Origin of the sequence: Selenomonas sp. KH1T6 (genome assembly GCF_900108415.1) — a bacterium.
GTDB lineage: Bacteria > Bacillota > Negativicutes > Selenomonadales > Selenomonadaceae > Selenomonas_B > Selenomonas_B ruminantium_A.
In genome coordinates, this window is record NZ_FNWN01000018.1 from 1 (window position 1) to 57671 (window position 57671).

54 protein-coding genes, 2 pseudogenes and 1 riboswitch (1 of these 57 running past the window's edge) are annotated in these 57671 nt (G+C 53.4%); of the genes and pseudogenes, 42 read left to right on the plus strand and 14 right to left on the minus strand.

From position 1 onward, the window contains the following. Positions 1–92: 92 nt before the first annotated feature. Positions 93–359, minus strand: coding sequence for a hypothetical protein (locus BLW59_RS17425; protein ID WP_139283647.1), 267 nt, complete (start codon positions 357–359; stop codon positions 93–95). 187 nt (positions 360–546) lie between these two features. On the opposite strand from BLW59_RS17425, the gene BLW59_RS17765 reads away from it, so the two are divergent. After that, positions 547–669 carry an LD-carboxypeptidase gene (locus BLW59_RS17765; RefSeq protein ID WP_175463413.1) on the plus strand — a complete coding sequence of 41 codons (123 nt, stop codon included), beginning with the start codon at positions 547–549 and terminating at the stop codon, positions 667–669. A 109-nt stretch (positions 670–778) separates the two neighbouring features. Next, positions 779–1420, plus strand: a complete 642-nt coding sequence (locus BLW59_RS10930) for an N-acetylmuramoyl-L-alanine amidase (protein WP_074697855.1) — start codon at positions 779–781, stop codon at positions 1418–1420. Between the two features lie 116 nt (positions 1421–1536). Here the strand turns inward: BLW59_RS10930 and BLW59_RS10935 are convergent, their stop codons facing one another. After that, the gene (locus BLW59_RS10935) at positions 1537–2913 is read right to left on the minus strand and encodes a serine hydrolase domain-containing protein (RefSeq protein WP_074697816.1); all 1377 of its coding nucleotides are present in this window, start codon (positions 2911–2913) and stop codon (positions 1537–1539) included. 185 nt (positions 2914–3098) lie between these two features. Between BLW59_RS10935 and BLW59_RS10940 the strand changes: the two genes are divergently transcribed. The 5 genes from BLW59_RS10940 (at position 3099) to BLW59_RS10960 (ending at position 10657) form a co-directional block, all read left to right on the plus strand. Then, positions 3099–4481, plus strand: a complete 1383-nt coding sequence (locus BLW59_RS10940; RefSeq protein ID WP_074697817.1) for a transporter — start codon at positions 3099–3101, stop codon at positions 4479–4481. 9 nt (positions 4482–4490) lie between these two features. After that, positions 4491–6632 (plus strand): hydantoinase/oxoprolinase family protein, encoded by a 2142-nt coding sequence (locus BLW59_RS10945; RefSeq protein ID WP_074697818.1) that lies wholly within the window; start codon positions 4491–4493, stop codon positions 6630–6632. A 370-nt stretch (positions 6633–7002) separates the two neighbouring features. Further along, positions 7003–8946, plus strand: coding sequence for a D-alanyl-D-alanine carboxypeptidase family protein (locus BLW59_RS10955; protein ID WP_074697820.1), 1944 nt, complete (start codon positions 7003–7005; stop codon positions 8944–8946). Positions 8947–8948: 2 nt separating this feature from the next. Continuing rightward, a complete protein-coding gene (locus tag BLW59_RS18150; protein WP_139283648.1) occupies positions 8949–9074 on the plus strand; it encodes a DUF1343 domain-containing protein in 126 nt (41 codons plus the stop codon). Next, a complete protein-coding gene (locus BLW59_RS10960) occupies positions 9071–10657 on the plus strand; it encodes a DUF4127 family protein (RefSeq protein ID WP_318258515.1) in 1587 nt (528 codons plus the stop codon). Before BLW59_RS18150 ends, BLW59_RS10960 begins: the two co-directional genes overlap by 4 nt. Positions 10658–10757: 100 nt before the next feature. Here BLW59_RS10960 and BLW59_RS10965 read toward each other — a convergent pair whose 3' ends face one another. Next, a complete protein-coding gene (locus tag BLW59_RS10965; RefSeq protein WP_074697821.1) occupies positions 10758–11459 on the minus strand; it encodes an MmcQ/YjbR family DNA-binding protein in 702 nt (233 codons plus the stop codon). 37 nt (positions 11460–11496) lie between these two features. Then, the gene (locus BLW59_RS10970; protein WP_074697857.1) at positions 11497–12258 is read right to left on the minus strand and encodes a DeoR/GlpR family DNA-binding transcription regulator; all 762 of its coding nucleotides are present in this window, start codon (positions 12256–12258) and stop codon (positions 11497–11499) included. A 256-nt stretch (positions 12259–12514) separates the two neighbouring features. On the opposite strand from BLW59_RS10970, the gene BLW59_RS10975 reads away from it, so the two are divergent. Next, positions 12515–12898 carry a PTS EIIA protein gene (locus tag BLW59_RS10975; protein WP_074697822.1) on the plus strand — a complete coding sequence of 128 codons (384 nt, stop codon included), beginning with the start codon at positions 12515–12517 and terminating at the stop codon, positions 12896–12898. Positions 12899–12981: 83 nt separating this feature from the next. On the opposite strand, the gene bioB is transcribed toward BLW59_RS10975, so the two are convergent. The 4 genes from bioB to bioA form a co-directional block, all read right to left on the minus strand. Beyond that, positions 12982–13968 (minus strand): biotin synthase BioB, encoded by a 987-nt coding sequence (bioB, locus tag BLW59_RS10980; RefSeq protein WP_074697823.1) that lies wholly within the window; start codon positions 13966–13968, stop codon positions 12982–12984. Between the two features lie 25 nt (positions 13969–13993). Next, positions 13994–14680 carry a dethiobiotin synthase gene (gene bioD / locus BLW59_RS10985; RefSeq protein WP_074697824.1) on the minus strand — a complete coding sequence of 229 codons (687 nt, stop codon included), beginning with the start codon at positions 14678–14680 and terminating at the stop codon, positions 13994–13996. After that, positions 14677–15267 (minus strand): biotin transporter BioY, encoded by a 591-nt coding sequence (locus BLW59_RS10990; RefSeq protein WP_074697825.1) that lies wholly within the window; start codon positions 15265–15267, stop codon positions 14677–14679. Before BLW59_RS10990 ends, bioD begins: the two co-directional genes overlap by 4 nt. A gap of 74 nt (positions 15268–15341) precedes the next feature. Continuing rightward, positions 15342–16544, minus strand: a complete 1203-nt coding sequence (gene bioA / locus BLW59_RS10995; protein ID WP_074697826.1) for an adenosylmethionine--8-amino-7-oxononanoate transaminase — start codon at positions 16542–16544, stop codon at positions 15342–15344. 220 nt (positions 16545–16764) lie between these two features. Between bioA and BLW59_RS11000 the strand changes: the two genes are divergently transcribed. After that, complete coding sequence (locus BLW59_RS11000; protein ID WP_074697827.1) at positions 16765–17133, plus strand: heavy-metal-associated domain-containing protein; 369 nt, start codon at positions 16765–16767, stop codon at positions 17131–17133. A gap of 97 nt (positions 17134–17230) precedes the next feature. Here BLW59_RS11000 and BLW59_RS11005 read toward each other — a convergent pair whose 3' ends face one another. Next, a complete protein-coding gene (locus BLW59_RS11005; RefSeq protein ID WP_074697828.1) occupies positions 17231–18016 on the minus strand; it encodes a DUF134 domain-containing protein in 786 nt (261 codons plus the stop codon). Between the two features lie 355 nt (positions 18017–18371). Between BLW59_RS11005 and BLW59_RS11010 the strand changes: the two genes are divergently transcribed. The 7 genes and pseudogenes from BLW59_RS11010 to BLW59_RS11035 all read left to right on the plus strand — a co-directional run bounded on the left by BLW59_RS11010 (position 18372) and on the right by BLW59_RS11035 (position 23788). Continuing rightward, entirely contained in the window at positions 18372–18992 is a 621-nt protein-coding gene (locus BLW59_RS11010; protein ID WP_074697829.1) for a helix-turn-helix transcriptional regulator, read from the plus strand. Positions 18993–19098: 106 nt separating this feature from the next. Next, positions 19099–19488, plus strand: coding sequence for a RidA family protein (locus BLW59_RS11015; RefSeq protein ID WP_074697830.1), 390 nt, complete (start codon positions 19099–19101; stop codon positions 19486–19488). A 110-nt stretch (positions 19489–19598) separates the two neighbouring features. Beyond that, positions 19599–20642, plus strand: a complete 1044-nt coding sequence (locus BLW59_RS11020) for a threonine synthase (protein ID WP_318258518.1) — start codon at positions 19599–19601, stop codon at positions 20640–20642. A 126-nt stretch (positions 20643–20768) separates the two neighbouring features. After that, the gene (locus BLW59_RS17770; protein ID WP_175463414.1) at positions 20769–20927 is read left to right on the plus strand and encodes a hypothetical protein; all 159 of its coding nucleotides are present in this window, start codon (positions 20769–20771) and stop codon (positions 20925–20927) included. 53 nt (positions 20928–20980) lie between these two features. Next, positions 20981–21963, plus strand: a pseudogene (locus BLW59_RS11025) (YeiH family protein). Between the two features lie 405 nt (positions 21964–22368). Beyond that, positions 22369–22632 carry a hypothetical protein gene (locus tag BLW59_RS11030; protein ID WP_074697832.1) on the plus strand — a complete coding sequence of 88 codons (264 nt, stop codon included), beginning with the start codon at positions 22369–22371 and terminating at the stop codon, positions 22630–22632. A gap of 67 nt (positions 22633–22699) precedes the next feature. Further along, positions 22700–23788 (plus strand): haloacid dehalogenase-like hydrolase, encoded by a 1089-nt coding sequence (locus BLW59_RS11035; RefSeq protein WP_074697833.1) that lies wholly within the window; start codon positions 22700–22702, stop codon positions 23786–23788. 118 nt (positions 23789–23906) lie between these two features. Here BLW59_RS11035 and BLW59_RS11040 read toward each other — a convergent pair whose 3' ends face one another. Next, positions 23907–24782, minus strand: a complete 876-nt coding sequence (locus tag BLW59_RS11040) for a MurR/RpiR family transcriptional regulator (RefSeq protein WP_074697834.1) — start codon at positions 24780–24782, stop codon at positions 23907–23909. Positions 24783–24979: 197 nt separating this feature from the next. Between BLW59_RS11040 and BLW59_RS11045 the strand changes: the two genes are divergently transcribed. Together BLW59_RS11045 and eno are read left to right on the plus strand one after the other, a co-directional pair. After that, positions 24980–26368, plus strand: a complete 1389-nt coding sequence (locus tag BLW59_RS11045) for an aspartate ammonia-lyase (protein WP_029544633.1) — start codon at positions 24980–24982, stop codon at positions 26366–26368. A gap of 179 nt (positions 26369–26547) precedes the next feature. After that, a complete protein-coding gene (eno, locus tag BLW59_RS11050) occupies positions 26548–27849 on the plus strand; it encodes a phosphopyruvate hydratase (protein ID WP_074697835.1) in 1302 nt (433 codons plus the stop codon). A gap of 227 nt (positions 27850–28076) precedes the next feature. On the opposite strand, the gene cytX is transcribed toward eno, so the two are convergent. Further along, positions 28077–29291: a putative hydroxymethylpyrimidine transporter CytX gene (gene cytX, locus BLW59_RS11055; protein ID WP_318258521.1), complete on the minus strand. Its 1215-nt coding sequence runs from the start codon at positions 29289–29291 to the stop codon at positions 28077–28079. 77 nt (positions 29292–29368) lie between these two features. Then, positions 29369–29472, minus strand: a riboswitch (TPP riboswitch). A 191-nt stretch (positions 29473–29663) separates the two neighbouring features. Here cytX and BLW59_RS11060 point away from each other — a divergent pair. The 7 genes from BLW59_RS11060 to BLW59_RS11090 all read left to right on the plus strand — a co-directional run bounded on the left by BLW59_RS11060 (position 29664) and on the right by BLW59_RS11090 (position 40083). Further along, the gene (locus BLW59_RS11060) at positions 29664–31310 is read left to right on the plus strand and encodes a putative manganese-dependent inorganic diphosphatase (protein WP_074697836.1); all 1647 of its coding nucleotides are present in this window, start codon (positions 29664–29666) and stop codon (positions 31308–31310) included. A 128-nt stretch (positions 31311–31438) separates the two neighbouring features. After that, positions 31439–33748, plus strand: coding sequence for a DNA helicase PcrA (gene pcrA, locus BLW59_RS11065; RefSeq protein WP_074697837.1), 2310 nt, complete (start codon positions 31439–31441; stop codon positions 33746–33748). A 19-nt stretch (positions 33749–33767) separates the two neighbouring features. Next, complete coding sequence (ligA, locus tag BLW59_RS11070; RefSeq protein WP_074697838.1) at positions 33768–35792, plus strand: NAD-dependent DNA ligase LigA; 2025 nt, start codon at positions 33768–33770, stop codon at positions 35790–35792. 108 nt (positions 35793–35900) lie between these two features. Then, on the plus strand, positions 35901–37145 hold the full coding sequence (locus tag BLW59_RS11075; protein WP_318258523.1) for a GspE/PulE family protein: 1245 nt from the start codon (positions 35901–35903) through the stop codon (positions 37143–37145). A gap of 97 nt (positions 37146–37242) precedes the next feature. Next, positions 37243–37965, plus strand: a complete 723-nt coding sequence (locus BLW59_RS11080; protein WP_074697839.1) for a hypothetical protein — start codon at positions 37243–37245, stop codon at positions 37963–37965. Between the two features lie 404 nt (positions 37966–38369). Beyond that, a complete protein-coding gene (locus BLW59_RS11085) occupies positions 38370–39683 on the plus strand; it encodes an ammonium transporter (protein ID WP_037377049.1) in 1314 nt (437 codons plus the stop codon). A gap of 13 nt (positions 39684–39696) precedes the next feature. Continuing rightward, complete coding sequence (locus BLW59_RS11090; RefSeq protein ID WP_029544295.1) at positions 39697–40083, plus strand: P-II family nitrogen regulator; 387 nt, start codon at positions 39697–39699, stop codon at positions 40081–40083. Between the two features lie 114 nt (positions 40084–40197). Here the strand turns inward: BLW59_RS11090 and BLW59_RS18350 are convergent, their stop codons facing one another. Both BLW59_RS18350 and BLW59_RS18355 read right to left on the minus strand, forming a co-directional pair. After that, the gene (locus BLW59_RS18350; RefSeq protein WP_413778190.1) at positions 40198–40308 is read right to left on the minus strand and encodes an IS3 family transposase; all 111 of its coding nucleotides are present in this window, start codon (positions 40306–40308) and stop codon (positions 40198–40200) included. 7 nt (positions 40309–40315) lie between these two features. Continuing rightward, positions 40316–40462: pseudogene (locus BLW59_RS18355) on the minus strand (transposase); the annotation flags it as partial. Between the two features lie 144 nt (positions 40463–40606). On the opposite strand from BLW59_RS18355, the gene BLW59_RS11100 reads away from it, so the two are divergent. The 13 genes from BLW59_RS11100 (at position 40607) to ndk (ending at position 51107) form a co-directional block, all read left to right on the plus strand. After that, positions 40607–42205, plus strand: a complete 1599-nt coding sequence (locus BLW59_RS11100; RefSeq protein WP_074697841.1) for a hypothetical protein — start codon at positions 40607–40609, stop codon at positions 42203–42205. A 115-nt stretch (positions 42206–42320) separates the two neighbouring features. Continuing rightward, entirely contained in the window at positions 42321–42695 is a 375-nt protein-coding gene (gene ylxM / locus BLW59_RS11105) for a YlxM family DNA-binding protein (RefSeq protein ID WP_413778191.1), read from the plus strand. A 3-nt stretch (positions 42696–42698) separates the two neighbouring features. Beyond that, a complete protein-coding gene (gene ffh / locus BLW59_RS11110) occupies positions 42699–44084 on the plus strand; it encodes a signal recognition particle protein (RefSeq protein WP_074697842.1) in 1386 nt (461 codons plus the stop codon). 57 nt (positions 44085–44141) lie between these two features. After that, positions 44142–44417 (plus strand): 30S ribosomal protein S16, encoded by a 276-nt coding sequence (gene rpsP, locus BLW59_RS11115; RefSeq protein WP_029543438.1) that lies wholly within the window; start codon positions 44142–44144, stop codon positions 44415–44417. Positions 44418–44431: 14 nt separating this feature from the next. After that, on the plus strand, positions 44432–44659 hold the full coding sequence (locus tag BLW59_RS11120) for a KH domain-containing protein (RefSeq protein WP_029543439.1): 228 nt from the start codon (positions 44432–44434) through the stop codon (positions 44657–44659). 193 nt (positions 44660–44852) lie between these two features. Next, positions 44853–45275 carry a YlqD family protein gene (locus BLW59_RS11125; RefSeq protein ID WP_029543441.1) on the plus strand — a complete coding sequence of 141 codons (423 nt, stop codon included), beginning with the start codon at positions 44853–44855 and terminating at the stop codon, positions 45273–45275. After that, positions 45247–45810, plus strand: a complete 564-nt coding sequence (gene rimM / locus BLW59_RS11130) for a ribosome maturation factor RimM (RefSeq protein WP_074697843.1) — start codon at positions 45247–45249, stop codon at positions 45808–45810. Before BLW59_RS11125 ends, rimM begins: the two co-directional genes overlap by 29 nt. Further along, positions 45800–46543 carry a tRNA (guanosine(37)-N1)-methyltransferase TrmD gene (gene trmD, locus BLW59_RS11135; RefSeq protein WP_029543444.1) on the plus strand — a complete coding sequence of 248 codons (744 nt, stop codon included), beginning with the start codon at positions 45800–45802 and terminating at the stop codon, positions 46541–46543. The genes rimM and trmD overlap by 11 nt, the downstream gene beginning before the upstream one ends. Before the next feature lie 150 nt (positions 46544–46693). Then, complete coding sequence (rpsO, locus tag BLW59_RS11140) at positions 46694–46960, plus strand: 30S ribosomal protein S15 (RefSeq protein WP_029543446.1); 267 nt, start codon at positions 46694–46696, stop codon at positions 46958–46960. A 127-nt stretch (positions 46961–47087) separates the two neighbouring features. Next, entirely contained in the window at positions 47088–49157 is a 2070-nt protein-coding gene (locus BLW59_RS11145) for a polyribonucleotide nucleotidyltransferase (protein ID WP_074697844.1), read from the plus strand. A 3-nt stretch (positions 49158–49160) separates the two neighbouring features. Beyond that, complete coding sequence (locus tag BLW59_RS11150) at positions 49161–50003, plus strand: hypothetical protein (protein ID WP_074697845.1); 843 nt, start codon at positions 49161–49163, stop codon at positions 50001–50003. Between the two features lie 111 nt (positions 50004–50114). After that, complete coding sequence (locus BLW59_RS11155; protein WP_074697846.1) at positions 50115–50633, plus strand: gamma carbonic anhydrase family protein; 519 nt, start codon at positions 50115–50117, stop codon at positions 50631–50633. Positions 50634–50669: 36 nt separating this feature from the next. Next, positions 50670–51107, plus strand: a complete 438-nt coding sequence (gene ndk / locus BLW59_RS11160) for a nucleoside-diphosphate kinase (RefSeq protein ID WP_029543453.1) — start codon at positions 50670–50672, stop codon at positions 51105–51107. A gap of 118 nt (positions 51108–51225) precedes the next feature. Here ndk and BLW59_RS11165 read toward each other — a convergent pair whose 3' ends face one another. Next, entirely contained in the window at positions 51226–51585 is a 360-nt protein-coding gene (locus BLW59_RS11165) for a helix-turn-helix domain-containing protein (protein WP_175463415.1), read from the minus strand. A 127-nt stretch (positions 51586–51712) separates the two neighbouring features. Here BLW59_RS11165 and BLW59_RS11170 point away from each other — a divergent pair, with 127 nt between their 5' ends. The 4 genes in view from BLW59_RS11170 to menD are tightly spaced (at most 56 nt apart) and all read left to right on the plus strand, a layout consistent with a single transcriptional unit that may run on beyond the window. Beyond that, a complete protein-coding gene (locus BLW59_RS11170) occupies positions 51713–52996 on the plus strand; it encodes a DUF4422 domain-containing protein (protein WP_074697848.1) in 1284 nt (427 codons plus the stop codon). A gap of 14 nt (positions 52997–53010) precedes the next feature. After that, positions 53011–53469: a hypothetical protein gene (locus BLW59_RS11175; protein WP_074697849.1), complete on the plus strand. Its 459-nt coding sequence runs from the start codon at positions 53011–53013 to the stop codon at positions 53467–53469. Between the two features lie 23 nt (positions 53470–53492). After that, the gene (locus BLW59_RS11180) at positions 53493–55742 is read left to right on the plus strand and encodes a hypothetical protein (protein WP_175463416.1); all 2250 of its coding nucleotides are present in this window, start codon (positions 53493–53495) and stop codon (positions 55740–55742) included. A 56-nt stretch (positions 55743–55798) separates the two neighbouring features. After that, positions 55799–57671, plus strand: partial view of a 2-succinyl-5-enolpyruvyl-6-hydroxy-3-cyclohexene-1-carboxylic-acid synthase gene (gene menD, locus BLW59_RS11185; protein ID WP_074697851.1) — the 5' portion only. The gene runs 929 nt beyond the window's last position; 1873 of the gene's 2802 nt are visible here — the first part of the coding sequence; it begins with the start codon at positions 55799–55801; its stop codon lies off the right edge, out of view.

The following is a 57671-nucleotide window of genomic DNA, read 5'->3' on the forward strand; positions in this document are numbered from 1 at the left end:
AGTCATAAAAAGCGCCGAAGGAAGGTGTATGGTCTGGTGAAAAGCCTGACAGTATGGCCAGAGCCTCATCAGAGCGCAGACGTTCAGCCCAGTCAACAAGAGAGGTGGACTTGAGCCAGATGGAAAGCAAGTAGGAACGCAGCATAGAGGAAGGCAGCCATGCAGGACGACCTTCCTCTGAGTAAAAAGGGGCGCATGATCTCGTCAACCGGTGAAAGGTCAAGAGCCATGAGCTTGACTGCCAGTTTGCGCTTCTTATTGTCGAAGCGCTTGAGGCGACTGTTGTGAATGCGTTGGGAGAGGAGCTGCTTGTAGGCAGCGTGGGAGCCAATAGAGCCAATATCAGGCAATCTCAGCATGATGTTCACCTTCTTTCAAGTACTATTGTACATGTGAACCATCAAACTGAGATGGGTGATACTAATTCGCAGCAGTATTTTGCCATAAAATGTGGGGGCACATTGAATAATGTGCCCTGACTCAAGTCAGACAAATAGAGGGCTTTGAGTTTTCTAATTTACATATAAGGTGAGATAAGGGAAGCAGGTGTATTTTGCGGGGACAGACTCTACGCGTGCTACTGACTTGAACCGCTTTTTTGGCGATGATGAGGTGCAGGCCATTCTCTGCCCGCGGGACATGGCAAGAATAATGTGTATTTGCCCCTAGGCATTCACGCTGTCATGGAAGCTCAGGCAGATGGCAGCGCCAGCCTGAAGCTGGATGCGGCCACAACGCAGGCCAAGTGATGCCGGGGAGTATGGGGAGAGCGAAGTTTATGATAAGAAAGACCGTACTTCTTCTTTTGTTTTCACTTTTCCTTATGACAGAAACTTTTGCTGGTGAATTACAGATAATTGATAAACCAATACTATGGTCTGACTATAGAGAGCAGCTTATGCGTGAGTATGCCGCAACACACTACAGCATGGATCAAATATATATCATCCCTCAAGCTGTGGTTGTGCATTGGACAGCCTCTGGTACCTGGGAATCGGCATACAAGCATTTTTACAATGAGGCGCGCGCTGATGGGACTCTGAATGTTGCCTCCCACTTTCTTGTGTCACGGGAGGGGCGAATATACAGACTCACACCTGAAACAGCACTTAACAGGCATATTATAGGCTATAACTGGTGTGCCATCGGCATAGAAAATGTAGGTGGAGTTAACGGCGAGGAAGATTTAACGGACGCGCAACTTGAAGCAAATGTTGAGCTGATCAAATATCTGCATAAAAAATACGCTGCAATTTCCTATGTCTTTGGCCACTATCAGCAGGATGCAGCCAAAAGCAGTGGCTTATATATTGAAAATGTACCTAACTATCGCTCAGAAAAAGTAGATCCGGGCCATATTTTCATGGCTGCTTTGAAAAGTCGCTTGCAAGGTGAAGGCCTTAAATTTTATGATGACTAGGATGATGCTGAGATCGAGGTTTTCGATAAGCACAGATGTATTGAAAGGATATTGCAAGTTTGCCATACAAAAGGGGAGGCTGTTAGCAGCCTCCCTTTTGTATGCATTAAGTTTTATCAGCGGACAAACACATTGCGGCAAATAGCATCGCCAAGGGTTTCTTCCCAGATGTAGTTGTTGCTGAATTTACCGGCGCTGCGTGCATCTTCATCCTCTTCGATGGCTTCGCCGTTCATGATGTAGACATAGCCATCTTTGGTGTTCGGACGGATGGCCAGCATGGAGAGCAGGCCGAAAGCTTCACCGGTGTGTCCCACCAGGTCGATCTCCGTATCCTTGCAGAATCTGGCTGTGCTATTGCCGTCCATCTGGTAAATGCCCAAACCATAGGAGAGAATCGTGCCGCCATAGTTGTTGCCGTTCTTAGTTTTGTCGTCATAAATCCATTCCCGGCCCAGCATGGTCTTAACCGAAGCCGGTGAGAGAACCTGCTTGCCCTTGTAGGTGCCATCGTTAAGCAGCATGGAAAGCGCATGGGAAAGCTCCTCACAGGAAATCCGCAGACCGCCTGCCGGGGAAAATAACGTAGCATTGGTGCCGGGAACATAACCCTTCAGGCTGTAGGTGTCCTGGAAGTTTTCGGCATAAGGATTATGCAGGGCAATGGTGTCTTTGGCCGGTTGCCCCTCTGGATAACCATCCTGCGTAGCGCGCCATGGTCCTTTTTCATTCCAGACGCCGGCGGTGTCTTTTTTCTGATAAACTGCGCCGAGTTTTTTGAATTCCTTCTGGCTGAAATTACCAGGCAGATAATCCGCTTTTATATCCAGCTGTTTTAAGATATGGTTCTTTTGATACTGGTCAAAGCGTTCGCCTGTGACTTTTTCGATGATGGTTCCTAAAAGGCCATAATTCAGATTGCTGTAGGCAAAGTATTTGCCCGGTTCCTGGCCAGCAGGTGCAAAGTGTGCGCCATCTTCGTAGAACTTGCCGTCTTTGCGGAAGAATTCTTGCAGCCCCATTTGTGGCGGAATGCTGTAAATCTTGCCATCACGCAAAGAGGACTGGTGAGAAGCAAGCATTCTCACGGTAATGGGTGTATCCGGGTAATTGGGGTTTCTGAGCGTGAATCCCAAATATTTGCTCACATCTTCGTCCAGATTGATTTTTCCCTGTTCGACCAGCTGCATGATAGTGAACACGGTAAACATCTTGGAAATGGAAGCTGCGCGAAAGCGGCTTTCCCGAGTAAAGGGGTGATTTTTTTGTGGATTTTGGCTGTCGATAATAGCTGAACCTTGAAAGCTGCTGTAAACTTCTTTGCCATCCTTAAAGGCGATTACCCCCAGCCCTGGAACTTTGGTTCCGGTATCCCCAACCATTTGGGCAAGCTCGTTGTCCAAATCGGCTTTGCTTTCCTTGCTCATAGCCAGACAGGTGTTCATGAGCAGGCAGAACATTGCCAGTACAATCGCGGTGATTTTTTTCTTCATCCCATTCAAACTCCTTTTACGATTTTCATGCAAACGGCCTTGTGCTGTAACCTGTTTCTTTTATATTAGACGCTTTTTTCTGAAAAATCAATGCAGGATGCGCGGCCAACGAAAGAGGATTTGTCTAATAACTGTCGAAATAATTAGTAAACTGGTTTGTTTAATGTAGTGGGGAGTGGATGTATATGAGTTTTGCGGGGATTTTGCTTTTATTGGGCTTTGTGCTGTTTGCCATCTTGATGGTGAAGCGCCTGTTGCCCACCTTATTGGCGCTTCCCTTGATGGCGGCGTGGATTGCCCTTATTTGCGGCGTGCCTTTTTTTGACTGGTTAGGCAATATCGTCGTGAAAGGTTCTTTTCGCCTGAGTGCGCCTATCGTGCTGGTGGTCTTTGGCTCCATGTTTGCCAAGGTGATCCAGAAGACGAATATTTCTGATGCCATCATCAAAAAAGCCGCCGAGCTTTCCGGGGATAAGCCCATCGCTTTAGCGACTTTGATGACGGCGGCTACGGCCTTTGTTTTTTTAGGGATGACCGGTTTGGGGGCCATCATCATGATTGGTTCCATTGCCATTCCCATTATGACCAGTGCAGGAGTTGAGCCGATAGATGCCGTAATCCTGATTCTTTTGGGCATGACGACCGGCAGTGCCCTGAACTTTGCCGGAGCGGCGGCAGGCATTGGCATATTTGGCGCCGAGGCGGTGCTGAAATACTTTATTCCTGGGGCGCTCATTTCCCTGACGGTGACAACGGCGTATATCGTCATCAATATCCCGCGGGGGAATAATGATGGCGGCTCGGCATTTGCCTTGTTGCGCGGATTTATAGGGGGGCTTCTTTCGGTGCCAGTCAGTCTGGTGAAAACTTTGGGGAAATTGCTTGATAAGAAGCCGGGAACGCTGGTCAAGAAAAAGCAGGCACTCCCTAACGCTGCTTTGGTTACGCCTATTCTGCCACTGGCGGTCATCGCTTTGATCAACTTCACCATGGGGCTGGGCAATCCCGCTGAGGGAAAGGTTGACCCGGTGGCGGCAGCGGTACTGGGCTTTTTCATCGCTTCTGCCTATGCGGCACTGCTGGTTCATCCTTCACAGGCGATTAACCTGTTCACAGGTTCCCTGGTGGATGGCATCAAGGATGTGGCCGGGGTTTTGTTCCTTTTCATGGGGATTGGCATGCTGGTGACAGCGACCACCCAGCAGGCCGCCGTAGAAATCCTGAATCCCTTGATGACTGCCATCATGCCATCTTCCTTCTATGGCGTATTGATTTTCTTTACGCTGCTGGCGCCGGCGGCTCTCTACCGTGGCCCCTTCAATATGTATGGCATGGGGACAGGGATTGCCACTATCCTGACGAATCTGAATTTCCTGCCGGCCTCCGCTTTGTATGGTATGTTTGCGGGCGTAGGTTATCTGCAGGGGATTGCCGACCCCACCAACTCCCATAATACCTGGCTGGCCGGTTTTGCCGGTGTGGATGCTACCGCTGTAATGAAAAAGGTTCTGCCCTACGCCTGGGCAGCCTGCGTCATGATGATGATTTTTGTAGCAATCTTGCAGTGAGGTGGGACTATGAGACAAGTGCGAATCGGCATTGACGTAGGCGGCACCTTCACCGATGCTGTGGCAATTGACAGCGCCACCTACGAGATCATTGCCCAGGAAAAAATCCCCACCACCCATGATGCCAAAGAGGGCGTAGCTGAGGGCATCGTCAAAGTCCTGCAAAATATCCTGCAAAAGAACGGCATTGCCCCCGAAGAAGTGGTCTTTATCGCCCACGGGACCACGCAGGCTACCAATGCCCTGTTGGAAGGCGATGTGGCCTGCACCGGGATTCTGGCCATGGGCAGTGGTCTGGAAGCCGGACGGGCAAAGACCGTCAGCAATATCGGCAATATCCCGCTGGCTTTGGGCAAGGAACTGAAAACTGTCTACTCCTTCGTGGAAACGGCAGATGCTAAAGCTGACGAACAGGAAATTGCCGGCAAGATAAAAGAGCTGAAAGATGCCGGCGCAGAGGTCATTGTGGCCACGGAGGCTTATAGCGTGGATGACCCTGCCAACGAAAGTTTAGTGGTGAAACTGGCGCGGGATATGGGGCTTTACGCTACGGGGGGCCATGAGGTTTCCAAGCTCTACGGGCTGAAAGTCCGGACCAGGACGGCTGTGGTAAATGGCAGCTTGATTCCGCGCATGATGGAAACGGCGGATATGACGGAGGCCTGCGTCAAGCGCTCAGGAATTCCAGCCTCTCTGATGATTATGCGCTGTGATGGCGGCGTCATGACCGTTGATGAAGTGCGGCGGCGTCCGATTTTAACCATGCTTTCGGGGCTGGCTGCCGGCGTGGCAGGTGTCCTGATGTACGAAAAACTCTCGGACGGGATTTTTCTGGAGGCAGGAGGTACATCCACGGATATTTCCGTGGTAAAAGACGGCCGTGTCATGGTGCGCTATGGTGAAATCGGCGGCCATAAAACCTATCTTTCCTCACTGGATGTGCGGACTTTGGGTGTGGCCGGCGGCAGCATGATTCGCGTGGAGGATGGAAAGATAACGGATGTAGGCCCGCGCAGTGCGCATATTGCGGGCCTGCCCTATGAAATTTTCTCGCCAAAACTGGAATCGCCGCGTTTGGAACTGGTGGCACCGCTAAAAGATGATGAGCGATCTTTCGCCATTGTCACCGGCGCAGATGGACGCAAGGTTTCCTTAACCCTTGCCGGAGCCGCCAACCTTTTGGGCAGTGTGCCTGAGGGGGATTATGCCTACAGCAGCGAAAGGGAAAATGCCCGCGCAGCCTGGCAGGCTCTGGGTGATGTTTTGGGCATTACCGCCGAGGAAGCTGCCAGAGCCGCCATGGACAAGGCCGCTGAAAAAATCGGGGCGATAGTAGAGCGGCTGATTGATGAATACCATCTTTCGCCGGAACTATTGTGCCTGGCCGGTGGCGGCGGCAGCGGCGGTGTCGTAGTGCCCTATCTGGGCAAAAAAATGAATGTCCAGTGGAAGATAGTGAAAAACGCCCCCATCATATCCACTATAGGCGTGGCTATGGCCATGGTGCGCGAAGTGGTGGAGCGCACGGTTACGAATCCCACTGAGGGTGATATGAAGGCTATCCGTCACGAAGCCTTGGAGCAGGTCATGAAATCCGGGGCGGCAGAAGCCACGGTGGAAATCGCCATCGAATATGACAAGAAAACCAACATTTTAAGGGCTACTGCCACAGGTGCTACTGAGCTCAAAATGGGTGATGTAGCGGCAAAGGCGCTATCTGACGCAGAAATCCGGCAGGTGGCGCTAAATTCCCTCAGGCTGCCGGACAAGGAGGTAACGGAAGTCGCCGCCGCTGGCAAATGGCATGTTTTTGACGGGCGTGTCTGCAAAAAATTCCTGGGACTGTTCACTAGCGAGAAACACATGGTAAGAGTCATTGATAGAAGCGGCGTAGTTACTTTGCAGCGGGAAGGCGTAGGCGTAATCGTCACCAATAAGGTCAAATTGAAAACGGACTTGGAAACGCTGTTTGAAGAAACCGCCACTTATGGCACCGTGGGCGAAGAACTGCCGATGCTGTTTGCCTATTACGGCGAGAAACAGCTGGATTTGTCGGGGCTGACCGCGAGGGAACAAATGCTCTCGGTGCTCGAAGCCGAGCTGGATGTTCTTTCTGCAGAGGAGCCGGTTATCCTGCTGGCGGTAAGATAACAACGGAGTTATTCTGCTGTGTAAGGTAAAACGCCTGCGTACTTGGGGCCGCAGGCGTTTTACGTAATCGCATTTACATTTATGGGAAAATGGATTGTATCTTGAACTCGGAGGTGCTTTTCTGGAATATGACAGGGCTTCGCCGAAAATCTTGATTATTCACGGAAAGGCCGATACTATGGCAGAGGTTGAAAGTGCCAGATATATTGTCGATCACATTGGCAGCAGCCGGAAGGAAATAGTTTTGCCGGATGGAGCCGGGCATTTGCTTCCCTTGAGGGAAGGATGAGAAAATATTTTCAAGAAGATCGCAGCCTTTCTTGATACGTTTTGATTTTTGAGGATTGGAAATTGTGCAGGAGGTACTGGTGTGAAAAAAATCTTGCTTGCTACTTTATTGGCGGGGGCAGTGTGCAGCCCGCTGGCTTACGATGGAGGATATAGTCACGTTGAGGCGGCTGAGGCGGTGCATGCTGGCGCAGGCCAGGGCGCAGAGGCTGATAATCTGCTGCTGGTGAACAAGACCAATAAACTGCCCGATGATTATGAGGAAAAGGTTGACCTGGTGACGGTCAAGAATTGTTTTGGCAAGGAATTTCAGGTTGAAAGAGAAACATATAAGCATTTTCTGTCCTTGCGGGAGGACTTGCTGAAGAGGGGGATTCAGATAGAGCTGGAGTCTGCCTACCGCAGTGTAGCCCGTCAGCGAGAACTCATCGAGGAACTGCGGGCGACAGAGGGAGAGGACTATGTGAAGAAATATGCCGCTGTCCCGGGTTACTCTGAGCATCATACGGGATTGGCACTGGATGTTACCATAGTCAAAGAGGGCAGCCCTACCAATGATGTGTATGGAACCTGGGAGACGCCCTATCAAAAAATGCACAGGCGTCTTGCCGAGCACGGCTTTATCCTGCGCTATCCGCCGGGGAAATCGGCTATCACTGGCTACGATTATGAGTCGTGGCACTGCCGTTATGTGGGCCGGGAGGCCGCCAGGAAGATTTTTTTGCAAGGGCTGACCCTGGAAGAATATCTGTCCGGTGGCAGAGAAACCCAGAACATGCAGGGCAAATACGGTTCAGCTGCATATTGGACAAAGCGGAATCCTGCAGGTGAAAAAGAGCTGCCGGGGGCAGAACTGAAACAGTTGCAGGAAGAAATGCGCCGCCAAAACTCCCTGCTGGTGGATATGGAAAGTTTTCCTGCAGAAGTGACGGCAGAATATATCAGGGAAAAAATCAAGGTGTCACGGGATAATTACCTGTGGTTTGAGCCGGAGAACATATATGAGAACGGCAGGCCTCTGACCAAGGAGCGCTACCGGCAAGTGGAGGAAAACTGTGTGCCGGAGTCCCTGCCGGCCAGACAGGCCGTGAAGTTTGCCCTGACTACCTGCAGAGCGAACCTGCGCTATCTGCCAGAAAGTGAGGGCTGGTATGAAGGCCCGCGCGACACCCATTATGACCTGGTCCAGGCGCTGACTCTTTATCCGGCAGAGCCCCTGGCTGTACTGGCGGAGAGCCGGGACAAAAAATACTTCTTTGTGCAGCTCAGGAATTATGTGGGCTGGGTGGACAAAAAAGAGATTGTGCTTGTGGACCATGCCAAGTGGCTGGAATATGCAGCGCCAAAGGATTTTCTCGTCTTTACAGATGGCAAAAAGCGCATAAATATGGGAAATGGCTCCTCCCTGCTGTTCCAGATGGGTGCCCGTCTGCCCTTGAAGAAGCCGGAAGTCCGGAGAAATGGGACCTGGCTGGTGGTCATGCCCGTGTCTGTTGAGGGAAAATTCGCGGAAAAGCTGGTCAGCATACCTGCTGATGAGACTGTCCATAAGGGGTGGCTGCCGTATTCAGAAAACAATGTGCTGCGCCAGTCCTTCCGCTTTTTGGGAGAGCTGTATGGCTGGTGCGGGCTGGAAGAAGGGGTGGACTGCTCCTTGTTCACCGCTGATGTTTATCGCAGCTTCGGCCTTGATATTCCCGGCGATGCCGTGGAGCAGAGAAGGGCCATGCCTATGCGCAAAGGTATCGAAGATTTGAGCCGTGAAGGCAAGCTGGCTGTTATTGGTAGCTGCCACCCCGGCGATTTGCTCTTTTCCGAAGGCCATGTCATGTTGTATTTGGGTAAGGATGACAGGGGCGAACCGCATATCATCCACGCAGCCAGCAGCAGATGGTTTCCCGGTGAGGGGGATGAGGGAGCGCTGAAATACTATACCCGCAGGGTGACAGTGGATGATCTTTGGTGGCATAAGACAGACAATGGCCGGTGCATTGATGGCCTTATAGCCATCGGAGGCATAAGGTGAGAATGCTAAGGGAATCAGTGGACAGCGGTATGGATCCTGTAACAGGGATTCCCATCCTGTCGCTTTACGACGGGGACACCGTCATGCCCGCTAAGGAGGATATGAAACGGGGTGCGTTGAATTGTTGAAAATAATATTTATGTTCTTATTGACTGTGCTTTTATTGCCCTGGTGCTCTGCTCAGGCGGGAGGCAGGATACTGTTTATTCCTCATGATGATAGGCCGATTTCCTATCATCAGACAGTAGAAGTGGTGGAGGCAGCCGGCTATGAGCTGGTGTTGCCGCCCAAGGAGCTTTTGAGCAATGCCACCAACATGGGGCATCCGCAGGAACTATGGCAATGGCTGCGGGAAAATGCATCCCAAGCAAAGTCGGCTATTATAGCGTCTGATTCCATGCTTTATGGGGGGCTGATACCTTCGCGAAAGCATGAGGTCAGTCAGGCAAAGATTGCCGAACGCCTGGAGAATTTCAAACGGCTGCGGCAGGATAATCCCCAACTGCATATCTACGTCTTTGATTCTCTTATGCGTACGCCATTTCAGGGATGGGCAGGCAATATCGAGGAGCCTGCCTATTATGAGCAGTACGGCGCTGCTATCTTCCAGTACACCCGTCTGCTGGACAAGGGGGAAATAGGCAGGCTTTCTGCGGCAGAGGAGCGGGATTTGCAGGCATACGAAAAAGCTATCCCCCAGGAGTGCCAAAAGGATTGGTTTGGCAGACGGGCCAAAAATCTGGCTGCCACCAAAGAGCTGATGGATATGACGGCAGCGGGCACCATCGATTATCTGATTTTGGGCAGAGATGACAATGCTCCCTTGTGCCAGACCCATCGGGAAAATCGGGAGATTCTGACTTATGCAGAGCAGAATAACCTACCCAAGAGCAAATTCCAATCCATGCCGGGGATTGATGAATTCAACATTTTGCTTTTGAACCGGGCTATCAATGATATGACGTGTAATATCCCCTTTGTCTGTGTTCGCTATGCTCCGGGCAAGGGCGGGGACACCGTTCCGGATTTTTCCGATGAGAAGATTTCCAAATCTGTAGAAGCCGCGCTGAAGATTGCCGGGGGGATGCAGGTGAGAACCCCCAAGCGGGCCGACCTGCTGCTGCTTGTCAATACAGAGGAAAAAGGCATAACCATTGAAACCCATAACGGCTTGCCTACAGAGGCGGATTTTGTGCCGGATTTGAAAGCGGATAAGGGTACAAAAGCCTTTGCCAAAATGGTGGAAGAGGCTGTCAAGGCCGGCCATCCTGTGGGGGTGGCAGACATAAAGTATGCCAACGGCGCAGACAATGCCTTGCTGAATATTTTGGAACAAAAGAACCTGCTGTTCAAGCTCAAGACGTATTCCGGCTGGAATACTGCCACCAACTCCACTGGCTTTGCCTTGGGTACGGGGATGCTGGCGGGGAAAATGACCGACGCTGCCAAGGATCACCTGCTTGCGGTGCGTTATCTGGACGACTGGGCTTATCAGGCCAATGTGCGCTCACATGTAGGCACGGAACTGGTGCGGAACTTTGGCAGCTATAAGTATTACTACAAACTGGATGACAAGCTCGCTTTTGCGGAAAAGCGCAACACAGAGCTTATGCAGGATTTCGCCAGGAAGCATATGCCCAATATTCCTGCAGATTTTACCGTCAAGAACCCATGGCTTAGGATGTTCGAATGTGATGTGATCTTTCGTTAAAAACATAGGAAGGTTGGGGAGCAGAAATACAAAATTACGCAATTAAAAGGCACTGTGTATAAAATGCTTTCGCATTTCATCACAGCGCCTTTTTATTTGGCTATTTCTTCCTGCTTTTGGTCTGCGCCAGGGCGTAGCTCTCGTCAATCCGCTGCCGCAGTTCTTCCAAGGGAATAGAGCCGTCCAGGCAGACTGTGTACCAGTACTTGCGGTTCATGTGCCAGCCGGGGAAGTACCTTTCGTTATCGACTAATGCCGCCACCTGCTCTGCGGTGCCGTGGAGGTTCATGACACGGATGGGATTTTTCCCCCCAAGGCCGATCTTGACAGGCAGGATCTTCATCAGGAGCATATACCATTTCCTGGTGGCTTGGCAGCGCACCACTGCTGCATCAGTATCTTCCCAGGGATATTCGATCTCATCACCGTACTTCTCTCGGGCATAGCGCAGCACTTCCTCCACATAGCGCCCGTGGAAAGCCCCATGCTCACCGCATTTTTCCCCCAGCCGGGCCAGCACCCCTTCGTAAGCTGCCCGCACCTGGCCCACAAAGGCTCCCGCTGCATTTTCCACCAGATGGAGCACATAGGGAGCCTCCGCTTCCTTGTCCATCAGCAGAGTAAAGATCTTTCCCTCAAGCCCAACCTTCACCAGCAGCTCAAAGGCCCCATCCAGCAGGTCTTCACGGAAGATGAGCTCATCACCCTCCTGGACAAAGCCGGCTTCCGGCAAGAGCGCCCGCTGCAGCTTCGGCATTTCCTGGGGAGATAATTCATGCCATGCTTCGTTTGTGTTTTTCATTATATGCTCCCTTGCATGCTCCTTTTTCGCATCATCATCATACCAAGATCACTTCTGTCCCACCTGCCCGCAGTTCCTGCACGATGGTTTCATCGGCGTCGCTGTCGGTTACGATGGCTTCGATTTCCGGGAGCCTGGCTACTATCTCGAAATAGCTGCTGCCCAGTTTGGCGTGGTCGGCAGCCACTATCACATGGCGGGACTGGCGGATGAGCATCCGCTTGGTTTCGGCATCTGCATAGTCCGGCACGGTCATGCCGTGGGAGGCGTCAATGCCGTTGGCCCCCAGGAATATGTAGTCGATGCGGAACCTTTGGATGAAATCCGTGGTCAAAAGGCCCGTGAAGCCCCGGATGGCTTCATTGAATTCACCGGGCACCATGATGAGCTTGATGCCTTTGGCGGTGCTGAGCACCTGGGCTGTGTCCAGGGAATTGGTCAGCACGGTGATGTTCTTCTTGCCCCTCAGGGCCTCTCCTATGCGCTCGGCGGTGGAGCCGCAGTCGATAAAGACGGAATTGCCCTCGCAGACCATGTCCGCACAGCGCTGGGCGATGCGCTGCTTTTCCAAGGGCAGATGGGTCTGCCTGAGTTTCAGGCTGTAGACCACAGAGGTGCCGTGGTTCAGGGCTGCCCCGCCCCGAATGAGGGTGACCAGCCCTTGTCCTGCCATGACCTCGAAATCCCGCCGGATGGTCATGGCGGAAACATTCAGCTCCCGGCACAGCTCTGCCGTATAGCCTGTCTGGTGGGCTTGCAGGTACTTCAGTATCTCCTCGCGCCTTGCTGATGCCTTCATGGCTGCCAATCCTTTCAAGTTTGTTTTTTCCATCATACCATAAAAGAACAGATTTTGTTATGTTTTCTTGTTATATTTACATATTTTACCTGTAAAAGATAACAAAACAACCGTTTTTCTGAGCCGAAATAACAAAATCTGTTCTTTTTCCCTTGTGACGGCTTTTCCTCCCTGTTAGAATACAGGTAAAGACAGCATCCGGATGCAGGAAACTTTGATAATGAAACAACTTTGAAACTTTGAAAGGACGATTTCTATGAAGACCATTATCGTATCAAACGGTTCTCTTGCTGCTGTTCTGAAAGAAGCGCTGGGGGAGTATGTGGGCAGACCCACCTGCGAGGCCTTCTGCTTCCAGCACCCCACTCATTTGCAGACCTCTGAATTGCTGAAGGAATACCTCAAAGCCTGCGAGGAGCAGAATCCAAGCGAGGTCTATCTGGTGCTGGCCGATAGCTTCGGCTCTACGGCCTACAACGAGACCAGGCTGCAGCTTGAGCGCCTGGGCATAAGCGAACGCGCCACTGTCTACACAGGCGTGAGCCTCCCCATGCTGGTGCAGCTTTATGACGAGGATGAAGCCGCCGGTGACCTGGAGGCGTGGAAGCAGCTCCAGGACCTGCTGCGGCAGGCAGCCTGATGGAAATATTGGCGTGTGTGAAAAAGCAGCCCATAGGCCGGGATAACACCTGGACTATGAGCTGCTTTTTAGTTGAAAATCTATTATACCTGGTCCATTTGCACATCATTGGTCAGCCCCAGGCGCCTCAGCATTTCCCTGTCCTCTTTGATGGTGGTGCCAGAGGTGGTCAGCATATTGCCTGTGATGGAGGCTGAGGCTCCGTGCAGGAAAGCCGTGGCGCCATTTTCAGGCAGGAGTTTCCTGCCTGCGGCCAGGCGGATATTGGCAGTGGGATTGATAAGGCGGAAGATGGCAATGGTACGCAGGATTTCATCGCCGGCAAGGGGCTGCCGCTCTGCCAGGGGCGTGCCCGGGATGGGCATCAGGGCGTTGATGGGAATGGACTCGATGCCCAGAGCCTGCAGTTCAAAGGCCATATCCAGCCTGTCCTGCCAGTTTTCCCCCATGCCGATGATGCCGCCGGAGCAGACGCAAAGCCCTTCCTCCTGGGCAATCCTGATAGTCCTGATGCGGTCTTCGTAGGTGTGGGTAGTGCAGATATGGGGGAAGAAGCGGCGGGAGGTTTCGATATTATGATGGTAGCTGGTGACGCCGGCTTTCCTCAGACGGCGGAACTGCTCCCTGCCGATGATGCCATGGGAGGCGCAGAGATCAATAGAAAGGGTGTCCCTCATTTTTTCATAAGCCGCAATGGCCAGATCGAACTCTTTGCCCTGCAAGGCTCTGCCGGAGGTGACGATGGCAAAGCGGTTCACCCCGGCCCTTTGGTTGGCCCGGGCATTTTCTAAGATTTTCTCCGTTGGCAAAAAAGCATATTCCTCAATGCCCGTATGGTGGCAGGCGGCCTGGGCGCAGTATTTGCAGTCCTCGCTGCACCTGCCGCTGCGTCCGTTCAGGATGGTGCACAGATCCACATGATTGCCGCAGAAAGCACCCTGCACTTCACTGGCTGCTGCCTGAAGCTCCTCCAGGGGAGCCTCAGGCAGCAGGGAAAGGTCGTCCTCAGGCTTCAGTCTTGCGCCCTCGATTATTTCTTTGGCCAAAGCGGAAAGGTTAGTTATTTTCATGGATATGCACCTCGTATAGATTCAGTCAGTCGAAAAGCGCTGCAAGTTTTTCTGCCTCAAGGCCGGGAAGCGCCCTGTCTCCCCGGGCGACGCAGGCAAGCACTGGCAGGCCGGTCATTTCCTCGCACATTCGCCGGTTGTCCTCCTCCATCACATCACCTGCATGGAAATTGTTGAAGATGATGCCTTTCAGGGGCAGATTTCGCTGCTTCATGTATTCGCAAGTCAGCACTACCCCATTGATGGTGCCAAGGCCTGCGTCAGCCACCATCACGCTGGGCAGGCCAAGACGGCGGACAACATCTTCCAGCTGTATGTGTTCCTCATCATAGCCAAGGGGGCAGGTAATGCCGCCGCTGCCTTCCACCACCACGTAATCGTATTCGCGGCTGACCTTTTGAAAGGTCTTTTCCACCACCTCCATGGAGACGGGATTACCTTCCAGGCGGGAGGCCAGGTGGGGGGATACGGCGTGTTCGTAGACGTAGGGACACATGCTTTCAAGGCTCTGGGAAAGATGGGCAAACTCCTTGACAAACAGGGCATCGCCAGGAATCAGAGTGCCGTCCGGGCGGCGCTGGCTGCCGCTCATGGCCGCCTTGTAATAGGCAGCCTTCAGGCCGGCTTCCTGAAGAGTCTTGGCAATAAGCCCCGCCACATAGGTCTTGCCAATCTCCGTCCCCGTGGCCGTGACGAAAAGATTCCGGCTCATGCGCATACCTCCTTGTGCTCGGCCTCAGCCCTGGCTTCTTCTACCCAGACACCGCTTTGCCAGCAGCGCAGGCCGACGGCCGCCGCAGCCAGGCATAGGAGGAAATCCGGCACCGCCTGCAGGATGCCGCAGTAAAGGATGGCTGTCCAAAGGGGGATGGGGGCGTCTGCCAAAAAATTGGAGGCCAGATAGAACCAGCTGATGCCAATCAGATAGACGATGGCCATGCCGCCTAAATTCGCTGCCAGCAGGCTGCGGAAGGAAATATCATGGGAGCGGCGGCTATAGAAGCCACAGAACCAGGCCTGCAGGATAAAGGCCAGCAGGTAGCCAAAAGTTGGCTGCAGGAGATAGGCCGGGCCTCCGCCTGAGGCAAAGACCGGCACCCCCACCAGCCCCAGCAGGACATAAGAGCCTACGGCAATTGCTCCCAGACGGGCCCCCAGCACCAGCCCTGCCAGCAGTGTGAACATGAATTGCAGGGTATAGACATCCGTACCCACCGGGATGCGGATAAAGGTGCCAACGGTGATAAGGGCGATGAACAGGCCGCATAAGACGATTTCACGAACAGTAAGATGCTTCATTTCTTGTCTCCTTGTTAACTATGGTGTATTATTAGGTTGACTGTCGTGGTGGAATGATCCCCTGAAAAGCCCTGTCAGCCTCTCCTGAACCATTCCTTCATGACAGAGAAGATGTGAATCAACTCTTCATCTGTGAGTATGTATGGTACCATGGCATAGAGATACGTCAGGAAGGGGCGGGCAAAGACGCCTCGTTCATAAGCGAATTGCTGGTAGCCTGCCAGGAGCTTGGCGTCATAGACCTCGATGCAGGCGCAGCCCCCCATGATGCGCACTTCCCGGATGCGGGGGTCAGTGAAGCCGCCCAATTCCCGCCGGGCAACCTCCTCTATATGGGCAACCCTGGCAGGGACATTCAGCTGGTCAAAAAGTTCAATGGAGGCTTTGGCCGCCGCACAGGCCAGGGCATTGCCCATAAAGGTCGGCCCGTGCATAAGGGCTTTTTCCGGCGCCTCATCGTAAAAGGCGTCAAAGACTTTCTTGTTTGCCACGGTCACCGCATGGCCGATATGGCCGCCGGTAAGACCCTTGCCCAGCACCAGGATATCCGGCAGGACCACATCAGCCACAAAGCGGTGGCCGGTGCGGCCGAAGCCTGTGGCCACCTCATCGAAGATGAGCAGCACGCCGTATTCATCGCAAAGCTCCCGGGCCCGCTGCAGGAAGGCTATGTCATACATGCGCATGCCGCCGGCTCCCTGCAGCAGGGGCTCCACTATAAAGCAGTTCAGCTCCTCATGGCAGCGCGCGAAGACGTCCTCCAGGGCAGGGATCTCCGTGGGAATATGCCTGACATAGGGATTCTCGCCATAGACCTGCAAGATGAAATGATAGTCTTCATCATCACCTGCGGCCATGGTCTTGAAAGTATCGCCGTGGTAAGCATGCTCCAGGGCAAGTATGGTCTTGCGCCCGGTCTCACCGCGGTTCACATAATATTGCAGAGCCATCTTCAGAGCCACTTCCACGGCCACGCTGCCGGAATCTGAGAAGAAACAGTAATCCAGATCCCCAGGCAGCCAGGAGGCAAGCTTCTCCGACAATTCCTCCACGGGCTTATGCGTAAGTCCCCCCAGCATCACATGGGAGAACTTTTCTGCCTGTTTGCAGATAGCTGCCGTAATCTGAGGCTGACGGTAGCCGTAGATCACGCTCCACCAGGAGGAGATGGAATCCAGCAGCTTCGCATCTTTGGTATAAAGATACGGTCCTTCTGCATCGACAATCTCATAAGGGGCTTTCATGGTCTTCATCTGTTCATAGGGATACCATATCATAGTGACGTCCTCCCTTGGGTCTGGGTATGTTTCTGCATATTGATTACTTCCTTTACAAAAGATTACGTTATACACAATACTCCTCTCATTTTCTATTGTCAACTCTTTTGAAATATATGGTTTACCGAAATCAAAGCAAAATGGCCGGACGCTATTGACAAGGCTTCTCAAGGAGATTATATTGAGTCTATGTGATAATAATAATCAATGGAGGTTGGACATGAATACTGCAACATTTATAGTGGGACTGGTGCTGGCCATTGCCCTTGGCTTTGCGTTGAAAGGTGTCATCAAGCATTGGCGGGGAGAAGGCGGCTGCTGCGGTGGCGGCGAAATAGCAGCTCCCCCCAAAAAGGAACTGCAGGGCAAGGTTATTGGCGAGAAAATCATCAAGGTCAATGGCATGATGTGCGGAAATTGCAAAATCCGCGTGGAAGAAATGCTCAATGCCATCAATGGTGCTGCCGCTGAGGTGAACCTTCACCGCCATGAGGCCCGCCTAACCATGACCAGGGAAGTGACTGATGAAGAGATTTTTGCGGCAATGAAGGATGGGGAGTATGAGATAGTGGGGATAGAAAGCAGATAAGCAGCATAGCAAGGGGCTGTTGCACGTAATCAAAACGTGCAACAGCCCCTCTGCTAGTTACCGTGTATTTGATTGCCTGGTCCTTCAAAGTTGTTGCTTAGTGGTGTCCGCCATGACCATGGCCGCAGCCGTGGCCATGCATGTGCATATGGCCATGCCCGTGACCGCCGCAACCGTGACTGCCACAGGTGTGGCCCTCGCCGTGGTCGTGGTGGTCGCAGCGCACAGCCGGGTCATAGGCCAGCTTGCCCGCCAGGAAGTCATTTACGGCTGCATCAGCATCGCCCTGTACGCCGCCGTAAAGGGTTATGCCCGCACTGGCCAGTGCATTCTGGGCACCGGCGCCGATGCCGCCGCAGATCAGGGTGTCGATATCCTCCTCCTGCAGGAGGGTGGCCAGGGCGCCGTGGCCTGCGCCATTGCTGTCAAGCACGTGGGATTCCTTGATGGCGCCGTCTTCGATGGTATAAACCTTGAACTGGCCGGTGTGGCCGAAGTGCTGGAAAATCTGTCCGTTATCATAGGTGACTGCAAGTTTCATGCTTCCGCTTCCTTTCTGTAATGAACGACTGAGGGGAGGGGCCTGGGAGCAGCCACGGCACAGCTCAAAGCTCCCCCCCTGGATAAGCAGGGGCCTGGCCTCCACCAGGCAGCCGGCAATGCGCTTGCGGGCTGTGACGTAGAGGGCCTGCACCGTGGTGCGGGCCACCCCCATGACCCGGGCACATTCTTCCTGGGTCATACCCTCGTAATCCATCAGCCGGAGGCACTCATATTCCTCCAGGGTGATGGCAACAGGCGGATTGGCGTCTGCTCCTTCGGGGACGAAGCGCGAAACAGCGGGCAGAGCATGGATGCGCTTTACTTTTGTGGGCCTGCTCATAAAAGCCTCCTTTTCGACATATGTCATAATATTATTATAGCCTTTTTCTGTCATATGTCAAAATAAAGATAATAACTGCCAAAACTGAGATTTTATGAATGTCTTTGTCTTTTGGGAATATATATAACTCGGAAGAAGATGTCCCCCACCTCTATAGGTGGGGGGGCTAATGTCATAACAGGCGGTGAGCTAATATCTCCCGCCTCGTGCGACGCGAAGCTAGTCCCTGTGGGAAAAGGCCAATTGGAGATTTTGCCTTCGGCAAAATTTGAACAATGTCCTTATAAAAAAATATATGTATTGATATATCATATAAAATATTATACAATACAATCAACGCAAAGGAGGTGCGGAGATGAACCCTATATTGAAGGCCTACATACCCGTGGCAGATATGCTGGCGGCTACTTTTGGTGAGGAATGTGAGGTGGTGCTTCATGACCTTTCTGACCCAGAGCATAGTGTAGTCTACGTGGCAAATGGTACAGTGACAGGCAGGGAAGTCGGTCAGGGCTTTGAGCATTTCGTGAAGAATGCCATGGAAAAAGGGGCTGATAGCGATTTTGTGGCTAACGATTTCTTTCACAAAAAAGGTAAGCTGATTCGCACTTCCTCGTCGCTGATACGTGATGGAGAGGGAAATTTGGTGGGGGCCTTGTGTATCAATCTTGATATGACTCGCATGCAACAACAGGCAGAATACCTGAAGAATTTCCTGCCCCAGCTTCAGCCTGTCATCCAGACTGAGGGTAGAGGACGTCGGGTGGAGGAAATGGTACTATCCCTGATTGACAATATCCTGTCCGGTTCGGATGTGACATCTCTTTCCAGGGAGGAACGCATAGAAAAAATCCGCTTTATGGAAAGCCGGGGGATCTTCCAGCTTAAGGGAAGCATTGACCAAGTGGCAGAGCGACTGGGAGTGAACCGGGTGACAGTTTACAGCTATCTTGATGAAGTGCGTGGCAAGCGCTGATAAGGGGGGACTATTCCCCAAGGACACCAGAGGTGTCCTAAAATTTTACTCATTTCATATATTTTTTTATATAAAATATAAATATATATAAGGAGGGACGATTTTCATGAAAATGGTACATCCCGCAGATATCAAGGCCAATGGTCATTATTCTCCCGGCGTGTACGCCAGAGGTCTCCTTTTCATTTCCGGTCAGCTCCCTATAGATGCTGTCACGGGTAAACTGGTGGAGGGAGATGCAGCATTGCAGGCTCGTCAGTCTCTGCAGAACCTTGACAAGGTACTGATGGGAGCAGGGCTTGCTCGTGACAGGGTGGTTTCAGTACATATATATGTATCGGATATAAAGTGCTGGGATAAAGTTGACAAGGTCTATGCTGAATTCTTTGGCAATCATAAGCCAGCCAGAGTGGTGGTGCCGACAGGAAAAATGCATTACGGAGCTTTGGTGGAAATAGAGGCAGTAGCAGAGGAACGCGGCTTGATAGCAGACTGAAAAGGAAAAGAAATTCGTAAAGTCGAATTATATGTGCCAGAAGGGAGACGAGGATAATGAAATTTGTTTGTGCAAAATGCGGACATGCTGAGGAAGTAAACACCAAAAAAATGAAGTGTGATTGCGGAGGCCTGTGGAAAATTGAGTGTCAGGTGCCGAAGTATGATCCTGCTCTGATAGATAAAAATACCTGGAGCTTGTTTCGCTATAGGAAATTCATGCCCCTGGCAGATGAAACCTGGCGGCAGGTCACTTTGGGCGAGGGCATGACCCCTATCATCCCCTATGATAAGCATACACTGTTCAAGATGGATTATTTTATGCCTACGCTTTCTTTTAAGGACAGGGGAGCAGCGGTGCTTGTTTCCTATATCAAGTCTTTGGGCATAAAGTCAGTGGTGCAGGACAGCAGTGGCAATGCGGGCAACAGCGTGGCTGCATATTGCAACAGGGTGGGAATTGAGTGCGAGATTTTTGTGCCAGAGGGCACCTCGGATAAAAAAATCCGCATGATTGAGGCCCATGGGGCTAAAGCTAACATAGTACCGGGCAGCCGTGACCACTGTGCCGAGGTTTGTTGGGAAAAGGTGGAACGTGAAGGAGTGTACTATGCCAACCATGTGTACAATCCCTTTTTCTACGAAGGCACCAAGACTTATATCTATGAGACTTATGAGCAGTTGGGACGCATGCCTGAGCATATTTTTGTTCCTCTGGGCAATGGCACCCTTTTCATCGGTGTTATGAAAGGTCTGGAAGAGTTGTTGGCAAGCGGTGTTATAGAACGTATGCCGCAAGTGATAATCGTGCAGAGCGAGTTCTGTCAGCCTTTTGTGAAGGCCATGGAAAACGGAGACAAGGATATTACAGCAGCGCCTGTTGCACCTACCATGGCGGAGGGCATAGCCATTGGTCTGCCCCTACGTAGTGCGGAAATACTTGAGTATATCTACAGGCATAAGGTTCGGGGAATTACTATTCCCGAGGACAGGATTCTCGCCGCCAGAGAAAAGATTGCTCGCCGGGGCATTTACTGTGAACATACTACCGCTGCCGTCTATGCAGGATATGAGCACTATTGCGAGAAATACGGTCAACCCCAAGAGGCCTTGATCTCCATGTGCGGAGCGGGATTGAAGTCAGACCATGACTGATTCAGATTTATGATGAAGATGCCAGTGAACTGGAGGCGTTGAAGCAACTCCAGAACATGCTGCGGCAGGCGGCCTGATGGAAATATAACGCCTTGCTATCATGATTCATAAAGGGAACTTTTCTGCATGTTCATGGCAGATTTCCATAAACATCTTCAGGGTGGGAGTGAGGTGTTTGTTGGTGTGGTAGACCAGGCGAAAGTTTCGTTTGAATTGTATATGGGGGACGGTGAGCCTTATGAGGCTGCCGTCCTCGATTCCTCTTCCCAAAACTTGCAGGATTAAACGTGAAATGCTAAGATAGCCCTTGTCAATAGATATTGCAAGGGGGAACCTTTATGAAGAAAGAACATCTCCGGGGCATTTTCTTTGCCCTGGTTTTTGCGGTGCCGGCCTGGCTGTTGGGGCAGGAGTTTCCCATTGTGGGCGGGCCGGTGTTTGGTATTTTGCTGGGCATGATTTTTGCTGGGCTGCGCCGTCCCCAGGCGGTGGAGGCGGGCATTGCCTTCACGGGGAAGAAAATCCTCCAGTACGCCATCATCCTGCTGGGCTTTGAAATGAATCTGTTCCATGTGCTGGAGGTGGGCTCCCAGTCCCTGTCAGGATGATATTCACCTTGCTCACCGCCTTTGCCGTGGCCCTTTCCGTGGGAAAACTGCTGAATCTGGAGCGCAGCACTACCACCCTCATCGGCGCAGGTACGGCTATCTGCGGCGGCTCGGCCATTGCGGCAGTGGCGCCGGTTATCGGGGCCAAGGACAAGGACATCGCCTTTTCCATTTCCACCATCTTCCTGTTCAATGTGCTGGCGGTGTTCATCTTCCCCTTTCTGGGGCATCTGATGAATATGTCGGACTTCGGCTTCGGCATGTGGGCCGGTACGGCGGTGAATGATACGTCCTCCGTAGTGGCGGCAGGCTATTCCTACAGCGAGGAAGCAGGCGGCTTTGCCACCATCGTGAAGCTGACCCGCGCCCTGATGATCGTGCCCGTATGCCTCATCTTTGCCTTGCTCATGGCCAGGGAAAAGGCAGGCCAGGGACAGGGCTTCAAATTGGGGAAGATTTTCCCCTGGTTCATCCTCTGGTTCGTGGTGGCTTCCATCGTGAATACCACAGGGGTACTGCCTTCAGAGCTTGCCCATGCCCTGGGCAGCCTGGGCAAGTTCGCCATCGTGCTGGCCATGTGCGCCATCGGCCTCAATACCCGGCTGATGGAACTCGTGCGCCACGGCCTGGCCCCTATCGCCCTGGGCTTCTGCTGCTGGGCGGCAGTGGCCTGCATGTCTCTTTTGGTACAGTATGTGACGGGAATATTATAAAGGCGGATATTTATCCTACAAAATGGAGCTGTCAGGAGATTTCATCTGTTTGCTGGGATTTGATATGTTTATTAAGCATACGCGGTATTTTATGGATAATGAAGCTGGAAATAAACACAATATTATCGACACGATTCGAGTTATGGAGCTTCTGCCCTTCTGATAGGTTGTTTGGATGGCTACATATTGGTTTTCCGTAGAAAAAAGACCTGATATGCTCCCCCTATGATGACAGTTTTATTTTTCACTGTCTCTCATAGGGGGAGTATATCATTTTGCTGTAGGCTTGGTCCTTAGCTCGTTTTGAAAGAATATGATGCGAGTACTTACAAAAAGGAATAGGGTAACTCTGAAGCGAATTATGTCAATGGAACTTATGATGACCATGCACATAGAGGCGCAGACATGGCAAGAGAAATCCTGCTGAGAAATGCCTTGGCCGATCCAAAGGAAATTGATTGCATTTGCTCGGCTATATACCATCATGATGATAAACTGCTGACAGATGAGCCATTTGATGAAGTGCTGAAGGATGCAGATGTCATGCATCACACCTTCGATGATCTCACGAACTATTACAACATGAAGAAATGGCCCTCGCCGATTCGGTGGGGGCTTTTACTGTTCTATGGCAGGAAAAAGGGGGGCTTAGAAGGAATAGGGGAGTAGGAGTGGATGTGCTGGATGGAACGCCAGTGCTGGATTTGAAGGTGCAGAAGGAAAGGGAGGATTAAACATGAGACACGGAAGAATCTGCGTTACGCTGATGGCAGCTGCTGTTGGTCTTGGATGTCTACTATGGCAGCCCCAGGGAGAAGCGGCTAGCCGTGCCGAAATCGCAGCGATAAACGTTGTGGATGCCAGTGACTTCAAGTATTGGAATGAGGATTCGCCCACTAAGGCGAAGATTGTTAAATTCGTAGAAGAGGCCACAAATCCTATCAGCAAGAACTTCATCCCTCCAGCCTATCGTATTGCCACTTTTGATATGGATGGTACATTTTACTGCGAAACTGCACCACTGTATTTCCAGGAAGTCATGTTCCTCCATCGTGTCCTTGAAGATAATTCGTATACCCCGCCCAAGGATTTGTTAGCTCTAGCAAAAAAGATTAAGCCTAAAGTGTACAATAAGGAAAAACTCACACCTGCGGAGGATAAACTGTATTTTAAAGGACTGACCAAGGCCTATGAGGGCATGACACCTGAAGAATACAGGAAGTATGTTCGCGAGTTCATGGAGACCAATGAAACAGGCTTATCAAATCTCAAACGTGGCGAGGCTTTTTATCTGCCCATGGTAGAGATTATTTCTTATTTGGCGAACAATGGCTTTGCCGTGTATATAGATTCGGCTTGTGGATACCTCACCACGCGGGAATTAGTGGAAGGCGTTATACCTATTCAACCAGACCGAATTATTGCTTCAGACTTTGTGTTTACCTCTACGAAAATGGGCAAAGATAAGGCCGGTAATCACTTCTTTGACCGACATCAGGAGAAGATAGTCATTTCAGGCAAACCTCTCGTTGATAATGCCAAGACTATGAAGATATTCTCACTGCTGAACCAAATTGGCAAGAAGCCGGTTTTGTCGTTTGGAAATTCAATGGGTGACAGTGGTATGTTGGAATACACCTTGCAAGATAATCCCTATAACAGCGAGGCATTCTTCGTGCTCTGTGACGATACGGAGCGCGAGTTGGGAAATACAGAAAAATCCAGCAAGCTGAAAGAGTTTGCTATTGAGCGTGGTTGGAATACTATCTCGATGAAGGACGAGTTCAAGACTATTTATGGAGAAAAGGTTGAAAGGACAAGATAATCCGGCTCACCGCCTTTGCCGTGGCCCTCTCCGCAGGTGACAGGGATATTGTAAGCTGCATGAAAAACAAAAGGGGATGTGCATAAGTGAAATTACACTCATGCACATCCCTTTGCTTTCACGAGGTGAAGACATGGGTCCCTTTGGTGAAGCTTTCAAAAAGCTCCAACTGTCTCACGGAAGTCTCGGGGGAGAGCTTGGCCACCTTTTTGGCGATGGCTTCCGCCACGTAAAGGGCGGGGGTCATGTGGTCCACGTAAGTGCGGTACTCTATATCCACGCCTATGGAAATCTCGGACAGCTCCGTGATCCTGTTGGCGGGAATGGAGGTGACGCAGACCAGGGGGACGCCTTTCTCGTGGAAGAACTGGGCCAGGGCATAGGACATGGCTGGGAAGCGGGGAAAGGTGAAGATGAGGGCCGCGTCCTCCGACCACCCTTCCTCGGGCAGCAGGGGAAAGAGGGAGTTGCCCCAGCCACTGATGCGGAACACGTTGCGCCTGATGCGGGAAAGAAAATAGGACATATATTCCGCCAGGAAGGCGGAGGCCTGGAAGCCTACTATATAGACGTTCCTGGCCCGGGAAAGCAGTTCCGCCGCCTGCAGCACCTGCGCTTCGTCAATGGACTTTTCTGCCTTGTGTAGAGAATCTATGCAGGGCTGGAAAAAGCCGCCCTTCTTCCCCTGTTTCTCCTCCGTTCCGTTCTCACCGGCCTCGTCCGCGGAAAGGAACATATCCACCGTGTTGATCTCCCGCTGCAGGATGCGGTGCAGCGCTGATTGGAGCCCCGGGAAGCCGTCGTAGCCCAGCTCCTCGGCAAAGCGTATCACTGTGGAGCCGCTCACCCCCGCCATACGGGCCAGCTTGGTGGAGTTCTGGAAGGCTGCCGTCTTGTAATTTGCCAGGATGAAATCAGCCAGCTTCTGCTGCTTGGCAGAGAGGCTTTCCCTGCGCTCTCCTATCCTGACCAGGACGTCGTCGTTTTTTTGCATGGGATGCTCCTTTCCTGATGATGAGGTTTCCTTTGATAATCAATTATAGTGAATAATTTTATTCAATTCAAGCAAAAAAATTTCATAAGCAGACTCCATGAAGAAATTTCTTCATTTTTCCATTGACTTCTCCCTGGTGCAATGATAATATGTCTACAACGAAGAATAATTTTCTTCAAAATAGGGAGGAAATAAAAATGAGGAAAGAGCATGATTTCTTAGGCGAACTGGAAGTTCCCGATGAGGTATATTACGGCGTGCAGACCATGCGGGCCATCGAGAATTTCAGCATCACCGGCAGGAAGCTGGATGAGGACTTCATCAAATCCATGGCCAAGGTGAAGAAGGCAGCTGCCCAGGCCAATATGGAAACCGGGCGTCTGGACAGGAAAATAGGCAATGCCCTGGTGCAGGCTGCCGAGGAAATCATCGACGGCGAGTTTATGGATCAGTTCCCGGTGGACCCCATCCAGGGCGGCGCCGGCACTTCCATCAATATGAACATGAACGAGGTGCTCTGCAACAGGGCCCTGGAGATCATCGGCGAGGCAAAGGGGCGCTATGACATCATCTCCCCCAACAACCACGCCAACATGGCCCAGTCCACCAACGATTCCCTGCCCACGGCCATCAAGGTCTGCCTCACCTACAAGAGCCACAAGGTCACCTCTGCCCTTGATTACCTGGCCTCCGCTTTGGAACAGAAGGCCGAGGAGTACAAGGACGTGCTGAAGATGGGCCGCACCCATTTGCAGGATGCAGTGCCCATCACCCTGGGCCAGGAAATGGGCTCCTACGCCTCCGCCATCCGCCGCAGCATCCGCCGGGTGGAGTGGGCCATCGACAGCATCCGCCTCATCAATATGGGGGGCACGGCAGTAGGCACGGGACTGAATGCCGAGCCTGCCTATATCAAGGCCGTGGCCAGGAAGCTGCGGGAGATCACCGGGGAGAACTTCGAGACCTCCACCAACATCATTGATGCCACCAACAACACCGATGGCTTCGTGGATGTGTCTTCTGCCCTGAAGAACACGGCCCTGGTGCTCATCAAGATGGCCAATGACTTCCGTCTCATGGCTTCCGGCCCCCGCTGCGGCCTTGCCGAGATCAGCCTGCCCAAGCGCCAGCCCGGCTCCTCCATCATGCCCGGCAAAGTGAATCCCGTCATCGCCGAGGTGCTGGATCAGGCCTGCTACCAGGTCATCGGCAACGACCTGGCCGTGACCCTGGGTGTGGAGAACGGCCAGCTGGAGCTGAATGTCATGGAGCCCATCATGGCCTACAATCTCTTCAGCTCCATGAACTACATCGCCGCCGGCTGCCGCACCTTCGTGGACAAGCTTCTCCAGGGCATGGAGCCGAACAGGGAGCAGTGCCAGAAGTGGGTGGATAACAGCGTAGGTGTGGTGACGGCGCTTCTTCCCCACATCGGCTACGAGCAGTCCGCCATGCTGGCCAAGGAAGCCTACAACACGGGCCGCCCCATCAGGGAAATCATCCTGGAAAAGGGCATCCTCCCGGAGGAGAAGCTCAACCATATCATGTCCCCCGAGCAGATGACCCGCCCCGGCATCACCAACTGACGACAGTATCGATGAGGCTACTGCACCATAATGAACGCGCAGCAGCCTCATTTTGGAAAAACGGTGCGAATGGCATAAATCCACGGCGTGTCCGTGAAAGCCCAGATTAAATGATAATGACTTGCAATATCATTTAATCTGGGCTATAATAATATCATGATTGAGAGGAGGCAAAGTCCATGAAAGATTATTTACAGATCATGCAGGTCATTGGCCGGGAAATCATTGATTCCCGTGGCAATCCTACAGTAGAGGCTGAGGTCACCCTGGCAGACGGCTCAGTTGGCAGGGCGGCGGCTCCCAGCGGTGCTTCCACTGGCGAGTTCGAAGCTTTGGAGCTCAGGGATGGTGACAAGGATAGATACGGCGGCAAGGGCGTGTCCCAGGCGGTGGCGAACATCAATGAGAAGATTGCCCCGGCGGTGGCAGGCCTTGATGCTTCGGATATCTACGGCGTGGATGCCGCCATGCTGGCTCTGGACGGCACAGAAGATAAGTCAAAGCTGGGAGCCAATGCCATTCTGGCAGTATCCCTGGCCGCAGCCAAAGCAGCTGCTGCCGCCCAGGATATTCCCCTGTATCGCTTCCTGGGAGGCCTTGCCGGCAACCATCTGCCTGTGCCCATGATGAATATCCTGAATGGCGGCGCCCATGCCACAAATTCAGTGGATACCCAGGAGTTCATGATCATGCCTGCAGGAGCGCCTACTTTCCGTGAGGGCCTCAGGTGGTCCACGGAGGTTTTCCACGCCCTGCAGTCCCTGCTGAAAAAAGAGGGTAAGGCTACTTCCGTAGGCGATGAGGGGGGCTTTGCCCCTGACCTTTCCTCTGATGAGGACACCATCGAGCACATCCTGCAGGCCATACGCGAAGCAGGATATGAGCCCGGGAAGGACTTTGTCCTGGCCATGGATGCCGCAAGCTCTGAATGGAAAAGCGAAAAGGGCAAGGGACATTACAAGCAGCCCAAGTCCGGCAGGGAATTCACCTCTGCCGAGCTGATTGCTCACTGGAAATCCCTGGTGGAGAAGTATCCCATCTACTCCATCGAGGACGGTTTGGATGAGGAGGACTGGGAAGGCTGGCAGCAGATGACCAGGGATCTGGGCGACAAGGTGCAGCTGGTGGGAGATGACCTGTTTGTCACCAACACCAAGCGGCTGAAGAAAGGCATCGAAGGCGGCAGCGGCAACTCCATCCTCATCAAGCTGAATCAGATAGGCACCCTTTCCGAGACGCTGGAAGCCATCAAGATGGCCCACCAGGCAGGTTACACGGCCATAGTCTCCCATCGCAGCGGTGAGACAGAGGATACCACCATCGCAGACCTGGCAGTGGCCCTCAATACGGATCAGATCAAGACAGGAGCCCCCTCACGCTCTGAGAGGGTGGCCAAATACAACCAGCTGCTGCGCATAGAAGAAGAACTGGGGGAAAGCGCTGTCTACGCAGGCATGGCTGCCTTCAAGCACAAGAAGTGATGACGTCGTCAAGGCAATGAAGGCCTTCACAAATGACTGCCTGATCCAAAGCGCGGAACCAGGGTCGGGTGCATTTGAAAAGAACAAAATGCTCCAAGCAGCCTAACGTGCTTTGACAAATATGAGAAAGAAAAATCACCTTGCCGAGAGTTTGGCAAGGTGATTTTTTAGCGCATTTGCTTGCTCCTTCAGCCAGGAGCCTCAATCTCACATTGGAGGATATTTCCTTACAGGGTAGCAGGCTCCTCTTTTTCCTTCTGCCTGTTGCCCAGGACAATGGCAGCAGCGCTGAGGCACATGGTGAGCAGCATGTCCGGCAGAGTGCTGCCTATGGGCAGGTCAGTTTCCATCAGGAAGCGGTAGAGGAGGAAACCGGCCAGCCACACCAGCAGATTGGACCAGCAGAAAAGACTTGTCTCATAGTTGCGGGAGGCCATGAGATGATTGACCAGCTGTACGGCAATCATGGGGGCAAAGACTGAGCCGATGAAGTAGAGGAAATCCGTGAAATCCAGCAGGGGCAGGAAGATGGCTCCACCTGTGCCCAGCAGGGTGACAGCTATGGCCAGGGCTTTTCCCTTTGCTTTGGAGGACAGGGCTTCGCCGGACACTCCTGCAGAATAGGCATCCAGATAAGTGGTGGTGACGGTGGAAAAGAGGATGATGGCCAGGCCCGCCAGCCCCAGCCCGGACTTCAGCATGATTTGGGCGATATCCGCCTCCCCGAAAGCCAGGGCGGCCCCCAGGCCCATGAGGTACATCCAGGAGCTCACCAGACCGTAGACGATGGTGCTCACCGCCGCTGCCCTGACAGGCTTTTGGGCCTTGCGGGTGTAATCGCTGATAAGGGGCAGCCAGGAAAGGGGCATGGCAATGGAAAGCTCCAGGGCCAGGCCGAAACTCATGGCTTCGGCAGGCAGGGGGGCAGCCCCGCTGGCGCTGGCGAGATTGCTGCTGAGCAGCAGGGTGAGCAGCAGCAGGGCCGCCATGGCCAGGGCGTTCAGCCTGCTCAGATTCTCCAGGCCAATGGCCAGCCACAGGATGATGAGCAGTCCTATCAGCAGGCACCAGAGCTCATGGCCTGCTCCTAAAAGCCCCCCGGCAGCCAGGGCCCCTTCATAGATCATGATGCCCGTCCAGCCCAAAAGCTGCAGGATATTGAGCCCTGCAAAGAGCAGGGCGCCCCTGCTGCCAAAGGTCATCTTGGCAGCTTCCATGGAACTTTTCCTCACTTTGCCGCCTATGACCCCTGCCCCAAAGAGCAGGGCGCAGCCTATGAGATGCCCCATGAAAATCGCCAGCATCCCCTGGCCGAAGCCCAGAGGGGCCAGGAAAGTGCCGGTCTGTATCTCGGCAATGGAAAGGGCAGCGCCGAACCAAATCAGGCCGTTGGCCCAAAGTGAGGTCCGTTTGGGTGATTGTGTCATCTGACAATTTTGCATGGTGATTCCTCCTTGTGTTGGGGAGGGAAAGGGCAAACGAAAAGGGACTATCCGGCTAAAGTTGGATAGTCCCTTGAAATATCGCTATTCCTGCTTCCCTACGTTGGCATTATCCAAATCAGGTGCGGTCGAAACGCATAGTTTCCTCTCAGCCCGTCTGCGAGCTCCCGTGTATGTGATTGTCTGGCTATACTTTAATACTTTAAGCCGGAGTTGTCAAATCAAATCGCTGGTCTGATTTACCGAGATATCATTGACACATACAAACCCATTTTATCTGTCGACAAGATGGGCATTCTAGCGTTATAATGTATACATGCTATAAGAGTCGGGGCTGTTGACGGCATCAGACAAGAGGAGGATTTTTTTTTCATGAATAGCACGAAACCAATCTATACCATCGGGCATCGCAATCCGGATACGGATTCCATCTGCTCGGCTATCGGCTATGCACATCTCAAGCAGGCACTGGGTGAGAACGTAGTGGCTGCCCGTGCTGGCAAGATCAATGCAGAGACCAAGTACGCCCTGGAGCATTTCCAGGTGGAGGAGCCCCTTTTGCTCACCGACCTTTATCCCCGGGTCAAGGATATCACCATCGACTGCAAGATCGTAGTGAAGCAGCATGATACTCTGCGCCATCTGGGTGAGGTCATGCGGGAGCATGATTTGAAGTCCGTGCCAGTCACCGACAGCAAAGGGGTGCTGGTGGGCATCGTCACCGTCAGCGATCTGGCTCAGCGCTACTTCCAGGAACTGGGCATGCAGAATCTGGCCAATATGCGGGTGCGCTATCGCGACATCATCCAGGCTACGGACAGCCAGGTGCTGGTGTCCGGTGAGGAAGGCGAGTTCATTAAGGGCAATGTGCGCATTGCTGCCGGCAGCCTCAACACCATCAAGAGCGTCATCAAGGAGCACGACATTGTCCTCATTGGCGATCGTCACGATGAGACCATCATCGACTGCGTGAAGCAGGGCATTGCCTGCCTGATTGTCACCGGCAATGGCCGCGTTTCCGCTGATGTCATCGAGGAAGCTGAGGAGCGCAATGTGTTCGTGCTTTCCACTCCTTACGACACCTATACAGTGGCCCGCCTGATCAACCAGTGCGTGCCCATCCGTCGCATCATGCACGACAATCCCGTGTGCTTCAAGCCTATGGACCTGCTCTCTGATATCAAAGGGGCCATGGAGGAGAACAATTACCGCAACTACCCCGTGGTGGAAAATGGCCATATCGTGGGCCTGGTAAGCCGTGACCGTCTCATGGTTTCCGAGCGTGAGCGGGTCATCCTGGTGGACCACAACGAGCGCGGCCAGGCCGTAGAGGGCATCGAAGAAGCCAAGATCATGGAGATCATCGACCACCATCGTCTGGGCGGCATCCAGACCAGCGAGCCCATCTACACCCATGCAGAGCCTGTGGGCTGCACAGCCACCATCGTGGCCAATATGCATTGGCACAGGGATATTGACATTCCTGCTTCCATTGCCGGCCTCTTGCTTTCCGCCATTATTTCCGACACGGTGCTCTTCAAGTCTCCCACCTGCACTGAGTATGACAAGATGACCGCCAAGCGGCTGGCTGAGATTGCCGGGGTGGACATCAATGAGTACGGCCTGGAAATGCTCAAGGCAGGTTCCGGCATCGGCGATATGACTCCTTCCGAGATTGCCAGGAACGACCTCAAGGAGTTCCGCATCGGCGACTACCGCATCATCGTCAGCCAGATTTCTGTCATGGACGAGAAGGAAGTGCTGGATCTGGAACCCCAGCTCATTGAGGCTATGGGCCATATCTGCGATAAGGAAGGCTTCGACATGAGTCTGGTGATGGTCACCAACATCCTGGAAGAAGCCACCACTCTCCTTTATGCAGGCTCTCCCAAGACCCTCATTGGCGAGGCTTTCCACAAGGATGCCAGCGGCACCCACATCTATCTGCCCGGGGTCATGAGCCGCAAGAAGCAGATTATCCCGCCCCTTTCCGAGGCAGTGAAGCGCATCAAGCAGTAAGGAACTGCTCCTAAGAGAAGATTTGAGCAAGGCATATAAATCGGCTCACCCGTTGGGTGGGCCGATTTTCAGCCTTTAAATTTATGTTTTGAAGTATTTTGCAAGACCAACAAATATAGGAGGATACATTGGATATTTTCAGCGGATTGAACCCGGCACAGAAGCAGGCAGTCGAGCATACGGAGGGGCCTCTCCTCATCATGGCAGGAGCAGGTTCCGGCAAGACCAAGGTGCTTACCTGCAAGGTGGCAAACCTTTTGGCCCAGGGGGCTGCACCCTATAGCATCCTGGCAATCACCTTCACCAACAAGGCTGCCACGGAAATGCGGGAGCGCGTGGACAGGATGATAGGGGAGGCGGCCAAGGACGTATGGCTCAGCACCTTCCATTCCTTCTGCGCCCGCTTCCTGCGCCGGGAAATCGAGGCCACTGGGCTTTACAAGAAGAACTTCGTCATATATGACACTTCTGACAGCCAGGCTGTCATCAAGAACGCCCTGAAGAAGCTTAATCTGGACGATAAGCAGTACACGCCTGCCAGTGTCCTCAATGCCATTTCCAATGCCAAGAACCAGCTCTTAGGCCCCAAAGCCATGGCCCGGGACGCAGGCAGCTTCTTTGAGCAGAAGGTGGCGGAGGTTTACGAGATTTACGCCCAGGAGCTTCGCAACAACAATGCGCTGGACTTTGATGACCTGCTGATGGTGACAGTGCTCCTGCTGGAGCAGCATGAGGAAGTACGCATCAAGTATCAGCGCCGCTTCAAGTATATACTGGTGGATGAGTATCAGGATACCAACGGCGCCCAGTACCAGCTCACCAAGATCTTGGCGGCGTCCCATCACAATCTCTGCGTGGTGGGGGATGCTGACCAGTCTATCTACGGTTGGCGCGGCGCGGATATCCGCAATATCATGGACTTTGAGAAGGACTATCCCGAGGCCAAGACCATCAAGCTGGAACAGAATTACCGCTCCACCAAGAATATCTTGGCGGCAGCCAATGCGGTGATTGAGCATAACATCAACCGCAAGCCAAAAGAACTCTGGACGGAGAACGCCACGGGAGAGAAGCTTACCTGGTACCAGGGTATGGATGAGCGTGACGAGGCCAACTTCATTGTCACCACTATCCGCAAGCAGCAGACCATTTTCAATGCCTCCCTGGGAGATATGGCCATTCTCTACCGCACCAATGCCCAGTCCCGTGTGCTGGAGGAGACCTTCATGAGGAGCGGCATCGCCTACACCATGGTGGGGGGCCTCAAATTCTACGACCGCAAGGAAATCAAGGACATCCTGGCATATCTGCGGGTTATCTATAATCCTCTGGATACCGTGAGCCTTATGCGCATCATCAATGTGCCCAAGCGGGGCCTGGGTGCCACCTCTATAGCCAAGCTCAGCGATTATGCCGATGCCAATGGCCTGACCCTCTTTGATGTGATTTCCAGCCCCGACCTGCTGGATGCCATTCCCGGCATCACTGCCCGGGTGAAGAAGCCATTGGAGCTGTTTTCCTCCTTTATCTTCAAGTACATGGGGCTGCAGTCCAACCTGAAGGTTTCCGAACTCATTGACAAGGTGCTGAAGGAGTCTGGCTATATCAAGGAACTGGAAGAGGAGAAAAAGCCGGAGAACGAGTCCCGGCTGGAGAACCTCAAGGAATTCATCGGCGTGGCCAAGGACTTTGAAAAAGAGGAGGAAAATCCCAATCTGGAAAATTTCCTCTCCCAGTTGGCGCTGGTGTCTGATATTGACAATGCAGAAATGGAGGAGGACAGGGTGACCCTGATGACCCTGCACTCAGCCAAGGGCCTGGAGTTCCCCATCGTCTTCATGGTGGGCATGGAGGAAGGTTTGTTCCCTCATTCCCGCACCCTCATGGAGCCGGCAGAAATCGAGGAGGAGCGTCGTACCTGCTATGTGGGCATCACCCGCGCCCAGCGGAAGCTCTATCTCACCAATGCCCAGCGCCGCACGATTTACGGCAGGCAGAACGCCTATCCGCCTTCCCGCTTCCTCAGCGAGATTCCCGACGAGTATCTGGAGAAGCTGGTGCCCAGGGGGAATGCTTACGGCTTTGCCAATGCCAACAATTACGGAGCCCAGCAGCGTGCAGGCCTTATGACCTTCCAGCCCAGCGCAAGGCAGATGGGCAGCGGTGTGCAGCGCAGCGGCCAGCCTCAGTCTGCCCTGCAGGCCATGAGTGCCCTGAACCAGCGCAATATGGGAACGGCACCTGCAGGCAGCACTGCCATCCGTCCCGATACCAGCGTGGTCTGGAAGGTGGGTGACAAGGCCCGTCACGGCAAGTGGGGCATCGGCACCGTGGTGTCCGTCAAGGGTGAAGGGGAAGAAGTTGAGCTGAAGATTGCCTTCCCGGACCAGGGGGTCAAGGGCTTGATGCAGAAGTACGCTCCCATCACCAAAGCTTAATTAGACAGGAGGTGGCGGCATGGCAGAAGCCATACCAGCAGATATCAAAGCCGTCAAGGCAGAACTTGCCGGCCTGCGGAAGAAGATTCGCTACCATAACAACCGCTACTATAACGAAGATAATCCGGAAATCACTGATTACGAATACGACCAGCTGATGCTGCGCCTGAAAGCTTTGGAGGGAGCCTATCCCGAGCTTATCACCCAGAACTCTCCCACCCAGATGGTGGGAGGCGAGGCGCGCCGCAGCGCCGGGGTGCTGGTGAAGCACGATGTGCCCATGCTGTCTTTGCAGGACGTTTTCTCCAAGGAAGAAATCTACAGCTTTGTGGAGAATATGCAGGGGGAACTGGAAAGCCCTGAATTTGTGGTTGAGGAAAAGATAGACGGTCTTTCCCTGGCCCTGCGCTATGAGAATGGAGAACTTGTGCGAGCCATTACCCGTGGCGACGGCCTGGTGCAGGGGGAGGACGTCACTGCCAATGCCAGGGTCATCAAAGACGTCAGGCAGAAGCTGAAGGAAAGCCTGCCTTACTTTGAAATCCGTGGGGAAGTCTACATGGAAAAGGCTGCCTTTGAGGCGGTGAATGACCGCCAGGAACTTCTGGGCTTGAAGCCCTTTGCCAATCCCCGCAACTGTGCCGCAGGCACCCTGCGCCAGCTGGACAGCCGCATTACCAAAGAGCGGAAGCTATCCATGTTTGTCTTCAACCTGCAGAAGGCAGAGGGCAGGGAATTTGCCAGCCACACGGAAGCCTATGAATTCATGAAGAAGCAGGGCATCAAGGTCATACACGGCTACCACGTCTGCCGTACGGCAGATGAGGTCTGGGCAGCTATCGAGGCCATCGGCGGCAGCCGGGGCAGCCTGCCTTACGACATTGACGGGGCCGTGGTGAAGCTCAATGATCTGGCTGACCGTGAGAAGTTGGGGGCTACTTCCAAGGTGCCACGCTGGGCTATTGCCTACAAATACCCCCCTGAGGAAAAGGAAACCGTGGTCAGAAGCATCGAGCTTTCTGTGGGCCGCACTGGCCGCATCACCCCTACGGCAGTCTTTGACCCGGTGCAGCTCTGCGGCACCAGGGTGGAGCGGGCTACCCTGCACAATCAGGACTTCATTGACAGCCTTGATGTGCGCATCGGGGATACGGTGAAGGTCTACAAGTCCGGGGAAATCATTCCCAAGGTCAAGGAAGTGGTTAAGGAAAAGCGCCCTGCCGGGACCGAGCCCTTCATCATCGGTGACAAGTGCCCTGTCTGCGGGGCAGAAGCTGTGCGGGAGGCGGATACGGCAGATATCAAATGCCAGAATCCCTCCTGCCCTGCCCAGCTGGAGAACCATATCCTGAACTTTGTGGGCAGGAATGCCATGGACATCAAGGGATTTGGGGAAGCGGCAGTACGAGGGCTCATTGAGGAAGGATATCTCAGGACCATTGCAGATATCTACCATCTGTCCGACTACCGTGAGGAGCTGATTGCCAAGGGCCTGATAGGCAAGGAGAAGAACACGGACAAGCTGCTTGCTGCCATTGAGGAAAGCAAGCAGAATGATCCCCAGCGGCTGGTGACAGGTCTGGGCATCTCCGGCATCGGCCGGGCGGCGGCCAGGGACCTGATGGCTGCTTTTGGCTCCATTGCAAAGCTCAGCCAGGCCAGCGAAGAGGAGCTCCTGGCAGTGCCGGACATGGGGGAAATCAGCACCAGGGCTATCCTCTCCTTCTTCCGGGATGAGCATAACCGCGCCATCCTTGCAGACATGGAAAAGTCCGGGGTAAACTTCGTGCAGGAGCAGCAGTCAGCTGCAGGCAGCGAGCTTGTCGGCCTGACCTTTGTCATCACCGGCACCCTGCCCACCCTGGGCCGCAAGGAGTGCGCTGCGCTTATCGAAGCCCACGGCGGCAAGGTCACTGGCTCCGTGTCGAAGAAAACCAACTATCTGGTAGCCGGGGAGGCCGCTGGCAGCAAGCTCATCAAGGCCCAGGAATTGGGCATAGATATCCTCACAGAGGAAGAACTGAGGCAAATGTTCCAGCAATAACTCAATGACTGATTTATCCAGAGAGAGGCGCACGCCTCTCTTTTTGCTTTTCTGGCAGGAGTTGTCCTTTTGGCAAAGAATTGAGTTTGTAAAAAGGAGGCGGCAATCATGCCCATAGACGAGACAGCTTTCAAAATCCTCATCAGCCGTGCTGCCGTAGAAGCCCGCCGGGGCCTTGAGCAGCAGGGGGGAGAAAACTCCCCGGTAGTGAAACTGGCAGACGTTCTCTTGGAACGGGCCATTGAGCGCAGGGCCAGCGATCTTCATCTGGAGCCGCAGGAAGACTGGCTGAGAGTCAGATACAGGATAGACGGCCTCTTGCAGCCTGAAGATAACATCCTGCCCAAGGAACTGGAAATCGTCCTCACCGCTCGCCTGAAAGTGATGGCCGGCATGGACACAGCCAGGCATCAGTGCCCCCAGGACGGCCATATCGTCTTTGCCAGCGGAGGGCGGCAGATAGATATTCGCGTATCCGTGCTGCCGGCCATCCATGGGGAGCTGATGGTGCTGCGCTTCATGAATGTGGAAAAGGGCATCCTGGATATAGATGAACTTGGCTTCAGCGGGAAAAACATGGAGCTTTTCCGAAGCATCATTGAAAAGCCCTCGGGGCTGGTAATTTTGTCGGGGCCCGTGAATTCTGGCAAGACCACGACTCTCTATGCCGCCCTGCAGGCTTTGAATAAGCCGGAAAGCAATCTGGTGACGCTGGAAAATCCGGTGGAGCGGGTCATGCCGGGCATCAACCAGGTGGAGATAAATCCCAAGGCGGGCCTCAGCTATATGGCAGGGCTGAAAGCCCTCCTGCGCCAGGACATCACGGCGGTGATGGTGGGAGAAATACGGGACGGGGAAGTGGCTTCTTATAGCGTGCGCATTGCCCTTACAGGACATCTGCTGATGACTACCCTGCATACAGAAAATGCGGTGGGGGTGATCTTCCGCCTGCGGGAAATGGGGATTCCTCCCTACATGATAGCAGCCACGCTCACGGGGGCTGTGGCCCAGCGGCTGGTGAGAAAGTCCTGTCCGGAATGCCAGGAAGAACATGAGGTAAAGGCAGGCTCGGCTGAAGCGCAGATGTTGGGAAAGGACTGGCATCCTGGTCTCAGGCTCAAGGGAAACAGAGGCTGCCCTTCCTGCAGCAATACTGGCTATAGCGGCCGCCTGGCCCTGCAGGAAGTGCTGGTCATCAGCCCCCCTGTGCGGGCAGCGATCCTGCAGGACATGGATAGGGAGAGTTTGCAGGCCGTGGCGGAAAAGGAAGGCATGAGGACCCTCTGGCAGGATGGCGTGGACAAAGTGCTGGAAGGCAGGACGACTCTGGCTGAGCTGAAACGCGTCATATAGTTTTTCTGCACAGGGCAAAGGGAGAAGGAATCAGGCGCTGGCAGTCGAATAACACTTATATCAGAATCAGTGCCGTCAGAGGGAGGTGTTTGCCCTTATGGGGAAATTCAAGATGATTGCCATATTGGTACTTATCGTGAGTCTGGTCACGCCTTTGGGAGTGATAGCTATTCAGCATTATCAGGAAACCAAGGCTGTGGTGGCAGAGCGCCAGGAAAAGGAATTGCAGGAAAAGATGGAAGCCATAGAAGCCAAAGAACAGAAGGAACTGGCGGAGAAAAGAGCCCACTGGGCGGAACAGGAAGCCAAGACTTTGAAATCCGGCATCAAGGATGACAAGCCGGATGAGGTATTGAGGGGGCTTACCATGCAGATGGAAGAACAATCCCTTGAGGGGGGCGGTACGGTCTATTACTACGCCAGGCCCACAGAATCGGGGGTTTTTGTGCAGCCCTATGTGGTGCACAATGGCGGCACGGATGCCCAGCTCTGGGTCTTTGTCTGCCACATCGGCCAGAATCCTGTGAATTTTACCGGGATTGACTTGCAGCTGTCTGATGAAAAGGTGTTTCCCATCAAGGCCCGGTCAGAGGTGAAGGAACTGCCCGATGGAGACGGCATGATACAGTTCTTCAATCAGGTGGCGGATAAGAATGATGAGGATGCCTTGCGCTACATGGGATCATCAGGTGTGGGCAAGATATTCATGCCCCTGCCGGGCCCTTCCAATGATGACCGTTATCTGAATGCCCATGAGTGTGAACGTGTGCAGGATATGCTGGACCTTTACGATATCCTCAGGGGCAAGAAGAAAACGTAAAGATTTCCAGGCTGGAAGCGAAGGAGGGAGGACGCAGGATGGAGAAGCTTTATGGTGGAATTTGTAAGAAATTAGAACGGCAATGGGAAAAAGTATGAATAGTGCTCCCTGCAGCAATGTTCCCATATGCTGACGGATTTGAAGAATATTACGCTGGGCGATTTGCTGGAGTCCATTGCGGACAAAAAATGACAGCCACACCACTGTACACTGACGTATACTTGTATACATGTAGATATATATTGACAACATTACAACTGCTTGCTATAATTTCCACATCGACATGAACTTGAGGCAATGAGGCCCCATGCAGTCAGGTACCGGACTGCGTGGGGCTTTTTCTATTCAAGGGCTTGTTGACGTCATTATTCAAGGGTGAATAATTTTGGAAGGGATTTGATTTTATGCTTAATACAGGAGATACCGCCTGGGTGCTCATAAGTGCAGCCCTGGTGTTCATAATGACTCCCGGCCTGGCGCTGTTCTATGGCGGCATGGTGCGGAGCAAGAATGTACTGACTACCATCATGCAGAGCATGTTTGTGCTTGGCCTTATTTCCGTTGAGTGGGTTATTCTGGGCTATGCCATGGCCTTTGGCACGGATATCAATGGCTTTATCGGCAGCCTGGACAAGGTTGGACTTGAGGGCGTGGGTCTGGCCATCCTGGAAGGCGGCACTATTCCGGAACTGGCTTTCGTGGCCTTCCAGTGCATGTTTGCCGCTCTTACCCCGGCCCTGATCACCGGCGCTTTTGCCGAGAGGCTCCGCTTCTCCGCTTTCTGCTTCTTCATCCTGCTCTGGGCCATCCTTATTTACAACCCCATGGCTCACTGGGTATGGGGTGGCGGCTTCCTGGCCGAGCTGGGAGCTCTGGATTTCGCTGGCGGCCTGGTCATCCATATCCTTTCCGGTGTGTCCGGTCTGACTATCTGCCTGCTCTTGGGCAAGCGCCACGGCTATGGCAAGCGTGCCATGCTGCCCCATAATCTGCCTATGACTGTGCTTGGCGCCGCGCTCCTCTGGTTCGGCTGGTTCGGCTTCAATGCAGGCAGCGCCCTGGGTGCCAATGAACTGGCTGCCAACGCTTTCGTAGTGACTCAGGCGGCAGCAGCTGCTGCCTTGGTGGCATGGGTGATCCTTGAGTGGAACTTCAATGGCAAGCCCACCCTTCTTGGTGCAGTTTCCGGCTGCGTGGCAGGCCTGGTGGCCATCACTCCTGCGGCAGGTTTTGTAACTCCTTTGGCTTCTCTTATCATCGGTGCTGTAGGCGGTGCTGTTTGCTATTTCGCTGTAGCTGTGTTGAAGCAGAAGCTTGGTTATGACGATTCTCTTGATGCTTTCGGCATCCATGGCATCGGCGGCACCTGGGGCTCTATCGCCACCGGCATTTGGGCCACCACCGCTGTGAACCCTGACGGTGCTAACGGCCTTTTCTATGGCGAGACTCACCTGTTCTTTGCACAGATCATCTCCACGGTTGTTGCCTACGCTCTGGGCATTGCCGGTTCCTATGTGCTTTACAAGATTGTTGACCACTTCATCTCCATGCGTGTGGACGAGGCTGAGGAGATTGCCGGCCTTGACCTGGTGGAGCATGGCGAGCAGGGCTACAGCGGCGGCACCATCGGCGGCAGCCCCATCCTGGGCGCTTTGGAGAATTCTTCCGAGCTTTTGGCCCGTACCGTTATGGCCAGCGGCCACAGTGCAGTGAAGTAAGGGGGCAGGGACTATGAGTGTACAGAAAATAAACAAGGTAGAAATCATCACCCGCTCCAGCAAGCTGGACGAATTGGTGCAGGCTTTGAACGATATCGGCGTGCTGGGCATGACCGTGAGCCAGGTTTTCGGCAGCGGCCTCCAGCGGGGACATAAGGAGGTCTATCGTGGCCAGGAGTACCACATCAATCTGGTGCCCAAGGTGAAGATTGAGACGGTGGTCTGCGAGGTACCTGTGGAAAAGGTGCTGGAAACCGCCCAGAAGGTGTTGCGCACCGGCCAGTTCGGTGATGGCAAGATCTTCGTCACGGAACTTTCCGACGCAGTGCGCATCCGCACCGGTCACCGCGGCCCTGAGGCCATCAAGGATATTCCGGGAGAGGTGAAGGAGAAGGATTGAGAGGTAAAATTTGATAAATAAAATCACCGCAGGACGCTGTGAACCGCTCCCCGTCAAGTGGACAGTAAAAAATCATAAAATTTCTTTGGCTGGCAGATTCGTCTGCCAGTCTTTTTATGTTGCCAGGAATATGCTGTATTTCTCAAGTGGCGTAAGGGTTCCCAGCCCTCTTTGGACACGCTTTGCATTGTAGCAGCGAATGTAGGCCGCTATCATATGGACCATCGCCTTCTGACTGGTATTGCATTATCCATCCCCTAAATGTTGATCTATCCACCCCTATAGTTCTGGCTGCCTGACTCTGCGAGAGATGCCCTACAAGGAATTCGCGAATAACTCTAACCTTTTCCTCTGGTGTTGCTTTCTGTTTTTGTGGCATGAAAAACTCCCCCTATAATGACAGTTTTATTTTTCACTGTCTCTCATAGGGGGCATATCATTTGAAGCCGGGGCGTTTTTGACTAAATATAGCACTGATAGTATACTAAGCCTGAAATAGTTAATAAATTGCGGAGAAGCGAAGATGAAGAAGACAGCATTATTGCTCATGACGTTGGTGCTCCTGGGGGCGGGGGTCTTGCTGGGCTACAAGTCTGCCCGGCAGGATGCCCTCTGGCAGATAGGAAATCAGCTGGGAATGGTATCCGAAAAGGACGGCAGGATACTGGTGCAGGGAGAGGGAGAACTGGCTGAGACCAGCCTGAAAGATGTGGAGAAGGCGGCCGATGCCTTCAACCCCTTCCTGCAGGAACAGTTGGGGGCCCATCTGCGGCACCAGGTGGAGCTTTATGTGGCAGGGGAGGAAACTGCCTATCGCAAAGTGCTGGAGAGGGAGTTTGGTCTCTCAGCTGAGGAAGCAGCCCAGGTGGCCTCCATTTCCGGGGGGTGGTCCGGGGGAAGCAGCCATATCACTGCCATCAATGCCGGAGCAGGAGTGATGTCCACTTACGGGGACAGGTACAACACTACGGGCCATGAGCTTTTTCATCAGCTTCAGCATGAGTTGAGCAATGGCAGGGATGTGGAGGAGAGCTCTCTTTTCTGGTTGGAGGAGGGGACGGCGGACTATGTGGGAGCGGCCCTGGCAGAGCATCTTGGGGGCAAGCCCCTCTGGAAGTGGCAGCTTGATGTGAAGGCCGCTCTGGTGCGGGCAGAATCCACTGTGAAGCCGGAATCACTGCAGCATTGCAGCTTTGAGACCCGCAAGAAACTCATGGGCAAGGAGTATCATACCTATCAGGTGGCAGATTTGATGACTGATTACCTGCTGAGCCGCTTTCCTGAGGAAAGGCGCCTGCCCCTGCTGGCAGAGTATTTCCGCACTTTGGGGAAAACTGAAGATGGCGAGACGGCCTTTCAGCAGGTTTTTGGGCTGGAGCTTTCTGCCTTCCTGGAGGAATACAGGACTTGGTGGCAGGCTTTTGTCCGGCAGCTGGTGGTTTTTGCCTGGCATCAGTCCGGGCAGGAAACGGCTGAGGACAGAGCCGTCATGAGAGAGATGGAGGCGGCCGGGGATTGGCTGGCCAGGAATCTGGGCAGCCAGTTGCGGGGGGAATACGGAGTCGTGCTGGCGCCAGATGAAGAATCCATGACAGAGTCTCTTGTCCAATATACGGAAATTCCCTTGGGAGAGGCCAGGAAAATGTCAGAAAGAAGCCTTTGCATTGAAAATGGGGGGCTCTTGGTGCTGAACGCAAGCCATCTGCAGGAATCCCAGCAGCGGGCCTTCAGTCTGGGGCTTCTTGTCATGCGCACATACGAGCGGCAGGTGCTGGGGAATTCCCGTGAGACTGGCCAGGCCTGGCTGCTGCACGGGGCGGCTTATCTGGCGGGAGTCAGCCGTCAGGCAGAGGTAAGCGGCTACGAAGTGGAGGATTATATCAGGACAGCCAGGGAAAATGTGCGGGGCAGGAACCTGCCCCGGGCCAGGGATTTGCAAAGCGAGGCGGATTATAACCGGGCAGTGGAGAAGTATGGGGAGAAGGAAATCGCTTCCCTGACGGAACTGGCGGTCTATGAACTGGTGCGTTCCCACGGCTGGAGCAGCTTTGCAAGATATTTGCAGGAAACGGCCAAAAGCAAGGATGGAGGACGCGCTTTTAGAAGTATTTATGGCAAATAAGAGCATGGATAAAATTTTCATATAAAAATCCATGGTGACAAGGAAAAATACTTGACAGCAGTCTGGAGAGTGCGTATAATAGCCAATGTCAAGGAGATAACCTTGGCAGATATCAATGACAGGTGAGGATATGCTGGAACAGCTTTTATACTTATCTACGCTCTTTGACCTCTATGGTCCCCTGCTGACAGAAAAGCAGCAGGAATGCCTGAGGCTTCATCTCTTCGAGGATTTTTCCCTGGCAGAGATTGGGGAGAGCCTGGGGATTTCCAGGCAGGCGGTGTATGACAATATCCACCGTGCCCAGAAAGCCATGGAGAGCTATGAGGAAAAGTTGGAACTGGCCAGGCGTTATCACCTGGAGCGGCAGGAACTTACTGAGCTTGCCGGAAAGATAGAGAGACTGAGGCAGCCGGGGAACGAAGCGGCTGTGGATGATATACTAGGGCGGCTGACTCCGCTTTTGGGCCGCACCAGCCAGGAGGCGTAACCTTTGATTTTTGAATCTTTATCGGACCGCCTGCAGCAGACTTTCAAGAAGCTGCGGGGCCATGGCAAATTGACGGAGGACGATGTCAATGAAGCCATGCGTGAAGTGCGCATGGCACTCCTTGAGGCCGATGTGAACTTCAAGGTGGTCAAGGACTTCATCAAGACCGTGAAGGAGCGGGCGGTGGGCCAGGATATCCTGGAGACCCTCACCCCTGCCCAGGTAGTGGTGAAGATTGTTGATGAGGAGCTCACCAACCTCATGGGAGGTACCCAGAGCCGCATCAACATGAGCCCCAATCCGCCTACTGTCATCATGATGGTGGGCTTGCAGGGCGCAGGCAAGACTACTTCTGCCGGCAAGCTGGGCCTGTCCCTGAAAAAGCAGGGCAAGCGTCCTCTGCTGGTGGCAGCAGATATCTACCGCCCGGCTGCTATCAAGCAGCTGCAGGTGGTGGGCGAGCAGCTGGGGCTGCCGGTTTTCACCATGCCCCAGGGCACGGATGCCGTGACTATCGCCAAAGAGGCTCTGCCTTATTCCCAGAGCCATGCCAACGATGTCGTCATCATCGATACGGCAGGCCGCCTGCAGATTGACGAAAAGCTCATGCAGGAGCTGAGGGATATCAAGGGCAATGTGAAGCCCCATGAGATCCTGCTGGTAGTAGATGCCATGACCGGTCAGGAGTCCGTGAATGTGGCTCAGACCTTCAATGAGAGCCTGGGCCTGGACGGCGTGGTCATGACCAAGCTGGACGGCGATGCCCGCGGCGGCGCGGCTCTGTCTGTCAAGGCAGTGACCGGCGTGCCCATCAAGTTCATCGGCATGGGTGAGAAGCTGGAGGCTCTTGAGCCCTTCCACCCGGACCGCATGGCTTCACGCATCCTGGGCATGGGTGATGTGCTTTCTCTGGTGGAGAAGGCGCAGGCTACCTTCGACATGGAGGAAGCCAAGGCCATGGAGAAGAAGCTGCGCAAGGATGAATTCACCCTTGACGACTTCCTTTCCCAGATGCAGCAGGTCAAGAAGCTGGGCTCCTTGGAGAGCATCCTGGGCATGATTCCCGGCATGGGCGGGCTCAAGAAGCAGCTGGAAGGTCAGGATATCGACCTGGACGGCAAGGAGATGCGCCAGATTGAGGCCATCATCAAGTCCATGACCCCCAAGGAAAGGGCAGACATCACCATCATCAACGGCAGCCGCCGCAAGCGCATTGCTATGGGCAGCGGCACCAGGGTGCAGGACGTGAACAGGCTTTTGAAGCAGTTCGGCGAAATGCGCAAGATGATGAAGAAGATGAAGAAAATGCAGAAGGGTAAAAAGAGCGGTTTCCCCGGTCTTGGCGCCCTTGGCAGCATGGGACTTCCCAAGATGCCCTTCATGAAGTAAAATTGATTTTATCCCTTTGTGGATGACATAAAGAACCAACGAAAGGTGGTGAAATACATGGCAGTAAAGATTCGTTTGAACCGCATGGGTGCTAAGAAGAACCCCTTCTATCGCATCGTGGTAGCTGATTCCCGCGCTCCTCGCGATGGTCGTTTCATCGAGATCCTCGGTAACTACGATCCGTCCAAGCAGCCCGCTGCAGTCAGCGTTGACGAGGACAAGGTTCTCGATTGGATGAACAAGGGCGCTCAGCCGACTGACACCGTCAAGAATCTCCTGAGCAAGCAGGGCATCATGGCTAAGTTTGCTGAGAGCAAGAAGGCTAAGAACTAAGGGAGAGCTTAAACATGAAAGAAATTGTTGAAGTTATCGCTAAGTCCTTAGTGGATCATCCCGAGTCCGTAGAGGTCTCTGAGAAGCAGGACGGGGACCAGCTGGTGCTGGAACTCCGTGTTGCCGAGGATGATATGGGCAAGGTCATTGGCCGTCAGGGACGCATAGCGAAAGCCTTGCGCACCGTGGTCAAGGCTGCAGCCACCCGGGAGAACAAGAAAGTCACGGTTGAGATTATCTAAAGAAAAGCGGCAGGGCCCCTTTTGAGGCTTGGCCGCTTTTCTTGCTATAGAACTCCGTGAATCAAGCCCGTCAGGGCGCAGATGAACGGCAAGTTCTATGTATGCACGGTGCACTTAGCGAAGCAAGCCCGCAGGGCGCAGTCTGAGTTTAGTGCACTACTGTTACTATGAAGCTATAGAAAGAGGTATGGATATGGATTCTATTTCCCTTAAAATGCCTGTGACCATCAAGGCAAAGCTCACCGAGAAACTCCGCGAGAAGATGATCAAGGATCTGGATGAAGGCATCAGCCGCGCCCAGCTGGAGGTCCAGCAGATCGAGATTCAGGCCAAGCGCGCAATCCAGGAGAACGAAGTGCCTGAGCCTACGGTGACGGATATCCAGCGCCTGAACATGATCAAGCAGCACTTTGGCGAAGAGCGCCAGAAGCGTCTGGACTTCATCGCTGAGTCCCAGCAGCGCCGCGAGGATGCCCAGAAGCTGGTGCTTGGTGCCGAGATTGTCCAGGGCACTCTGGAGCGCCAGGTGGAGATTCATGTAGGCGACGATATGCGCGAGCTCATGAACGTGGAAGTGCTGGTGGAAGATGATAAGATCGTTGCCATCAGAGGCTAAGTCCAAAGACCGCATCACCATTGGCAAGGTGGGGGCTGCCCACGGCATCAAGGGGGAGATGCGCATCATTCCCCTGACAGACTTCACGGAGCGCTTCAGCACCATGAAGGAAGTGATGGTGGGAAATGAGCTGCTGCACATTGAAAGCTGCAAGTACCACAAGCAGTACGTGCTCCTGAAGTTCAGGGAATATCCCCAGCGGGAGCAGGCCGAGGCCCTGACGGGCAAGATGCTGACCATTGACCGCCAGGAGGCCGCTCCTTTGGCAGAGGGCGAGTTCTACACCTTTGACATCATCGGCCTGAAGGTGCTTGACCCTGCGGGGCAGGAGCTGGGCACGGTGGAAAATGTCCTGCGCACGGGCAGCAATGACGTGTACCAGGCCAGAAAGCCTGATGGGGGAGAGCTCCTGATTCCTGCCCTCAAGGCAGTGGTGAAGGAAATCAATATCCCCGGAGGCACCATGACGGTGGAAATGCCCGAGGAAATCACAGCAGGCGGCAAAAAGGCCGAAGGAGACAGCCATGCGCATTGACATGGTGACCCTTTTCCCGGAGATGTTCCTGGGCCCCTTTGGTGACAGCATCACCAAGCGGGCCATTGAAAGCGGCATTCTGGATATCCACTATCTGAATTTCCGTGATTATTCCTTTGACAAGCATCATCATGTGGACGATTCTCCCTTTGGGGGAGGGGCCGGCATGGTGCTGAAGCCCGAGCCGTTATTTAGGGCAGTCAGGGCTTTGAAGGAAGAAACCAAGGAGTTTGAAGGCAATCGCCGGGTGCTGCTCATGGACCCCTCCGGTCCTACCTTCACCCAGGCCAAGGCTAAGGAACTGGCGGGATACGATCAGCTTATCTTTATCTGCGGCCACTATGAGGGCTTTGATGCCCGCATTACGGAGAATCTGGCAGATGAGGCCATTTCCATCGGGGATTATGTGCTCACAGGCGGGGAACTGCCTGCCATGGTCATCACCGATGCCGTGTCCCGCATGCTGCCGGGAGTGCTGGGGGACGAAGATTCCGCTCCTACGGATTCCTTCTACGAAGGTCTGCTGGAGTTTCCCCAGTACACCCGCCCCAGGGAGTTCGAGGGCATGGAAGTGCCTGAAATCCTGCTTTCCGGTGACCACGGCAAGATTCGCCAGTGGCGGCGGCAGGAGTCACTGCGGATTACCTTGAAGAACCGCCCGGATCTTTTGGAAAAAGCTCCCTTGACGGACAAGGACAGGGAGTATCTGGCAAGGCTTAAAGAAAACCTGTAAAATCGCCAGTTTTTCTTTACAAGCCGGCGTTTCCTATGGTATACTGCTAGAGATGTCAAAGACATCAGGGAGCCACAGCCCAGATGGCGATTCTCCAACGCGTTCTTGGCTGCAGGCGCTGAAACTTATTAATTTTAGGAGGAATTTTTCATGCTGACTCAGGAAGCAAAACAGGAAATCATCAAGAAGTACGCTGTGCACGAGGGCGACACCGGTTCTGCAGAGGTGCAGATCGCTGTGCTCACCGCCCGCATCCAGTACCTCACTGATCACCTGAAGGAGCACAAGAAGGATCATCATTCCCGTCGCGGCCTGCTGAAGATGGTCGGCCATCGCCGTCGTCTCCTCAGCTACCTCTACAAGACGGATATCGAGCGTTATCGCTCCATCATCAACAAGCTGAACCTGCGCAAGTAATTGCCCCTCAGCTTTGGGAAAGCGGGATTTTATCCCGCTTTTTTCTTTGTATGGAGGATTCTTTGATTTTTTCTAGAATATATACAACTGTTATGTAAAAAGTATCAAGATTCAGGAGGGAAACTAGATGCATAGTTTCGAAATGGAGCTGGGCGGACGCAAGCTCATCATTGAAAATGGCAAGATGGCCAAGCAGGCTAACGGCGCAGTGCTGGTGCGCTACGGCGACACGGTGGTGCTGGTGACGGCTACCGCCTCAGCAGAGCCCCGGGAGGGCGTGGATTTCTTCCCCTTGACGGTGGACTATGAGGAGAAGATGTATGCAGCAGGCAAGATCCCTGGCGGCTTCATCAAGCGTGAGGGGCGTCCTTCCAGCGATGCCATCCTCTGCGCCCGTCTCATTGACCGTCCTATCCGTCCTCTCTTCCCTGAGGGCTTCCGCAATGATGTGCAGATTGTGGCTACCGTCATGTCCGTGGAGCAGGACAATGCCCCGGAATTGGCAGCCATGATTGGCGCTTCCTGCGCCCTCACCGTGTCCGATATTCCCTTCATGGGCCCCATTGCCGGTGTGCGTGTGGGCCGGGTGAATGACGAGTTCGTCATCAACCCCACGGAGGCACAGCGGGAGGTTTCCACCCTGAACCTGACGGTGGCTGGTTCTCATGATGCTGTGATGATGGTAGAGGCAGGTGTGAGCGAACTGCCCGAGGACGTGGTGCTGGATGCCATCCTCTTTGGCCACAAGGAAATCCAGCGCCTGGTGGAGTTCCAGCAGGAAATCCAGAAGGAGTGCGGCAAGGAGAAGAAGGAAGCCAAGCTCTTCTCCGTGTCTGAGGAACTTTCTGCCGCAATCAGCGACTATGCCAAGGCCCGCCTGGATGAAGCTACCCGCAACCCGGATAAGCTGGAGCGTGATGCCAACATTGCGGAAATCAAGGCCGATACCATGGAGCATTTTCTGGCTGACTGGCCTGAGTCTGACAAGGAGATTTCCTATATCCTCTACAAGCTGGAGAAGGATATCGTCCGCCACATGATTACCCATGAGAAGATTCGTCCTGATGGACGTGCTTTGGACGAGGTGCGCCCTGTGTCCTGCGAAGTGGGCCTCCTGCCCCGCACTCATGGTTCCGGCCTCTTCACCCGCGGCCAGACCCAGATCCTGAACGTGACTACTCTTGGTGCCATCGGGGATGAGCAGATCATTGACGGCCTTGGCCCCGAGACTACCAAGCACTATATCCATCACTACAACTTCCCCGGCTACAGCGTAGGCGAGGCCAGGCCCATCCGCAGCCCGGGCCGTCGTGAGATTGGCCACGGCGCTTTGGCAGAGCGCGCTCTGGTGCCGGTCATTCCCTCTCTGGAAGAGTTCCCCTACACCATTCGCCTGGTGTCCGAGGTCTTGGAGTCCAACGGCTCCAGCTCCATGGGCAGCGTCTGCGGCAGCACCCTGTCCCTCATGAATGCCGGCGTGCCCATCAAGCGCCCTGTGTCCGGTGTGGCTATGGGCCTGGTGAAGGATGGGGATGCTTATACCATCCTGACGGATATCCAGGGCATGGAAGATGCTCTTGGCGATATGGACTTCAAGGTGGCAGGCACGGAAAAGGGTGTCACCGCCATCCAGATGGACATCAAGATTGCAGGCATCACCCGTGAGATTCTCCATGCTGCTCTGGAGCAGGCCAAGCGCGGCCGTGCTTTCATCCTGGGCAAGATGCTGGAGTGCATCCCCGAGCCTGCCAAGGACCTCTCTCCCTATGCTCCCCGGGTGGAGACTGTCACCATCAAGGTGGACAAGATTCGCGATGTCATCGGCACCGGCGGCAAGGTGGTGCGCAAGATTACCGAGGAAACCGGCGTGCAGATGGACATCCACGAGGATGGCAATATCTTCATCACTTCCAACGATGCAGAGGGCATGAAGCGTGCCAAGGAAATGATTGAGGAAATCGTCCATGAAATTGAAGTGGGCGAGGTCTACACTGGCAAGGTCACCCGCCTCATGAAGTTCGGTGCCTTTGTGGAGCTTCTGCCTGGTCGAGAGGGTCTCTGCCACATCTCCCAGCTGGCCAAGCGCCGTGTTGAGAAGGTGGAGGACGTGGTGCAGGAAGGCGACCAGCTCCAGGTGAAGGTAGTGGAGATTGACGACAAAGGCCGTGTGAACGTCAGCCACAAGGCTATGCTGTAATCCATGGAAATAAAAGTGCGTGTGCCCGGCTCCTGCGGGGAGCTGGTGCAGGGTATCTATCAGGGGGAGCCTTATCTCATCACCTGCCCTATTGAGGCCTATACCGAAGTGGTAGTTTCAGACAGCTGGCAGGGCCTTGAGGGTCTGGGGGAGAAATCCCGGCAGGCCCTGGGGCTTGCGCTGAAGTATCTGGGGGAAGAGTCTTTTCCTTACGGCATGAGATTAAAGAGCCAATTGCCCCATGGCAAGGGTATGGCTTCCTCCAGTGCAGATATAGCCGCCGTCTGTGGGGCAGCTGCCGCTGCCCTGGGCAGGAAATTATCTCCTGAGGAAATCCTGAGGCTGGCGGTGGCTATTGAGCCTACTGATCCCATCTTTTTCCCAGGGCTGGTATGTGCCAACCAGATGGAGGGCAGGATTTTTGCCCAGTATCATACTTTCCCACGCCTGTGGATAAGCATTTTTGACACAGGCGGCAGGGTGGATACCGTCAGTTTCCATGACCATGCCAGACAGGTGGGGGCAGAAATGCCGCCACCTGTCTTTATATCAGGGTCACGGCAGAGGGCGGAAAAACAACTGGCAGAGGCTGCTACCAAAAGTGCTCTGGCCAATGAGGCTGGTTTGCCAAAACCCTGCTTAGGGGAGCTGCTGGAGACAGCGCTAAACAAGGGGGCATTCGGAGTCAATGCTGCCCACAGCGGCACGGTGCTGGGAGTGCTCTGGTCCGAGGCCATGGGGGAGGAAGCTATAGCCAATGCTTCTGCTGCTATAGCTGAAGAGCTTCCCAAGCTGAAGTTCTGGGGACAGACCAGACTTTCCTCTGGCGGTATTTTCTATGAATAATGTTTCCGCTCTTTGGGGCGGGCTTGAAAAATTTCAAAAAAGCAGGTATAATAAGAAAGAAGAAAAAACAAGAAATGGGATTTAATTGCTAAGCACGAGGAGGCGGCAATTATGGGCAATATTTTACCTTATAACTCCATCATGCCGAAACTGGGCGAGAATGTCTTCGTAGCCCCCACAGCCACCGTGGCAGGGGACGTTACCATAGGAGATGACAGCAGTGTTTGGTTCGGTGCTGTGGTGCGTGGAGACTTCCAGCCTGTCATCATCGGCAAGGGCACCAATGTGCAGGATAATGCCATCGTTCATGTCATGGGGGACAAGCCTACAATTATTGGCGATGGGGTCACCATCGGCCATGGTGCCATCATCCATTGCGGGCGTATCGGCAACAACTGCCTGGTGGGCATGGGAACCATCGTCCTGGGGTACACGGACATTGGGGATAATGTCATCATCGGTGCCGCCAGCCTCATCACCCAGCACAAGAAGATTCCTTCCAATTCCCTGGTCTTTGGCAATCCAGCCAAGATCATACGCGGCCTGCGTGAGGATGAAATAGAAGCCCTGAAGGAGTCTGCCGAGAATTATGCCAAGATGGCGCAAAAATACAAGGCTGAAATCTTGTAATAGAAGCAGCAATTTGAAAAGCAAGGAGTTGTACTAATGGAGAAAACTTTAGTCCTGATCAAGCCCGATGCCTTTGCCAAGCATTACAGCGGCGACATTATCAAACGCTACGAGGAGGAAGGCTTTCGCATTGTGGCCATGAAGCTCATGAAGATGGACGAGCGCCTGGCTTCCATCCATTATGCTGAGCATATCGGCCAGTATTATTATGAGGATTTGGTGGGCTTCATGACTTCTGCTCCCCTTATCGCCATCGTGCTGGAGGGAGAAGATGCCATTGCCCGGGTGCGGCAGCTCCATGGCAAGACCAACCCCAAGGATGCTGAAGAGGGCACCATCAGGAAGCTCTACGCTTCCAGCGGCAGCCGCAATGCTGTCCACGCCTCTGACAGCCCGGAGAACGCCCAGAGGGAGATTCATATCTTCTTCAATGAAACTGAAATCCTTGATGGGGAGTATCATCCGAAAGATTAGGGCGTGTTGATTAATTCACTCAGCTCATTTAATCAACGAGCCCTAAAAAGCATAGCAAAACGGCCATCGGCAAGTCTAAAAGATTTGCTGATGGCCATTTTTTATTTGACACGGTGGATTACGAAGCCGCGTTCTTTTTTTGTTTGCAATTCTGTTCCTTGAGGTAAAGGGACTCAAGCACTGTGTCCAAGGTTTCCCTGCTGAGAGGCGGCAAGGTGCGGTATTTCTTGACCAGCAGTTCCTCAGAAGCCGAGAGAGCAAAGGCCTCTGCAGGACGCGAGACAGCTCCGCTCCTACCCAGCAGATAGTCAGTAGTAACCTGGAAGAAATCCGCCAGCTTCAGGAGGATTTCCGTGTCCATGTTCCGCTTGCCCTGTTCCCATTGGGAGATAGTATTCTGTGCTACGTTGAAAATCTTGCTGAATTCTTTTTGGCTCATATTCCGCTCTTTTCGCAGCTCTGCGAGCTTATTCTGCAAGTCCAACACCTCCCTTGAGTACATTATCTCATTTAGGGATAGGACTTTCATCTGATATCTCAACATGAGTTGACAGAAGCGGAAAATCTTTATATAATCTCATAATGATATAAAAGGAGCGGTGGATATGGAGAACCCGGAAAATCAGCTTAAGCATGAACTCATTCTCTATGGCAGAGGTCTGATTGCAGAGGCGTACTTCCGCTACCTGTCCCGAAAGGAACAGGCGGGAGAGGTCATGTGTTTTGCTGTGACCACCATGAACGGCCAGGGAGACACTTACTGCGGAAGGCCTTGTCTGGAAATTGAGCCGGCTTTGGCAAAATTCCCGCAGGCAGAGGTACATCTGGCTTTGCAGGAAAAATATCATGGGGAAGTCGTTTCCCTGCTGGAGAAGCTGGGGAGAAGGCCGGAACGGGTTATTGGCCTCCATTGCATGACGGAATTATTGGGAGAGCAGGGAATAAGGGAAATCAGCACCGCTTGTTCGGAATTAACGGTAAGGCGCAATCCCCATGACTATTCCATGCTGGAAATCGCTGCTAGTGAGCATCCGGAAGAAAAGTTCACTTTTTACCCCATGACTCAAGTGCCTTTATCACCAGAGGATATGGCAAAGATGCGTAGTTATGTGCAGGGAAATTTTTTCGAGGGCTGGGGTGGCATAAAAGATTTGGCAAAGTCTGCTTCAAGGCTTGATGAAAATGTCCTTTACATAGCTATGGCTTCTTCTGCCAAGGATGCCCTGGTCAGTCATGAGGGGCTGCCGGATTATGTACACACCGTGCTGGGAGGAGCCGCGGCCTATGAGGGGCAGCGCTCTGGAGAACTGGCATATGATGATGAAGGGAGAAATATCTCTCTTTACAATAATCTTTATTCGGAACTGACAGTTGCATACTGGCTGTGGCAGAAAGCACCGCAGACTAAGTACCTGGGGTTATGCCATTACCGCAGGCATTTTGTGCTGCCTGCGGAAGTGCAGGGGGCTATAGCCAAAGGGGAGATAGACGTCCTTCTTACCCGCCCACGCCTTACTTTTCCAAGCGTGCGGGAATACTTTGCGAATCTACCTGTCACCACCATGGACGAGCTGGACTATGAAACAATGCTCAGATTGATAGAGAGTGAAGATTCTGAGCTGGCGAAGTTTTCAAGGGATTTCTTGGAGGGCCAGATACATTTTCCCAATAATATGGTAATTGCCAGGCGGGAGATTTACCTGGACTACTGCAGCTTCATGTTCAAAATATTGCAGGGCATGCAGGAGTATTATGCTGGAGAAGGAGTCCTCCGCCCTGACAGATACCTTGGCTATGTGGGAGAACTGCTGACTACTGTGTATTTTGCCTGCCATCGAGGGAAATACCGCACTGCCTATATAGATTACAAACTGTTGAAAGAGATTTGAAGGAGAGATACTGCATGAAATTCACAGAGGAAACAGAGCTGAAGGAATTTTTCGGCGGGATAGACAGGGTGGCTTTCTACGGCGTAGGGGGCATGGGGAAGAACCTCTATGTCTATCTGAAAGACCACGGCTGGGACAGGAAGCTGGCGTTCTTCATTGTCACCAAGAAGAACGTGGAAGAATTCTGGGGCGCCCCGGTGAAGGAAGTCTCCGAGCTGGATGAGGAGGAGCGCCACCTTCCTGTGGTGATTGCCACCAGAAAGAACTTCCACGACAGCATCTACGGTTCCCTGGGGGCCATCGGGGCCACAGATATCCACACCTTGAGCGAGAGCCTGCTGAATCATGTGGAGTACCTGGCCAACCAGTCTGCCCAGTGTGACCTGGGACCGGCCAAAAAGCGCCATGCTGCCTGGCTGAAGCGCAAGCACCGCATCGAGACTATCTGGAAGCTGGGCAAGGTCGGCAAATGAAGCAGAAGGAGAAAGATAAGAGGATGGAAGATATCAAGACTTATGCACTGCAGAGCATCGTGCTGCCGGACGGAGATTTCAGCGAGCAGGAGGAGCTCTTCTATCGGGAAAAGGATTTCTTTGGGGAACTGGATGGGCAGATGGTGCAGGGGCACCTCTGCTCCTTCGACACCTGGATGAATCTCTTTGCCGCAGAGAAATGGTATCAGTACTGCGAGCTGGGCAACCTTTATCTGCGCATTGCCGGCAAGGGCAAGTGCCGCCTGGATATATTGGGGCATACTCTCTCAGTCATTCACGGCGTGATGTCGGAGACCATGACTTCTGTGGCCTGTGACCTGGGGGAGGGCGGCTCCATGCTGGTGCCCGTCCCTGCTGCCGATGAGGCAGAGGGGATTTCCCTGCGTATTTTCTGCGAAGCAGGCGGCTTCAAAATGGAAGAAGCTGCCTGGTGCACAGATGCAGCGCCGCAGAGGCAGCATCGGCTGGCCATTGCCTGCTGCACTTACAAGCGCGAGCGCTATGTGACCAAGAACATCAGGAAATTCCAGAGCCTGATGGCAGCCCATCCGGAACTGAAGGGCAAGCTCCATATGTTCGTCTCCGACAACGGCCAAAGCCTGCCGCTGGAACTGGGGGATGAGCATGTGGACATCCTGCCCAACATGAACGCGGGCGGAGCAGGGGGCTTTGCCCGCGGGCTCATGGCAGCCAATGATGGCGGCTACACCCGCTGCATCTTCATGGATGACGATGTGGAGCTCTGCACCGAGGCTTTCCTGCGCTCCCTGGCCCTCTGCGAATACTTCAAGGAAGAGTACAAGGATGCCTTCGTCAACGGCGCCATGATGAACCTCTTTGAGAGGAATATCTGTTCCGAGAGCATCACCATCAGAAACGCCTTCTGGCTGAAGCCCTATCATGGGCAGGTAGATGTGAGCGACCTCTACAATACCATGAAATGTCTCAATGTCACCGAGGATATCTACGAGAAAACTTTCGTGAGCTCATCCTGGTGGTTCGCCTGCTTCAGCCTTGACCTTTACCGAGGGGAGTACCCTATCCCCTGCTTCATCCGCGGGGATGACTGCGAGTGGAGCTGGCGCCGCCTGGGTGTGCAGCATGTGTCCCTGAACGGCATCTGCGTCTGGCACACGCCCTTTGACTTCAACACCCGCCGCATGATCGACCACTACTTCCTGCCCCGCAACATGTTCCTGGTGCACAGCAATTACAACCCGGACTTCAAGGACGAATGGTACGGTTATATCAACGGCTTCTTCCGCCATTTTATGGAGACCTATAACTATGTATCAGCAGAACTTATCCTGTCTGCTTTGAGGGAAATCCTGAAAGGCTGGGAGAGCTTTGCGGAAGATCCAGTCAGAATGATGGGGCGGTTGCAGGCTATCTGCAAAAAGGCGGAAATAAAGACCTGCAAGAATATCCGCACGCTGGAAGATGTGCGTGACATTGGTTCCGGCGGCAAGTCTGTGGGTAAAAAGGGTATCGTTGTGGACTGGTTCCCCTCGGAAAACGTGTTCAAGGACAAGAAGAAGGTGGAGGCATACAATCTTGTCACACGCAAATGCGATATACGCAGGCCTAATCGCTTGAAGCAGGAGTGGCAGGAAGAGGAATACGACCTGCAGATTTTACGCATCCAGTTGTACTTTGATGCTATTCGGGACAACCTGCGGGAAGGTTTGCCGAAACTTACGAACAGAGAATTCTGGGACGAGTATTTGGAGTTGGCAGAAACTAAAGGCAGTGTCAAGCCTGAAAATACAGCTGAAATACAGGAAGTGGCTGTCCAGGAGGGCATAGATCTGCGGGTAGCATTGGAGGATGCCATTATCTACATGGACGATGGGTCGCTGACAGTTGACAAATTAAAGGAGGCAATGCGGGAAGCAGTGCGTCATCAGATGGTGCAGGCGCTGGAGCATTACTTTGCAGAAAACTGGCAGCAAGCCCAGGACAGCACCGAAGCAGCGGCTGAACTGGCAGCAAGGGAAACCACGCTCAGGGTATCTGCAACTGGCATAAAAGAAGCCGCCAGCGGCATGGACTACCTGCTTTCTTATGAAAATGCAGCAAAAGAACTGGCACAGTGGAAGAAAAACGACATGTACTTCCTGTGCGGCTTGATACGCTTCCAGCAAGAGCATGAAGTCTCTGAGGAAAATGTGGCATTCCTGAGGGAGTGCCTGGATGAGGCAGCGAAGATGTATTCTGACTTTAGGAATGCGGTCGTGGCGGATGTGAGATAACGCACTGGAAGTATGTGGCGCAATAAAGACATATTGCAGAGAGGAGAGTTGTCCTGATGGGACAGGAGAAGAAATACGATGTGGGGATCTATGGCCTGTGGTATGGCAACAACTATGGGAGCATGATCACCTACTATGCGCTTGATTGTGTTCTGAGAGGCATGGGACGTTCCACTGTCATGATACGCAATCCTTTGGGAAACCCGAATTTGGATATAGATTCGCTCCCTGTATCCCATCAGCTGCGCTTTGCCAAAAAGCATTACGAGATAACCCCGTTTTATCCCTTGGGGCAGATGCATGAGCTGAACAAGATTTGCGACACTTTCCTGGTAGGCTCTGACCAGATGTGGAACTACCACCTCAGCCGCCCCTACCAGCAGAGCTATTTCCTTGAATTTGCTGACAGGGACAAGAATATGATTTCCTATGCCACTTCCTTCGGTCATTATCCCTACAATGGCCCGCGTGAGGAAATGGACAAGATCCGCAGGAATCTCTCAAGATTCCATGCTATCTCTGTGCGGGACAACTTTTCCCTGAGAATACTGCAGGAGGATATGGGGCTGAAAGCAGAGCAGAAGCTAGATCCTGTCTTCCTGTGCAAGCGGGAGGATTATGAAAAGCTCATAGCAGAGGAGCAGCACCCGGAGGATTTCAATTACATTTTTGCTTATATCATGGATCCGCGTCCTGAGATAGGCAATAGCCTGCGGGCAGCCATGGACAAGACAGGCAAGAAACTGAAGCTGATCTTTGACAAGGGCAGGGACAAGCCAAAGGCTATAGAGAGCCTGGCTCTGAGCGATGACCGTTTGGAGATCATCGAAGACCCCACTCTTTCCCAGTGGCTGAACTGCTTCAAGAATGCAGACCTTGTCATGACGGACTCCTTCCACGGCACTTGCTTCTCCATCATTTTCGAGAAGGAATTCGTGACACTCCGCAACAACGGCAGGGGCGGCGCACGTTTCACCGACCTGCTGGCGCCTTTGGGCCTCGCGAGCCGCATGGTGGAAAGGCCGGAGGATATGGTCAGGCCGCTGGAAGTGCCGGAGGATGAGCGCAGGATTGACTATGCCCAGGTATTCAAAAAGGCAGAAGCAATGAAGCAGGAGGCTATGGCTTGGCTGAAAAGTGCTCTGGATATGGAGGACTGGAAGAAGCAGCTGGCTGCCATGCTGGTGCTGCCTCCTGCTCCTGCCGGCCCTGATCCTGAAGTGGAGCGCCTGCACGGCAATCCGGAGTTCATCAAGATCAGGATACTGGCTACTCTTTTGAGAGACTATGGGGTAAGGCATGTGGTGCTTTCTCCTGGTGGCCGGGATGTTCCCTTGGTGCGCATGTTTGAATACAATGCTGGCTCCTTTGTCCTCCACCGTGTCACTGACGAGCGCAGCGCTGCTTATTTTGGCTTGGGCATTGCGTCCCGTCTGCAGCGTCCTGTGGCCTGTGTCTGCACCAGCGGCACGGCGGCCAGCAACTACCTGCCTGCTGTTACGGAAGCATACTTTACAGGTGTGCCTCTGATTATGATTACGGCAGACAGGCATGAAGTCTATCACGGTCAGGGGGAAGACCAGACTATTCCCCAGCACCATATCTATGACGGAGTGGTGAAAAAATCAATCACCATCACGGAGGCAGTGGGATATAACGCCGAATATCAGACCCGCCGCGACGTGTCGGACTGCATACTGGAAACCACCCATAACGGTCTTGGCCCTGTGCATATCAATATTGCCCTTGCCAATCCTTTCATGGGCTCCAGGGTTGAGCGCGTGCATTGGAAACTGCTGCCCAGATTCCCCCACAGGCTCATGCGTGTCAGCATGGATGATGGCGATGCAACAGTGATGCGCTGGGTAGACTCCTTGCGAAGATCTCCGCGCATTCTGGTGGTTTATGGGCAGAACGTGCCTCCCACGG

Coding starts and splice junctions, on each gene's coding strand:
- BLW59_RS11005 (WP_074697828.1), bottom strand. CDS start 18,016: ATGAGCAGGCCCACAAAAGTAAAGCGCATCCATGCTCTGCCCGCTGTT.
- BLW59_RS11150 (WP_074697845.1), top strand. CDS start 49,161: ATGGAAATAAAAGTGCGTGTGCCCGGCTCCTGCGGGGAGCTGGTGCAG.
- BLW59_RS10990 (WP_074697825.1), bottom strand. CDS start 15,267: ATGAAGCATCTTACTGTTCGTGAAATCGTCTTATGCGGCCTGTTCATC.
- BLW59_RS11015 (WP_074697830.1), top strand. CDS start 19,099: ATGAAAATGGTACATCCCGCAGATATCAAGGCCAATGGTCATTATTCT.
- bioB (WP_074697823.1), bottom strand. CDS start 13,968: ATGAAAATAACTAACCTTTCCGCTTTGGCCAAAGAAATAATCGAGGGC.
- BLW59_RS11040 (WP_074697834.1), bottom strand. CDS start 24,782: ATGCAAAAAAACGACGACGTCCTGGTCAGGATAGGAGAGCGCAGGGAA.
- BLW59_RS11100 (WP_074697841.1), top strand. CDS start 40,607: ATGAAGAAGACAGCATTATTGCTCATGACGTTGGTGCTCCTGGGGGCG.
- BLW59_RS11075 (WP_318258523.1), top strand. CDS start 35,901: ATGCCCATAGACGAGACAGCTTTCAAAATCCTCATCAGCCGTGCTGCC.
- BLW59_RS11060 (WP_074697836.1), top strand. CDS start 29,664: ATGAATAGCACGAAACCAATCTATACCATCGGGCATCGCAATCCGGAT.
- BLW59_RS17770 (WP_175463414.1), top strand. CDS start 20,769: ATGTTCATGGCAGATTTCCATAAACATCTTCAGGGTGGGAGTGAGGTG.
- BLW59_RS11155 (WP_074697846.1), top strand. CDS start 50,115: ATGGGCAATATTTTACCTTATAACTCCATCATGCCGAAACTGGGCGAG.
- BLW59_RS11000 (WP_074697827.1), top strand. CDS start 16,765: ATGAATACTGCAACATTTATAGTGGGACTGGTGCTGGCCATTGCCCTT.
- ligA (WP_074697838.1), top strand. CDS start 33,768: ATGGCAGAAGCCATACCAGCAGATATCAAAGCCGTCAAGGCAGAACTT.
- BLW59_RS11045 (WP_029544633.1), top strand. CDS start 24,980: ATGAGGAAAGAGCATGATTTCTTAGGCGAACTGGAAGTTCCCGATGAG.
- cytX (WP_318258521.1), bottom strand. CDS start 29,291: ATGCAAAATTGTCAGATGACACAATCACCCAAACGGACCTCACTTTGG.
- BLW59_RS11090 (WP_029544295.1), top strand. CDS start 39,697: ATGAGTGTACAGAAAATAAACAAGGTAGAAATCATCACCCGCTCCAGC.
- BLW59_RS11180 (WP_175463416.1), top strand. CDS start 53,493: ATGGAAGATATCAAGACTTATGCACTGCAGAGCATCGTGCTGCCGGAC.
- BLW59_RS11170 (WP_074697848.1), top strand. CDS start 51,713: ATGGAGAACCCGGAAAATCAGCTTAAGCATGAACTCATTCTCTATGGC.
- BLW59_RS18150 (WP_139283648.1), top strand. CDS start 8,949: ATGCTAAGGGAATCAGTGGACAGCGGTATGGATCCTGTAACAGGGATT.
- BLW59_RS10935 (WP_074697816.1), bottom strand. CDS start 2,913: ATGAAGAAAAAAATCACCGCGATTGTACTGGCAATGTTCTGCCTGCTC.
- BLW59_RS11020 (WP_318258518.1), top strand. CDS start 19,599: ATGAAGTGTGATTGCGGAGGCCTGTGGAAAATTGAGTGTCAGGTGCCG.
- BLW59_RS10975 (WP_074697822.1), top strand. CDS start 12,515: ATGAAGACCATTATCGTATCAAACGGTTCTCTTGCTGCTGTTCTGAAA.
- BLW59_RS10970 (WP_074697857.1), bottom strand. CDS start 12,258: ATGAAGGCATCAGCAAGGCGCGAGGAGATACTGAAGTACCTGCAAGCC.
- ndk (WP_029543453.1), top strand. CDS start 50,670: ATGGAGAAAACTTTAGTCCTGATCAAGCCCGATGCCTTTGCCAAGCAT.
- eno (WP_074697835.1), top strand. CDS start 26,548: ATGAAAGATTATTTACAGATCATGCAGGTCATTGGCCGGGAAATCATT.
- BLW59_RS11030 (WP_074697832.1), top strand. CDS start 22,369: ATGGCAAGAGAAATCCTGCTGAGAAATGCCTTGGCCGATCCAAAGGAA.
- BLW59_RS10940 (WP_074697817.1), top strand. CDS start 3,099: ATGAGTTTTGCGGGGATTTTGCTTTTATTGGGCTTTGTGCTGTTTGCC.
- BLW59_RS17425 (WP_139283647.1), bottom strand. CDS start 359: ATGCTGAGATTGCCTGATATTGGCTCTATTGGCTCCCACGCTGCCTAC.
- BLW59_RS11125 (WP_029543441.1), top strand. CDS start 44,853: ATGGATTCTATTTCCCTTAAAATGCCTGTGACCATCAAGGCAAAGCTC.
- rimM (WP_074697843.1), top strand. CDS start 45,247: ATGATAAGATCGTTGCCATCAGAGGCTAAGTCCAAAGACCGCATCACC.
- BLW59_RS11085 (WP_037377049.1), top strand. CDS start 38,370: ATGCTTAATACAGGAGATACCGCCTGGGTGCTCATAAGTGCAGCCCTG.
- BLW59_RS11120 (WP_029543439.1), top strand. CDS start 44,432: ATGAAAGAAATTGTTGAAGTTATCGCTAAGTCCTTAGTGGATCATCCC.
- bioA (WP_074697826.1), bottom strand. CDS start 16,544: ATGATATGGTATCCCTATGAACAGATGAAGACCATGAAAGCCCCTTAT.
- BLW59_RS18350 (WP_413778190.1), bottom strand. CDS start 40,308: ATGGTCCATATGATAGCGGCCTACATTCGCTGCTACAATGCAAAGCGT.
- BLW59_RS11080 (WP_074697839.1), top strand. CDS start 37,243: ATGGGGAAATTCAAGATGATTGCCATATTGGTACTTATCGTGAGTCTG.
- rpsP (WP_029543438.1), top strand. CDS start 44,142: ATGGCAGTAAAGATTCGTTTGAACCGCATGGGTGCTAAGAAGAACCCC.
- rpsO (WP_029543446.1), top strand. CDS start 46,694: ATGCTGACTCAGGAAGCAAAACAGGAAATCATCAAGAAGTACGCTGTG.
- BLW59_RS11175 (WP_074697849.1), top strand. CDS start 53,011: ATGAAATTCACAGAGGAAACAGAGCTGAAGGAATTTTTCGGCGGGATA.
- BLW59_RS10965 (WP_074697821.1), bottom strand. CDS start 11,459: ATGAAAAACACAAACGAAGCATGGCATGAATTATCTCCCCAGGAAATG.
- BLW59_RS11035 (WP_074697833.1), top strand. CDS start 22,700: ATGAGACACGGAAGAATCTGCGTTACGCTGATGGCAGCTGCTGTTGGT.
- ylxM (WP_413778191.1), top strand. CDS start 42,321: ATGACAGGTGAGGATATGCTGGAACAGCTTTTATACTTATCTACGCTC.
- BLW59_RS10945 (WP_074697818.1), top strand. CDS start 4,491: ATGAGACAAGTGCGAATCGGCATTGACGTAGGCGGCACCTTCACCGAT.
- bioD (WP_074697824.1), bottom strand. CDS start 14,680: ATGAGCCGGAATCTTTTCGTCACGGCCACGGGGACGGAGATTGGCAAG.
- trmD (WP_029543444.1), top strand. CDS start 45,800: ATGCGCATTGACATGGTGACCCTTTTCCCGGAGATGTTCCTGGGCCCC.
- BLW59_RS11010 (WP_074697829.1), top strand. CDS start 18,372: ATGAACCCTATATTGAAGGCCTACATACCCGTGGCAGATATGCTGGCG.
- BLW59_RS10930 (WP_074697855.1), top strand. CDS start 779: ATGATAAGAAAGACCGTACTTCTTCTTTTGTTTTCACTTTTCCTTATG.
- BLW59_RS11145 (WP_074697844.1), top strand. CDS start 47,088: ATGCATAGTTTCGAAATGGAGCTGGGCGGACGCAAGCTCATCATTGAA.